Annotated in this window: 59 protein-coding genes and 1 pseudogene (1 of these 60 running past the window's edge); 40 read left to right on the plus strand and 20 right to left on the minus strand. The window is 60.1% G+C overall.

Annotation, left to right across the window (positions count from 1 at the left end; translation table 11 throughout):
- Positions 1–444 (plus strand): annotated as a pseudogene (locus H7C19_RS09330) (hypothetical protein); the annotation flags it as partial.
- Positions 445–662: 218 nt separating this feature from the next.
- On the opposite strand, the gene H7C19_RS09335 reads toward H7C19_RS09330, so the two are convergent.
- Together H7C19_RS09335 and H7C19_RS09340 are read right to left on the minus strand one after the other, a co-directional pair.
- On the minus strand, positions 663–1,484 hold the full coding sequence (locus tag H7C19_RS09335) for an NAD kinase (RefSeq protein WP_185142380.1): 822 nt from the start codon (positions 1,482–1,484) through the stop codon (positions 663–665).
- Between the two features lie 83 nt (positions 1,485–1,567).
- Entirely contained in the window at positions 1,568–2,692 is a 1,125-nt protein-coding gene (locus H7C19_RS09340) for a nucleoside recognition domain-containing protein (protein WP_185142381.1), read from the minus strand.
- A 444-nt stretch (positions 2,693–3,136) separates the two neighbouring features.
- Here H7C19_RS09340 and H7C19_RS09345 point away from each other — a divergent pair, with 444 nt between their 5' ends.
- Together H7C19_RS09345 and H7C19_RS09350 are read left to right on the plus strand one after the other, a co-directional pair.
- Entirely contained in the window at positions 3,137–3,514 is a 378-nt protein-coding gene (locus H7C19_RS09345) for a globin domain-containing protein (protein ID WP_185142382.1), read from the plus strand.
- Positions 3,515–3,553: 39 nt separating this feature from the next.
- Positions 3,554–4,261 (plus strand): DUF2225 domain-containing protein, encoded by a 708-nt coding sequence (locus tag H7C19_RS09350; protein ID WP_185142453.1) that lies wholly within the window; start codon positions 3,554–3,556, stop codon positions 4,259–4,261.
- Positions 4,262–4,263: 2 nt separating this feature from the next.
- Here the strand turns inward: H7C19_RS09350 and H7C19_RS09355 are convergent, their stop codons facing one another.
- Complete coding sequence (locus H7C19_RS09355) at positions 4,264–4,503, minus strand: hypothetical protein (protein WP_185142383.1); 240 nt, start codon at positions 4,501–4,503, stop codon at positions 4,264–4,266.
- Positions 4,504–4,625: 122 nt separating this feature from the next.
- Between H7C19_RS09355 and H7C19_RS09360 the strand changes: the two genes are divergently transcribed.
- Positions 4,626–6,410, plus strand: coding sequence for a M3 family oligoendopeptidase (locus H7C19_RS09360; protein WP_185142384.1), 1,785 nt, complete (start codon positions 4,626–4,628; stop codon positions 6,408–6,410).
- A gap of 220 nt (positions 6,411–6,630) precedes the next feature.
- Positions 6,631–7,038 (plus strand): O-methyltransferase, encoded by a 408-nt coding sequence (locus tag H7C19_RS09365; protein WP_246469409.1) that lies wholly within the window; start codon positions 6,631–6,633, stop codon positions 7,036–7,038.
- Positions 7,039–7,117: 79 nt separating this feature from the next.
- On the opposite strand, the gene H7C19_RS09370 is transcribed toward H7C19_RS09365, so the two are convergent.
- Together H7C19_RS09370 and H7C19_RS09375 are read right to left on the minus strand one after the other, a co-directional pair.
- Positions 7,118–7,348 (minus strand): alpha/beta-type small acid-soluble spore protein, encoded by a 231-nt coding sequence (locus tag H7C19_RS09370; RefSeq protein WP_185142385.1) that lies wholly within the window; start codon positions 7,346–7,348, stop codon positions 7,118–7,120.
- Between the two features lie 100 nt (positions 7,349–7,448).
- Complete coding sequence (locus tag H7C19_RS09375) at positions 7,449–8,591, minus strand: permease (protein ID WP_185142386.1); 1,143 nt, start codon at positions 8,589–8,591, stop codon at positions 7,449–7,451.
- Positions 8,592–9,162: 571 nt separating this feature from the next.
- On the opposite strand from H7C19_RS09375, the gene trpS reads away from it, so the two are divergent.
- A complete protein-coding gene (gene trpS / locus H7C19_RS09380) occupies positions 9,163–10,164 on the plus strand; it encodes a tryptophan--tRNA ligase (RefSeq protein WP_185142387.1) in 1,002 nt (333 codons plus the stop codon).
- 50 nt (positions 10,165–10,214) lie between these two features.
- Here trpS and H7C19_RS09385 read toward each other — a convergent pair whose 3' ends face one another.
- Entirely contained in the window at positions 10,215–10,388 is a 174-nt protein-coding gene (locus H7C19_RS09385) for a hypothetical protein (RefSeq protein ID WP_185142388.1), read from the minus strand.
- 100 nt (positions 10,389–10,488) lie between these two features.
- Here H7C19_RS09385 and H7C19_RS09390 point away from each other — a divergent pair, with 100 nt between their 5' ends.
- Positions 10,489–10,698: an alpha/beta-type small acid-soluble spore protein gene (locus H7C19_RS09390; protein ID WP_185142389.1), complete on the plus strand. Its 210-nt coding sequence runs from the start codon at positions 10,489–10,491 to the stop codon at positions 10,696–10,698.
- 128 nt (positions 10,699–10,826) lie between these two features.
- On the opposite strand, the gene H7C19_RS09395 is transcribed toward H7C19_RS09390, so the two are convergent.
- Positions 10,827–11,810, minus strand: coding sequence for a metal-dependent hydrolase (locus tag H7C19_RS09395; RefSeq protein WP_185142390.1), 984 nt, complete (start codon positions 11,808–11,810; stop codon positions 10,827–10,829).
- Positions 11,811–11,898: 88 nt separating this feature from the next.
- Here H7C19_RS09395 and H7C19_RS09400 point away from each other — a divergent pair, with 88 nt between their 5' ends.
- Positions 11,899–12,198: a hypothetical protein gene (locus H7C19_RS09400; protein WP_185142391.1), complete on the plus strand. Its 300-nt coding sequence runs from the start codon at positions 11,899–11,901 to the stop codon at positions 12,196–12,198.
- Here the strand turns inward: H7C19_RS09400 and gerQ are convergent.
- Together gerQ and H7C19_RS09410 are read right to left on the minus strand one after the other, a co-directional pair.
- Complete coding sequence (gerQ, locus tag H7C19_RS09405; RefSeq protein WP_246469410.1) at positions 12,195–12,695, minus strand: spore coat protein GerQ; 501 nt, start codon at positions 12,693–12,695, stop codon at positions 12,195–12,197. The two genes, H7C19_RS09400 and gerQ, sit on opposite strands and share 4 nt — an antisense overlap.
- 27 nt (positions 12,696–12,722) lie before the next feature.
- Positions 12,723–13,151, minus strand: a complete 429-nt coding sequence (locus H7C19_RS09410; RefSeq protein WP_185142392.1) for a cell wall hydrolase — start codon at positions 13,149–13,151, stop codon at positions 12,723–12,725.
- A gap of 398 nt (positions 13,152–13,549) precedes the next feature.
- Between H7C19_RS09410 and cyoE the strand changes: the two genes are divergently transcribed.
- Both cyoE and H7C19_RS09420 read left to right on the plus strand, forming a co-directional pair.
- A complete protein-coding gene (gene cyoE / locus H7C19_RS09415; RefSeq protein WP_185142393.1) occupies positions 13,550–14,407 on the plus strand; it encodes a heme o synthase in 858 nt (285 codons plus the stop codon).
- Between the two features lie 6 nt (positions 14,408–14,413).
- A complete protein-coding gene (locus tag H7C19_RS09420; RefSeq protein WP_185142394.1) occupies positions 14,414–15,079 on the plus strand; it encodes an SCO family protein in 666 nt (221 codons plus the stop codon).
- Between the two features lie 90 nt (positions 15,080–15,169).
- Here H7C19_RS09420 and H7C19_RS09425 read toward each other — a convergent pair whose 3' ends face one another.
- The gene (locus H7C19_RS09425) at positions 15,170–15,532 is read right to left on the minus strand and encodes a ribonuclease M5 (protein WP_185142395.1); all 363 of its coding nucleotides are present in this window, start codon (positions 15,530–15,532) and stop codon (positions 15,170–15,172) included.
- 427 nt (positions 15,533–15,959) lie between these two features.
- Positions 15,960–17,162 carry an MFS transporter gene (locus tag H7C19_RS09430; RefSeq protein ID WP_185142396.1) on the minus strand — a complete coding sequence of 401 codons (1,203 nt, stop codon included), beginning with the start codon at positions 17,160–17,162 and terminating at the stop codon, positions 15,960–15,962.
- A 264-nt stretch (positions 17,163–17,426) separates the two neighbouring features.
- On the opposite strand from H7C19_RS09430, the gene H7C19_RS09435 reads away from it, so the two are divergent.
- The 11 genes from H7C19_RS09435 to H7C19_RS09480 all read left to right on the plus strand — a co-directional run bounded on the left by H7C19_RS09435 (position 17,427) and on the right by H7C19_RS09480 (position 29,930).
- Positions 17,427–17,810: a GntR family transcriptional regulator gene (locus tag H7C19_RS09435; RefSeq protein WP_185142397.1), complete on the plus strand. Its 384-nt coding sequence runs from the start codon at positions 17,427–17,429 to the stop codon at positions 17,808–17,810.
- Between the two features lie 6 nt (positions 17,811–17,816).
- Positions 17,817–18,557 carry an ABC transporter ATP-binding protein gene (locus H7C19_RS09440; protein WP_185142398.1) on the plus strand — a complete coding sequence of 247 codons (741 nt, stop codon included), beginning with the start codon at positions 17,817–17,819 and terminating at the stop codon, positions 18,555–18,557.
- Positions 18,554–20,128: a hypothetical protein gene (locus H7C19_RS09445; RefSeq protein WP_185142399.1), complete on the plus strand. Its 1,575-nt coding sequence runs from the start codon at positions 18,554–18,556 to the stop codon at positions 20,126–20,128. The genes H7C19_RS09440 and H7C19_RS09445 overlap by 4 nt, the downstream gene beginning before the upstream one ends.
- Positions 20,129–20,301: 173 nt before the next feature.
- On the plus strand, positions 20,302–20,748 hold the full coding sequence (locus tag H7C19_RS09450) for a hypothetical protein (RefSeq protein WP_185142400.1): 447 nt from the start codon (positions 20,302–20,304) through the stop codon (positions 20,746–20,748).
- On the plus strand, positions 20,745–21,866 hold the full coding sequence (locus H7C19_RS09455; RefSeq protein WP_185142401.1) for a transglutaminase-like domain-containing protein: 1,122 nt from the start codon (positions 20,745–20,747) through the stop codon (positions 21,864–21,866). The genes H7C19_RS09450 and H7C19_RS09455 overlap by 4 nt, the downstream gene beginning before the upstream one ends.
- A 42-nt stretch (positions 21,867–21,908) precedes the next feature.
- Positions 21,909–23,915, plus strand: a complete 2,007-nt coding sequence (locus H7C19_RS09460; RefSeq protein WP_185142402.1) for a peptidoglycan D,D-transpeptidase FtsI family protein — start codon at positions 21,909–21,911, stop codon at positions 23,913–23,915.
- 357 nt (positions 23,916–24,272) lie between these two features.
- On the plus strand, positions 24,273–24,611 hold the full coding sequence (locus tag H7C19_RS34235; RefSeq protein WP_221469141.1) for a hypothetical protein: 339 nt from the start codon (positions 24,273–24,275) through the stop codon (positions 24,609–24,611).
- Between the two features lie 225 nt (positions 24,612–24,836).
- Positions 24,837–26,891 (plus strand): peptidoglycan D,D-transpeptidase FtsI family protein, encoded by a 2,055-nt coding sequence (locus H7C19_RS09465; protein ID WP_185142403.1) that lies wholly within the window; start codon positions 24,837–24,839, stop codon positions 26,889–26,891.
- A 93-nt stretch (positions 26,892–26,984) separates the two neighbouring features.
- On the plus strand, positions 26,985–27,728 hold the full coding sequence (locus H7C19_RS09470) for a Cof-type HAD-IIB family hydrolase (RefSeq protein ID WP_185142404.1): 744 nt from the start codon (positions 26,985–26,987) through the stop codon (positions 27,726–27,728).
- Positions 27,729–27,732: 4 nt separating this feature from the next.
- On the plus strand, positions 27,733–28,212 hold the full coding sequence (locus tag H7C19_RS09475) for a DUF456 domain-containing protein (protein ID WP_185142405.1): 480 nt from the start codon (positions 27,733–27,735) through the stop codon (positions 28,210–28,212).
- Between the two features lie 68 nt (positions 28,213–28,280).
- Complete coding sequence (locus H7C19_RS09480) at positions 28,281–29,930, plus strand: putative polysaccharide biosynthesis protein (protein WP_313731514.1); 1,650 nt, start codon at positions 28,281–28,283, stop codon at positions 29,928–29,930.
- Here the strand turns inward: H7C19_RS09480 and H7C19_RS09485 are convergent.
- A complete protein-coding gene (locus H7C19_RS09485; protein ID WP_185142407.1) occupies positions 29,927–31,255 on the minus strand; it encodes a DUF2515 family protein in 1,329 nt (442 codons plus the stop codon). The genes H7C19_RS09480 and H7C19_RS09485 overlap by 4 nt on opposite strands.
- A gap of 140 nt (positions 31,256–31,395) precedes the next feature.
- On the opposite strand from H7C19_RS09485, the gene H7C19_RS09490 reads away from it, so the two are divergent.
- From H7C19_RS09490 to H7C19_RS09520, 7 genes are all read left to right on the plus strand, one after another.
- Positions 31,396–32,946: a hypothetical protein gene (locus H7C19_RS09490; protein ID WP_185142408.1), complete on the plus strand. Its 1,551-nt coding sequence runs from the start codon at positions 31,396–31,398 to the stop codon at positions 32,944–32,946.
- Positions 32,947–33,052: 106 nt separating this feature from the next.
- Positions 33,053–33,403, plus strand: coding sequence for a thioredoxin family protein (locus tag H7C19_RS09495; RefSeq protein WP_185142409.1), 351 nt, complete (start codon positions 33,053–33,055; stop codon positions 33,401–33,403).
- A gap of 368 nt (positions 33,404–33,771) precedes the next feature.
- On the plus strand, positions 33,772–34,098 hold the full coding sequence (locus H7C19_RS09500; RefSeq protein WP_185142410.1) for a hypothetical protein: 327 nt from the start codon (positions 33,772–33,774) through the stop codon (positions 34,096–34,098).
- Positions 34,099–34,291: 193 nt separating this feature from the next.
- Positions 34,292–35,236: a COX15/CtaA family protein gene (locus tag H7C19_RS09505; RefSeq protein ID WP_185142411.1), complete on the plus strand. Its 945-nt coding sequence runs from the start codon at positions 34,292–34,294 to the stop codon at positions 35,234–35,236.
- A gap of 19 nt (positions 35,237–35,255) precedes the next feature.
- Positions 35,256–37,028, plus strand: a complete 1,773-nt coding sequence (locus tag H7C19_RS09510; RefSeq protein ID WP_185142412.1) for a UbiD family decarboxylase — start codon at positions 35,256–35,258, stop codon at positions 37,026–37,028.
- A 413-nt stretch (positions 37,029–37,441) separates the two neighbouring features.
- Positions 37,442–39,094, plus strand: a complete 1,653-nt coding sequence (locus H7C19_RS09515) for an ABC transporter ATP-binding protein (protein ID WP_221469142.1) — start codon at positions 37,442–37,444, stop codon at positions 39,092–39,094.
- Positions 39,095–39,098: 4 nt separating this feature from the next.
- On the plus strand, positions 39,099–40,832 hold the full coding sequence (locus H7C19_RS09520; protein WP_281384848.1) for an ABC transporter ATP-binding protein: 1,734 nt from the start codon (positions 39,099–39,101) through the stop codon (positions 40,830–40,832).
- 175 nt (positions 40,833–41,007) lie between these two features.
- Here the strand turns inward: H7C19_RS09520 and H7C19_RS09525 are convergent, their stop codons facing one another.
- Together H7C19_RS09525 and H7C19_RS09530 are read right to left on the minus strand one after the other, a co-directional pair.
- On the minus strand, positions 41,008–42,564 hold the full coding sequence (locus tag H7C19_RS09525; protein WP_185142415.1) for an ABC-F family ATP-binding cassette domain-containing protein: 1,557 nt from the start codon (positions 42,562–42,564) through the stop codon (positions 41,008–41,010).
- A gap of 124 nt (positions 42,565–42,688) precedes the next feature.
- Entirely contained in the window at positions 42,689–42,970 is a 282-nt protein-coding gene (locus tag H7C19_RS09530) for a hypothetical protein (protein ID WP_185142416.1), read from the minus strand.
- Positions 42,971–43,116: 146 nt separating this feature from the next.
- On the opposite strand from H7C19_RS09530, the gene H7C19_RS09535 reads away from it, so the two are divergent.
- From H7C19_RS09535 to H7C19_RS09545, 3 genes are all read left to right on the plus strand, one after another.
- Positions 43,117–43,545, plus strand: coding sequence for a small multi-drug export protein (locus H7C19_RS09535; RefSeq protein WP_185142417.1), 429 nt, complete (start codon positions 43,117–43,119; stop codon positions 43,543–43,545).
- An 85-nt stretch (positions 43,546–43,630) separates the two neighbouring features.
- Entirely contained in the window at positions 43,631–44,344 is a 714-nt protein-coding gene (locus H7C19_RS09540) for a Cthe_2314 family HEPN domain-containing protein (RefSeq protein WP_185142418.1), read from the plus strand.
- 34 nt (positions 44,345–44,378) lie between these two features.
- The gene (locus H7C19_RS09545) at positions 44,379–45,164 is read left to right on the plus strand and encodes an SDR family oxidoreductase (protein WP_185142419.1); all 786 of its coding nucleotides are present in this window, start codon (positions 44,379–44,381) and stop codon (positions 45,162–45,164) included.
- Between the two features lie 95 nt (positions 45,165–45,259).
- Here the strand turns inward: H7C19_RS09545 and H7C19_RS09550 are convergent, their stop codons facing one another.
- Positions 45,260–45,508, minus strand: coding sequence for a NifU family protein (locus H7C19_RS09550; RefSeq protein ID WP_185142420.1), 249 nt, complete (start codon positions 45,506–45,508; stop codon positions 45,260–45,262).
- Between the two features lie 182 nt (positions 45,509–45,690).
- On the opposite strand from H7C19_RS09550, the gene H7C19_RS09555 reads away from it, so the two are divergent.
- A complete protein-coding gene (locus tag H7C19_RS09555) occupies positions 45,691–45,957 on the plus strand; it encodes a YuzB family protein (protein ID WP_221469143.1) in 267 nt (88 codons plus the stop codon).
- A gap of 3 nt (positions 45,958–45,960) precedes the next feature.
- Here H7C19_RS09555 and H7C19_RS09560 read toward each other — a convergent pair whose 3' ends face one another.
- Both H7C19_RS09560 and mqnE read right to left on the minus strand, forming a co-directional pair.
- Positions 45,961–47,022, minus strand: a complete 1,062-nt coding sequence (locus tag H7C19_RS09560) for an NAD(P)/FAD-dependent oxidoreductase (protein ID WP_185142421.1) — start codon at positions 47,020–47,022, stop codon at positions 45,961–45,963.
- Positions 47,023–47,082: 60 nt separating this feature from the next.
- Positions 47,083–48,174, minus strand: coding sequence for an aminofutalosine synthase MqnE (mqnE, locus tag H7C19_RS09565; RefSeq protein WP_221469148.1), 1,092 nt, complete (start codon positions 48,172–48,174; stop codon positions 47,083–47,085).
- Positions 48,175–48,448: 274 nt separating this feature from the next.
- Here mqnE and H7C19_RS09570 point away from each other — a divergent pair, with 274 nt between their 5' ends.
- The 4 genes from H7C19_RS09570 (at position 48,449) to sda (ending at position 51,147) form a co-directional block, all read left to right on the plus strand.
- The gene (locus H7C19_RS09570) at positions 48,449–48,919 is read left to right on the plus strand and encodes a hypothetical protein (RefSeq protein ID WP_185142422.1); all 471 of its coding nucleotides are present in this window, start codon (positions 48,449–48,451) and stop codon (positions 48,917–48,919) included.
- Between the two features lie 425 nt (positions 48,920–49,344).
- Entirely contained in the window at positions 49,345–49,707 is a 363-nt protein-coding gene (gene erpA, locus H7C19_RS09575) for an iron-sulfur cluster insertion protein ErpA (RefSeq protein WP_185142423.1), read from the plus strand.
- Between the two features lie 353 nt (positions 49,708–50,060).
- Positions 50,061–50,732: a YheC/YheD family protein gene (locus H7C19_RS09580; protein WP_185142424.1), complete on the plus strand. Its 672-nt coding sequence runs from the start codon at positions 50,061–50,063 to the stop codon at positions 50,730–50,732.
- Between the two features lie 283 nt (positions 50,733–51,015).
- A complete protein-coding gene (gene sda, locus H7C19_RS09585; RefSeq protein WP_313731519.1) occupies positions 51,016–51,147 on the plus strand; it encodes a sporulation histidine kinase inhibitor Sda in 132 nt (43 codons plus the stop codon).
- Here sda and H7C19_RS09590 read toward each other — a convergent pair.
- On the minus strand, positions 51,144–51,368 hold the full coding sequence (locus H7C19_RS09590; protein WP_221469144.1) for a hypothetical protein: 225 nt from the start codon (positions 51,366–51,368) through the stop codon (positions 51,144–51,146). The genes sda and H7C19_RS09590 overlap by 4 nt on opposite strands.
- 146 nt (positions 51,369–51,514) lie before the next feature.
- On the minus strand, positions 51,515–52,510 hold the full coding sequence (locus tag H7C19_RS09595) for an NAD(P)/FAD-dependent oxidoreductase (RefSeq protein WP_185142426.1): 996 nt from the start codon (positions 52,508–52,510) through the stop codon (positions 51,515–51,517).
- 287 nt (positions 52,511–52,797) lie between these two features.
- Here H7C19_RS09595 and H7C19_RS09600 point away from each other — a divergent pair, with 287 nt between their 5' ends.
- Positions 52,798–53,991, plus strand: a complete 1,194-nt coding sequence (locus tag H7C19_RS09600; protein ID WP_185142427.1) for an NAD(P)/FAD-dependent oxidoreductase — start codon at positions 52,798–52,800, stop codon at positions 53,989–53,991.
- Positions 53,991–54,269, plus strand: coding sequence for a hypothetical protein (locus tag H7C19_RS09605; protein ID WP_185142428.1), 279 nt, complete (start codon positions 53,991–53,993; stop codon positions 54,267–54,269). Before H7C19_RS09600 ends, H7C19_RS09605 begins: the two co-directional genes overlap by 1 nt.
- A gap of 250 nt (positions 54,270–54,519) precedes the next feature.
- Here the strand turns inward: H7C19_RS09605 and hemQ are convergent, their stop codons facing one another.
- Positions 54,520–55,263: a hydrogen peroxide-dependent heme synthase gene (hemQ, locus tag H7C19_RS09610; RefSeq protein WP_185142429.1), complete on the minus strand. Its 744-nt coding sequence runs from the start codon at positions 55,261–55,263 to the stop codon at positions 54,520–54,522.
- Between the two features lie 155 nt (positions 55,264–55,418).
- On the opposite strand from hemQ, the gene H7C19_RS09615 reads away from it, so the two are divergent.
- Positions 55,419–55,703: a YuiB family protein gene (locus H7C19_RS09615; protein ID WP_185142430.1), complete on the plus strand. Its 285-nt coding sequence runs from the start codon at positions 55,419–55,421 to the stop codon at positions 55,701–55,703.
- Between the two features lie 41 nt (positions 55,704–55,744).
- Positions 55,745–55,889, plus strand: the beginning of a protein-coding gene (locus H7C19_RS09620) for a GtrA family protein (protein ID WP_185142431.1). 263 nt of this gene lie beyond the right edge of the window; 145 of the gene's 408 nt are visible here — the first part of the coding sequence; its start codon is at positions 55,745–55,747; the stop codon falls past the right edge of the window.

Here is a 55,889-nt window from a genome sequence, read left to right on the forward strand (position 1 = left end):
ATGTACGGCCGCGGCGGCGCTTATGAGTCCGGGAGCGGCCGGCAGGGCCGTTCGTCGGGCGATGGCGCCCGGGACCGGCGACCTCACGGCGGCGGCTCCCGAAGCGGCGGCGGTTACCAGGGCGGCGGCCAGGACCGTCGCTCGCCTGGCGGCGGATACGGCGGCGGCCACAAGCCGCAGCACGATCAGCGTCCGGCCCGCAAGGACGGCGGAGAGCGCGCCCACGTGCACGGCGCGAACGTCGGCGGCCACCAAGGCGGCAGCGCCGGGCAGGGCGGCTCCGATTCGTCCCGCAGCGGCGGCAAGTGGCCGGGCAAGAACCGGCGGCGCGGCCATCACGGCAACAAGCCGAACCGTCCGCGTTCCGAAGGCGCGCCTTCCCGTCCGGAAGGCGGACCGCCGCGCTCGGACAAAGGACAAACGACAGGCGGCGACCGGTCCTAGATCCGGTATGCCGCAGCGCAAGAGGCTGCTTCGCGCAGGTCCCGAAGGACCCGGCGAAGCAGCCTCTTTTTTGAACGTATCGGACAGTATAAGTCTCACGAATCCTTGGCGGATACGTCTCCGATAAGAACGTATCGCCGCTTCCGGGGAGACGGCGAAGCCGTTTTTACTTGGGTTCATAATAGCGGCACGTCTCCCGCTCGGGCCAGGCGCCCGCCTTACTTCGGCCGCTTGTGCTCGAGTTCGTCCGGATTGGAGCCGATGAACGCTTCGCGCACGCGGTTCCAGAACGGGAACGGGCGATAGCGGGCGAAGTGAACCTTGTCCTCGGCAACCGTGCAGATGATGGAGCGGACGCCCTGCAGCTGCATCGTCAGATGATCGATCCAGATGGACAGCGGCTCGTCCGGTTCGGGCACGATGTCGCAGTGATGATGCTTCGGGAGGATGACGGACGAGCCGAGCGTCCGGTAGACGCGGTTGTTGATCGACGCGATCTCGGCGATCTGGAGCGCTTCGAGCGACGGATGGATGATGGCCCCGCCGATGCTCTTGTTGTAGCCGGTGCTCCCGGAAGGCGTCGAGACGACGATGCCGTCGCCCCGGAACATCTCGAACGGCTCGTCGTTGACGTTGAGCTGGGCGACGAGCGTGCCTTCCATGCTCTTGAGCGTGAACTCGTTCAGGGCGAGAAACGAGCGCGTCTCGTCGTCGGTGACGATCTGAATGCGCAGCAGCGGGTAGCTGACCTTCTGCGGCTCGGTAGTCGCCATCAGGTCGACGAGCTGGGCGAGCTCATTCTTCTTCCAATCCGCGTAGAAGCCCAGATGGCCCGTGTGGACCCCGACGAACGCGACGTCCTGCACGCGGTCGATGAACCGGTGGAACGCCTGCAGCAGCGTCCCGTCGCCCCCGATCGACACGACGACGTCCGGGCTCGAGGCGTCTTCCTTCAGCCCCTTGTACTGCGCTAGCGCGTGGAACTGCTCGGCCAATTCGCGGGACAGGCTGTCGCCCCGGTCGAGCAAGGCGTACTTCAATGCGGTTTGCTCCTTCCGTAACGGATCCGTGTTTGATTACGATGATAAACAATAACGGCCGCGAACACAATCCTCCCGCCGCATCAGAGCGGGCCGTGGAACAGCAGCGGCCAGAGCAGGTAGACGAGCGCGGCCGCGAGCACGGCATGGAGCGCGCGTGCCCGGACGAAGGGGCCGTAGCGCCAGTCGGTCCCGCTCATCAAGCCGGCCACCTGCGCATGAACGGACAATCCCGCCCAGGACATGACGAAGGCGGCTGCGGCGACGCGGTCGATGAGCGGAGGCAGCGCGAGCCCCGACAGGCCGTTCCCGGCCGCGCGGGAGCCCAGCGTCACCTCGAAGGTGCCCTGGACGAAGGCGTCGGACAGGCTTGCCGGCAGACCGAAGGCTTGCAGCGCCAGCATGAAGCCTTGACGCAGCGCCGCGAGCAGCCCACTGTGGATGAGCAGCTGCAGCGCGGCCGAGAAGAACACGACCAGCCCGCCGACGATGATCATGAGCGCGATCGAAGACTGCAGCGCTTGCTGCAGCATGACGCCGAACGGTCTGCCGTCGGCGAGCCGCGCGCGGTGCATCGCGGCCAGCGCTTCCCGAATCCGGCGCAGCGGGCCGCCGCCGGTCGCAGGCAGAGGCGGGACGAGAGCCCCGCCGCCTCGCATACCGCTCCTGCGCATCGCAAGACCCACGAGCATCGCCCCGCCGTAATGCGCGGCCGCCAGCACCGGGGCGATGTCCGCCCGGCCGAAGAATCCGATGCTCACCGCCCCGATCAGGAAGATCGGATCGGAGGACGTGGTCATCGCCACGAGCCGCTCCCCTTCCTCGCGGTTCAAGAGCCGCTGCTCCATGAGCCTGGACGTGAGCTTCGCGCCGACGGGGTAGCCCGAGGCGAATCCCATCGCCACGACGAATCCGCCCACGCCCGGCACGCGGAACAACGGACGCATGAGCGGGTCGAGCAGCGTGCCGACCAGGTGAACGATGCCGAAGCCGAGCAGCACCTCGGACAGCACGAAGAACGGGAAGAGCGCCGGGAAGAGCACCTCCCACCAGACCGAAAGCCCTTGCAGCGAAGCCTCGAGCGCGACGCGCGGCATCGCCAAGGCGAGCCCTCCGATGAGCAGCGCGCCCGACCCGGCCCCGAGCAGGGCGATATGACGCAGCCGACGGAAAGGGCGCCGGAACCCCGGCATCGTTCTGACCGACATGTGACCATCCTCCTATTCCTTCCCCATCAAGCCTCTTGTCCACTATATGAGCCGGGCCGTCTTTTCTTGCCCAACAACCCAAGCGCACGAGCGCAAAATAAACTTGTAATCGCTTTCAAAAAAGTAATGTCGTTGTTACATTGCTGTGATACAATAGGACCAAGAGCAATTGATTCTCTAGGCTGGGGTGATGAGCATGGCTGGTATTGTGGCAGGTCTTCTCATGTGCGCTTTCGTCTACGTCATTCGCGAGTCATTGGTTGTTCCGGAAGAGGAACTATAGGACAAGCCCGGTTTCCCATTTCACCATTTTAATCGCCCACGCGTTGGGCGATTTTTGCTGTCTCTTGGGCTTGAAGTCGGACGGATTGTGTTATAATGAAGGCGGATCAAGGAAATTAGACCCAATTCCCGTCCTGGATTCCGCAGAGGGAGATCATACGCATGAACTACAATACGTTGTACGAAGCGATCGGGGGCGCGCCCGCCGTTCGCGAGATCGTCGAGAAATTCTATCCCAAGGTACAAGCTCATCCGCTGCTCGGTCCTTTGTTCCCGGCGAACATCGATCCGGTGATGGACAAGCAGTACCTGTTCCTGACGCAGTTCTTCGGAGGCCCTTCGCTCTATTCCGACGCATTCGGCCATCCGATGATGCGGGGACGGCATCTGCCCTTCCCGATCACGAAGGAGCGTGCGGAAGCCTGGCTCGATTGTATGCGGCGCGCCCTGAGCGAGACCGAGCTGCCCGAAGGGCTGCAGCAGGTCGTGCTGGAGCGGCTGTCCGGGCCCGCGCACCATTTCATCAACACGGAAGACTAATCGGAGCCGAGCCCGCGTGCGGGCCGTGCCGTTGGAGGAATTCGCTTGGATCCGCTCTATCAATCGAAAGTCGTCTGCGCATGCTGCGAATCGAGCTATCAGACTTCGCGGGTGAGGCCCAGCTTGAAGCGGGCGATCCGGTCCGACTCGGACTTCTGTTCGTACTTCAAGACGGTGAATCCCGACTACTACGTCGTGCGCGTCTGTCCGTTCTGCGGCTTCGCCGCGACGGAGAACTTCGCCGAGCGTCTGAACGATCGCCAGCGGGCGGAATATCTGGAGCGGATGGGCAAGCAATGGCAGCCTCGCGACTACGGCGGGGAGCGGACGCAGGAAGACGCGATGGCCTGCTACAAGCTTGCGCTGCTCACCTCGCAGACGGTGGGGGAGAAGGATCGGGTCATCGCCGGGCTGCTGCATCATATCGCCTGGCTGTATCGCTACGAGGGCAACCGGCCGCAGGAATTGCGGTTCCTGCAGTTCGCCCTCGAATCGTACGTCCGGATGTACGAGTCCGAGCGCGACATGGTGAACAACGCCCGCTTGCTGTATCTGATCGGAGAGCTGAATCGGCGGGTCGGTCAATACCATGAGTCGGTGCGCTGGTTTTCGCGGGTCATTCATGATAAAAATATAGTAGATGCTTCCATGATCCGGGCTTCCCGGGAGCAATGGACGGTTCTCCGCGAGGAGATGGCCGCGGGCGGCATCGATCTCCCCGAGGAGATGCGGCAGAACGGCGCTTGAGATTAGTCCGGCCGTAGCGCGCGGTCCGCGAGCAGGTAATCGTCGTCCGCGTCGATCAGCTGCAATCGCGTCCGGCAGCAGGGGAACACGACGGCACGCTTCATGAAGCCGCCCCGCAGATCCTTGATCTCCGCCGGCTTCAGCGGCAAGCGCACATGGCTCATCTTGCAGAAGGGGCACGCCGACGCGTAGACTTCGTTCATCTGGATGTCGTAGGGTAGACTATTGCGAAATGGGATCAAAGCCCATGCACCTCCGTTCGCGGAACTCATCTAACGATACAACAGTTGCCCGGGACGCGCAACGACGCGCGCGGTTCGCGGCGGACGGAGGAAGAGGCGTACGAAAGGATGAGGATGGGCACATGAGTCAAGGTTATTCGTTGGTATGGGATTTGGATACTTTCTTCGCCGGCGGTTCCGCGTCGCCGGCTTTCGCGTCTTACTCGGAGGAGACTGAGGCGCTCGTGAACGAGCTCCTCGCTTCGCTGAAGACGCTCGGCGAGGAGGCGCCCGGCGAGGAGGCGTTGAACGGCTGGACGGCCAAGCTGCAGGACGCCTTGTCGCGGCTGGTGGAGGGCAACTCCTTCATCGGCTGCCTGAGCGCGCAGAAGATGGACGACCGCCGCGCGGTAGCCTGGACGGAAAAGCTTCAGACGCTGTCCGCCCGGTACCGCCAAGTTCTCGACCTGTACGACGCCGCGCTAGCGCGGCTGAGCGACGAAGCTTGGACGGCATGGAGCGCGACGCCGGCGATCGCGCCGATCGCCTTCGTGCTCCAAGAGCGCCGCGACGCGGTCAAGGATAAGCTTCCGCCCGCCCTCGAGGCGCTCGCGGGAGAGCTGGCCGTGGACGGCTATCACGGCTGGAGCGAGCATTATCAGACGATCGTCGGACGCATCGCGATCCCTTGGGAGGAAGAAGGGGGCAGCGAGACGCTGTCCGCCGGCCAAGCGTTCAACAAGCTGGAGCACCCGGACCAAGCGGTGCGCGATGCGATGGCGCAGAAGTGGGAGTCCGCCTGGGCCGATCAGGCCGATCTCGCGGCGGACACGCTGAATCGGCTTGGCGGCTTCCGGCTGAAGCTGTACGGCGCCCGCGGCTGGAACGACGTGCTGAAGGAGCCGCTGCAGATCAACCGGATGAGCCGCGATACGCTGGATGCCATGTGGGAGGCCGTCGCGGGCGGCATCGAGCCGCTCAAGCGCTATCTGAGGCTGAAGGCCAAGCTGCTGGGCAAAGACAGTCCCGCGTGGCACGACGTAGACGCGCCTGTCGGCGCGCAGGGCAAGAAGATTCCGTTCGACGAGGCCGCGGCGCTCATCACCGACGCTTTCGCGCAGTTCTCGCCGGCCATGGCGGAGCTGTCGAAGAAGGCGTTCGAAGGCCGCTGGATCGAAGCCGAAGACCGCTCCGGCAAACGTCCGGGCGGATTCTGCACGAGCTTCCCTCGCAGCCACCAGACGCGCATCTTCATGACCTACTCAGGCACGCCGGGCAACGTCTCGACGCTGGCTCACGAATTGGGACACGCCTATCACGACTCGCTCGTGACCGACCTGCCGATGTTCGGCCAGGAGTACGCGATGAACGTGGCGGAGACCGCTTCGACGTTCGCCGAGGCGCTGGTCAGCGACGCGCTGCTCAGCCGCGCGGACAATGACGAAGTCCGGCTGGCGCTGCTGGACGAGCGCCTGCAGAAGGCGGTCGCGTTCTTCATGAACATTCGGGCGCGCTTCCTGTTCGAGACGCGCTTCTACGCCGCCCGCCAACAAGGCATGGTGGACGCCTCGCAGCTGAGCGAGCTTATGGTGGCCGCCCAGCAGGAAGCGTTCGGCGGCGCGCTCTCGACTTGGCACCCGCATTTCTGGGCGTCCAAGCTGCATTTCTACATTACGGACGTCCCCTTTTACAACTTCCCGTACACGTTCGGGTACCTCTTCAGCACCGGCCTTGTATCGGTCGCCGAGAAGGAAGGCAAGGGCTTCGACGCGAAGTATGACCGCCTGCTCCGCGATACGGGCCTGATGACGGTGGAAGAGCTGGGTTCCCGTCATTTGGGGATCGCGCTCGACAAGCCGGATTTCTGGCGCGCGGCAGTCGCCCGCGCAACCGCGGACGTCGATGCCATGGCAGCTTTGATCCGTTAAGATAGGGCTTGAACGAGCCGCTCCTGTCGCATGAGGCGAGGGAGCGGTTTTTTTATTGGAGACCTGGCTGGCCCATGGGCTTCCTATTTTAACAATGCTTTTACAAAACTAGACAAAGATATTGAAAGATTCAAAAAATTCTCATATAATGATGCTGAAGTCGCATTAGGGAATACCTAGAAATTTAGCGTACTATGTCCAAAGGAGGAGAATTGTGTCGATGGAGATGGATGTACCGTTGGCCAGACAGGTGGATCTGGCTATGCAGCAAATGGAAGAGGAATTAAAAGGCTTGTCCGCAGGCACCATTGTGCTGCAGGTACGCAACGATACGGTCGGGAAGTTCGGCATCCGCCACTTGCCGGTCGATATCGCAGAGAAGAAGGCGCCCCCCGAGAGCGCCGCGGCCGGCTTGTCCGCCGACCAGGTGAAGACGCTGCGCAAAATGGCGGTCGACGCCCTGGCCCGCAAGCGGAGCTGGACGCACGGGGAAGTTACATACGATTTTGTGCTTCGGCAGGGCAAGCTTTACCTAAGCGTCACCTTCGAGTCCAATTACAACATGGCCAATCTCCTGTTCCGGTTAAATGCAAAGCGGCGGGACTGGCGCGACATATCGAACGAATAGAGAACCGGCGCAACGCGGAGAAGGGGCTGTCCCTCAAGTAGAGATCTACTTGGGAGACAGCCCCTGACGTCATTCCGGCTTAACGGGATTGTCCGGCGAGTTGTTGCTCGGCGATTTGAACCAGTTGACGGGTGATGTTCCCCCCGATCTGACCGGCTTCGCGGGTCAACAAATGGCCATGATATCCGTCTTGCGAAAATTGGATGCCGAGCTGTTGGGCAGCTTCGTACTTCAGTTGGTCCAGCGCTTGGTTGGCTTGCGGAACGAGAAGCTGATTGCTGTTGTTGTTGCTGCTGTTGGATCCTGCCATTGAACTCACCTCCTTTGAAGCTTAGTATGGACGCGAAAGGCAGGGCTATGCATTCGCAGGAAATGATCCCATTGGAAAGATATGGTCGACCCCTCCGCGCTTAGAGCATCCCCCATCGCTCGACGGCCAGAGACCCGGCAAGGACAAGGACGGCGAGCAGCACGGCGAACTTCCATACGAAGCCGCGCCGGAAGACGGACAGCATCATCAAGGTGCTCTTCAGGTCGAGCATCGGTCCGAAGACGAGGAAGGCAAGCAGGGCGCCGGGATGGAAGATCGGAGACAGCGAAGCGGCGACGAAGGCGTCCGAGGTGGAGCAAAGGGAGAGCAGATAGGCGAAGCCCATCATGAAGACGTGGGACCAGGCGGTGTGCCCGGCCGCGGCGATCATCGTCTCCGGCTGGACGATGGACTGGACGATGCCGGTCAGCGCCGCGCCCAGCAGCAAGTACTTGCCCATGTCCCACATGTCTTCCGCCGTATGGGAGACCACCGAAGCAAACCGTCCCTTCGAGCCCGACGACGCATGGGAATGCCCGTGATGTCCATGCGCGTGCCCATGCCCGTCATGGTCGTGGTGGCGGTGCGCATGCCCATGCCCGTCGTGATCGTGGTCATGCTCGTGCCCATTCGCATGTCCGTGCGCGTCGTGATCGTGAGGATGCGCGTGCCCGTGCGCCCCGTGGCCGTGATGGCTATGCGCATGGGCGGCGCCCGCAGACGCACCGATCGAGTCGCGAAGCGGGCTGCGCTTCAGGCACAAGGCAAGGAGAAGCCCCGCCGTCAGCGCGACCGCGAGCGCGAGCAGGACTCTGGCGTAGGCGATGGCGGGATCCGCGCGAAACGCCACGATCGTCGAGCCGAACACGATCGGATTGACGATCGGTCCCGCCACGATGTAGGCGATTCCGATATAGGCGGGCAATCCTTTGCGGATGAGTCTCCGCGCGACGGGGATCATCCCGCACTCGCACAGCGGCAGCGCGAGCCCCAGCAAGCTGCCGAAGAGCACGCCTCCCAGACGGTTCTTGGGGGCGAGCGTCTGCACGTACCGGTCCGACACGAACGTCTCCAGCAGCGCGGAGGCAAACGCGCCGAGGAGCAGGAACGGCAGCGCGTCGAATACGATCTCGAAAAACACGGAAACGAACGACAGCGGCCAGCTCGCGTTCAATTTCCACATCATGTACAGGCAGCCGGCGCCGGCCATCCCGGTGCCCAGCCGCATCCACGTTACAGACATCGCCTTCCTCACGTCCTTCCGGCATTCTGTATAAAGCGTATGCTTGACCCGCTCCCGGACAGAACGCGTCCCTCGGGAAAGCGGCGGACAAAGAGGAAGATGAAGCCATCGCAAACGCGCGGAGATCGCCGAAAGGGCGCGGAGCGACGAGGCGGGAGGAGGGATCGGAGCCCGCGCGTCAAGGCCGGGCGCGGTTGACATCATGAACCCGAGGAGTATAATGGGGACATATCGAACGAGGCGATGAGGAGAACAAGTACGCGAGGCGAGAAGCTGTCAGAGAGCCGGTGGTTGCTGCGAACCGGCGCTTCACCTTGGCCGAATGGATCTCGGAGCCGAACGCGCAACGAAGCGGACGGATGTACCTGCCGCTCTCCCATGCAATCCGGCCATTCCCCGTTATCGGAACGTCAAGGCTCCGAATCCGGTGCAGCGCCCTTTAGGCGCGCGGCGATTCGCGAGCGAATTAGGGTGGCACCACGACCTCTTCGTCCCTTACGGCGGAGAGGTCTTTTTGTCGTCCACAAGGCAACGCCGAATACAATCTCATGAAAAGGTGGAATTCTCAACCATGAGCGCATCCCGCAAACGCGTCCTGTCCGGCATCCAACCGAGCGGCAAGCTGACCCTCGGCAACTACATCGGCGCGATGAAGAACTACGTCGCCCTCCAGGAAGAAGCCGAGTGCTTCTACATGATCGTCGACCTCCATGCCATTACCGTCGCCCAAGAGCCCGCCGCGCTGCGCGAGCAGACCGAGTCGGTGGCCGCTTTGTTCGTCGCGGCCGGCGTCGATCCGAAGCAAGCCTCCATCTTCGTGCAATCCCATGTACCCGCTCATGCGGAGCTCGGATGGATGATGACGACGCTCTCTTACATGGGAGAGCTGGAGCGGATGACGCAGTTCAAGGACAAGTCGGAAGGCAAGGACGCGGTAGGCGCGGGATTGTTCGTGTATCCCTCGCTCATGGCCGCCGACATTTTGCTCTACAAAGCGGACCTCGTCCCGGTCGGCGACGATCAGAAGCAGCATCTGGAGTTGACGCGCGACCTGGCCGGCCGGTTTAATCACCGCTTCGGGGACACGCTCGTCGTGCCGGAGCCGTTCATCCCCAAAGTCGGGGCGCGGATCATGTCGCTGGACGATGCGTCCAAGAAAATGAGCAAGAGCAGCCCGAACGCCGGCAGCTTTATCGCCTTGCTCGATTCGCCGGACGATATCCGCAAAAAAATATCCCGGGCCAAGACGGACCTGGGCCGGGAAGTCGTATACGATCCCCGGGAGAAACCGGAGATCAGCAATCTGCTGAGCATCTATTCGAATTGTTCCGGCGAGTCGATCGCCGAGATTCAGGCACGCTATGAAGGCCAAGGCTACGGCGCCTTCAAAAAGGATCTCGCCGAGCGGGTCGTCGAGACGCTGGAGCCGCTGCAGCGCAAGTACGCCGAGATTCGGGCGTCCGGCGCCATTCACGACATTCTGCGCGACGGCGCGGAACGGGCGAACGCGGTAGCCGAGCAGACGCTTCGGGAAGCCAAGGAAGCGATGGGATTCCTGCTGCCGCGCCGCTAACGCCGCCAACGGGCCCGCCATCGGCGGGCCTTTTCTCCTCTAAATGGCGATTAACCCCGCTGCCGCGTCAAGCGGGCCTTCAGGGTGAAGCCATACCCGATAAAGGCGATAGCGACGATGCCGAAGCCGGCGGCCAGCCAGCCGTTGTAGTCGATGGAGATCGCGCAAGCGAGCAGGAGCAGCATCGAGACGGCGGCGAAAAGCCATCCAAGAGATTTGTTCAAATTCGTTCTCTCCTTTAAGCATATTTTCTTTCGCCTATAGCATACTAACTACGCAAGCTTGCAAACCACACTTCAAGCAGGGCGAAAGGAGCAATTCAGCATGGCTAGCAACAACCAACTCGTAGTACCGCAAGCAAAAGCAGCACTGCAAAGCATGAAGACGGAGGCCGCTCAATCCCTGGGCGTGCAAATCCCGGCTGACGGCTACTACGGCAACGTCACTTCCCGCGATGCTGGCTCCCTTGGCGGTTATATCACCAAGAAGCTGGTTCAAATGGCGGAGCAACAACTTTCCGGTGGCAGCCGCTAACCCGACCGGTTACGCGCACCGAAAGCCCGAGGACACCCTCGGGCTTTTATTATTGTGCGCTTAAAAAGCCGTCCCCGTCAAGGGAACGGCCGCTGGGCGATTCCGCCAATAGCGGATCGCGGGGAGGATCAATACGTATTCATGCGCAGCCGCTTCTCCAGCCGTTCGTCGCTCAGCCAGCCCACGTAAGATTGAAGCGTCTTGTAGGAGCTGTCCATCATCACGACGGCCACGAACGGATATTGCCTGCGGTGCCGGTAGCGGATATCGATCCAGCGCACTTCGTAACCCCACGGCTGCGGCTTGACGTGCCCGCACGGGAAGGGCGTCACGTTCAGGAACGCTTTAACGTCGTTGTTCGCCTTCGACGCTTCGACCGCCGGATGCTGGTCGCAGGACGTGACCTCGACCCAATGCAGCTTCCCGGAGTCCCATTCGCCGACACCGAACTTGCAATCCTTCGATTCCCGGACGACGTTCCAGCGGTAGAGCGAGAGCGTCGGCAGCAGCGTGTATTTGTCGCCGGGTCTGCCGGATTCGTCCGCCCGGGGCACCTGCTTCGACAGCCGCCGATGGACGAGCGTCCTCCACCCGTAGTAGATGGCGAGGAGCGCGTACAGCACGGGGAACACGACCCGCGGCTGCGCCCAGCCGGTAATCCAGACGAGGATCGCGGCGACGTGCGCCCCGAAGATGAACGGATCGAAGATGTGGATGATGTTCCAAGCGATCCATTTGCGGGTGACCGGCCGGTAGGCTTGCGTGCCGTACGAGTTGAACAAGTCGGTGAGGACGTGCACGCCGACCGCGACGAATACCCAGAACCCGATGTGCCACCAGGGCACGCTGCGGAAGATCAGCGATACGATCAGCGTGATGAGCGCCGTCCAGCCGAGGATCGCCGGAAAAGAATGGGACAACCCCCGGTGATTTTTGATATAATCGGCATTGCTCTTGAAACGAAGCAGCCCGTCCAGGTCGGGCGCCTGCGAACCGACGATCGTGCCGATCAGCGCCGCGACCGGGCCGTAGGCGTGCGATGCGATGACCGGATCGGTCAGCGCCAGGCCGCCGAGACCGAGGCCGAACACCAGATGAGTACCTGAATCCATGCGAACTTCCCCTTTCTTCTGTAAATGCGGCAATCATCGGGTACAGTATGGGCAGGGGAAGCGTGAAATATGAAGGGAGCGCGCAGATATGATCTTGTTCTGCGAATACGTCGTGGAGGAAAAGCACCGGACGGCCTTCCTCGACTGGGTGCGCCGGGATCCGAGCCGATGGGAGGGCGTCGAGATCGCCGAGAACGCCGATCAGCCGGGCGTATTCGTCGAGCTGCGGCGTCCGTTGGACGAGGCGGAGTCGGCCCGCATACAAAAAGAACGCCGCGAAGGGCGTTCCGGCTGGGAAGAGATGGAGCGCTGGGTGAAGGGCGGCGCCCAGGGATTGCGAATCTGGACGTTCCGCCCGGTTGCCCTCGGCGCGGATGCCGGGCGTTAACGGAAGCGGGTAGCCGGGTTGGTGCCCGCACCGAACGGGAGCGTGTAGTTGATCGGCTCGTCGAAGGTGATGTAGTCCAGGTTGAGCGTGAGCAGCAGGTACCGCTTGCCCGTCGTCGGGTCGCTGATGATGATATGGTCGCGGCCGGCGGCTTCCAACACGCCTTTGAAGATCTTGGCGTTCCATTCGCTGTTGTTCTCGTAAGTCATGTAGATCGTGGCGACTTTGCCGAGGTTCATCCGCAGAATATTCTCTACATATGACTCTTCGCGCGGCACGACGGGGACGAACGTCGCGCCCGTGTTGTTGATCGGCACGCCGCTCGGTACCGGAGGCGGCGCCATAGAGCCGCTGTTCGGCACGATCACGGTGCCGGCTCCCGGCCCGGCAGGAACGGTGCTGAACGGAATGGGGCTCATGGCCATCTGCTGGTTCATCGGCATGGCACTCGCGGGAATCGGGGTGTTGGCCGGCCAGTTCATGGCGGATGGATACATCGGTATTCCTCCTCGTTAGGCTAGCGCCTAGTATTGATACACGCGTGGGCAATCCGTTTGCGTCGGCACGAAGAAGCAGTGCGCTTTGAACCTGCCGGAATTCGCCTGATCCCACCACCGGTCGGGACAGTCGCCCGTCGGCCGGTAGAACCACAGCGCGTTGGTGGCCGGCCAGGTCCGTTCGCCGCTAATGACCCTCCGCGCCAGCGCGATCTCCGATTCGCGCGCCTTCTGGTAGAAGTACGGCTTCTGGATCGATTCATAGCCGCCCGGCGACTGGTAGACCATGTCATCCATGGAACGGATATTTTTAAAATCGAGGCAGTTGGACAAGATGCGGTTGACGCCCACATTGCCGACCATCAGCATGCCTTGCGCGCCCTCGCCTTCCGCTTCCGCGCGGAGCAGGCGGGCGAGCAGCTTAACGTCTTCGCTGTTCGTTTTGATCACGGCCATGGCAGACAGCCATCCTTCCTGTCGAATCGTTGATCGTACGCCTGGCAGCCCGGCTGCGCTTAGCCCGTGCTGGGCGTTTGTCGCAATACAGTGTATTGCATGCGCCCGGGATGTGTGACTGCGCGAGCAAAAACGGCTCCGCCGTCTTCCCGGAAGCGGGCGGTGCGTTTTTATCGGAGGAAATGAAGAATGGGACGCGTTTAAAGCTTGCAAAAATGCGGGATGGCGGACGAAAGCGAATGTCCTTTAACGCTTTGTTCACACGTCGGTGGCGATTTGATGAACACCCCGTGGCGAACATTGTCAAGCTCTGAAGATTTAGGGTATCATTTAACCATACAGAATACAGACAAACGTTTCGGCCGGCAACGGCTTTTTATGTTTGAAGGAGGAACACCGTGTTCAAAGATCTTGTGGCCCTGACCAAGCCGCGCATCATTCGCTTGAACCTCATCGCGGCTTTTGGCGGTTTCTGGGTCGCCTCCCATTGGAGAATCGACTGGTGGCTCCTGGCGTGGATGCTCCTCGGCACGACGCTCACGATGGCGGCGGCCTGCGTCTTCAACAACTATTGGGATCGCGACTTCGACACCAAGATGGCGCGCACCCAGGACCGCGCCCTGCCCCAAGGCAGGCTGAAGCCTTCGTTCGTGCTCGGCTATTCCATCGTGCTTGGCATTCTAGGCCTGGGTATTTTGTACCTGCTGGTCAATCCGCTAAGCTTTTGGCTCGGCCTGCTCGGGATGTTCGTCTACGGCGTCGTCTACACGATCTGGCTCAAGCGCAGCTCCACCTGGAGCACCTCGGTCGGCGGCATCTCGGGCGCCATGCCGCCTGTCATCGGCTATTGCGCGGTGACGAACGAAGTCGACGCCGGCGCCTGGATCCTATTCGCGCTGCTGTTCCTGTGGCAGCCGCCGCACTTCTGGTCGCTGACGATCCGCCGGGTCGAGGAATACCGCGCGGCGGGCTTCCCGGTGCTGCCGGTCGTGAAGGGCATCCTGCGCACGAAGCGGCAGATGATTCCCTATATCGCGCTGCTGCTGGTCGCTTCGATCCTGCTGTACACGTATGATTACGTGGGCGTCTTTTATCTCGTCCTGTCGGTCGCGATCGTAGGCGCATGGCTGATCCATGCGATCTCCGGTCTGCGCGCCAAGGATACCGACAAGTGGGCGAAGATGGACTTCCTGTTCTCCGTCAACTACTTGATGGTGATGTTTCTCGTAATGATCCTGGATACGAACGGAGTGTAAACGATAATGGAGCAAGAGAATCAGACAAGCGCGCCCGACGCCGGCGCGAAGCCTGCGTCCAAGCCTTTCGCGCGCCGATACGGGTTCCCGATCGCGGTGCTCGTCCTATGCGTCATCTTGGGCGGCTATCTGCTCTGGAGCCAGAAGTCGGGCAGCAAACTGCCGGATCTCGGAGCGGCGCCAGACTTTACGTATCAAGACATCGACGGCAAGACCGTCAAAATGAGCGATCTGAACGGCAAGGTGAGACTGGTCTACTTCTTCTATACGAATTGCCCGGATGTCTGTCCGCCGACGACCTTCATGCTGTCCCAGGTGCAAGAGAAGCTGAAGGCGGACGGCCAATTCGGCAGCGACGTGGAGATCGTCTCCGTGACGATCGATCCGCAGCGCGATACGCCTGAGGTGCTGCGCAAGTTCGGCGATAAGTTCAAGGCGGACTATGCCGGCTGGAGATTCCTGCGCGGCGACGAAGCCGCCACGGCGGACCTCGCCAAGAAGTACGGCCTGCTGGCGGTCAAAGGAGAGGACGGCTTCTTCTCCCACGCGAACCTGATCGTCCTCGTCGACAAGAAGGGCCGCATGCGCGATCAGATCATCCCCGAGTCGTCCGGCATTCCGGATACGGCGGATGCCGACGACGTGTACGCTTCCGTCAAGAGCTTGCTCTAGGCGGGCTTTATTAGACTACGAACGACAGCAACCCCGCAGGGTCCAGGACCCTGCGGGGTTGTTTTTTTGATGACATGTGGCATTAAAGGATCAGGGCTTGAGCCAGACGGCGCCGGACGGATCCGGATAGAGGATGAACGCCTCCAGGCCGGCTTTCTCGAGCTGCTGGATCAAGTATTCTTCGGGCGTACCCTCGACGCCCGCATATCCCCGGCGGGTATAGAGATGCTCCGCATCGGGAAAGACGTCCCGCAGCACGCCGCGGATGCGCCTTCCGGAGGCGTCCGGGTCCGTGAACAGATAGACCTGTCTATCGCCGACCGCCTTGCGCAGCGCTTCGATGCGATTCGTGTTCAGCGTGCCGAACGTGCAGTAGACCGGAACTTCCGGGGACAGGACGCGGGCCAGACGGCTCTTGTCGTTCTTGCCTTCGACGATGATGGCGATCTCCATGGCGAGACTCCCTTCGGCGGCAGCGGCGCGAGGCGGCGTTCGTCCCGCGCTTGAGTGGACTTATTGTACCACAAAAAAGGGATGGTCATCGCGGGCGCGCGGCGGCAGGGCCGGATAACGGAGAAGGGCCGCGGAAGCCCGCGGCCCGCCCCGATCGGGGCATGAACGGCTGAAACGCGTTACCAGATGCGAAGAATGAGGACGAGCAAGATGAACAGAACGAGGACGATCATGGCGGATTCGATGGCGGCGCGACGGTCGTCGTAGGCTTGAGACATGGACTTCACCCCGTTTCGTCGGCCCGGATGGATAGTTCGCCGACAGCCGGGCAGCCGGCGGCATAGGCCCTTATCCAGGGTATGCGCCGCATTGGCTTTGACGTGGGCGGATGCCCGGAGCGAGGCCCGAACGCACGAGAATATTCGCGTTAGTGCATGCCGCCCGCGGGCGGCGTCGTCGGACGGTTGTGCCAGCCTTGCGCATACAACGGGCGGGGCGTCAGCGCGATCAACGCGATCATCAGTACCGCGAACGAGAGGAAAAAGGGAGACAGATGATCGCGCACGGCCCCGGCCGCGACGGGGCCGAGGAAGGCGCCGATGGACGAGGCGATCGCCATGAACGAGAACGTTCTGCCGTACCGGGTCGGGCCGCTGAGCTGCAGCAGGAACGACGTCATGGCCGGGAAGATGACGCCTTTGGCCATGCCGAGCACGAACAGGAGCGCCATCAGCGGCACCGGCCAGTCCGAAGCTAGCCCATAGTAAGCGAGCGCCAGCAGGAGCAGGCCGACGACGCTGCGGGTGTAGGGCAGGTACCGCTGGAGGAACAGCAGGCCCAACGTGGCGAGCGCCCCGAGGCTGACGACGGAGAACAGCAGGCCCGTCGTCAGCACCTCCGATGCGGTGCCCGCGCGCAGCGGCAGCTCGAACGAGAGGATGCCCTGGGCGCACGACATCGCGACCGGCAGCGTGAAGACGACCCAGGGGAATCGGGCCTCCGGGAGCGGCGGGTCTGCCGCTTCCGCCATCTCCGCGGGAGGGAGGGGCTGGGCGGCGGCCGGCGGTGCCTCGGCGCGGCGATCGGCCGGTTCGCGTACGAACCATATGGCGAAGATACCCGTGGCGAGCAGTCCCCATCCGAGGAGGTTGAACGATTCGGCGAATCCGACCCGGGAAGCGAGCCAAGCGCCGGCCGCGGGCGAGACGACCGAAGCGATCGTATGCACGAGGCCGTTGCCCGCCATCAGCTTGCCCTGGTGGATGTGGTCCCGGGCGAGCTTGGCGAGCAGAGACAAGCAGGCCGGCGACAGGAAGGCCAGGACGAACCCGCTGACGGACCGGACGTACAGCAGATGCCACGGATCGGTCACCCGCGCCTGGAACAGCAGCAGCAATCCTGCGCCGATGAGACTGAGGGAGATGAAGAACCGGCTGCCGAACCGATCCACGCCGTAACCGGCTAGAATATTGCCGGGCAGGTGGGTGAGCGAGTACATGCCCATGATGAGTCCGATAAACGAAGGCGCCGCGCCGAGCGAGACGGCGAACGGGGTCAGCATCGGGTATTGCGCGTGCAGATCGAAGAAGGCTACGAACAGGAACAGGTACAGCCACACAGCCGTTCTCACCGGCCACACACCTCCGGGGTTGACGCGATCCGACCGGGAACGCGCTTGTATAGGTCTATCCTACTTGTACGTCGAACAAGCCGGGGATATGCCCCGCGCCTTCCCGGAACGCGGATCGGATCTCCGTCTTCGTCTCGTTCGCCTCCGTGAGGAGCAGGGGAAACAAAGGGCTTGCAGTGTATGGCGGTGCATGGTACACTCATTCCATAGTGTATGGTGTGTAACCATACACGCAGTACAAAGCAAAGGAAGGCGGGAGCATGCATGCCTCCTATCCGAACGTGGACGACAGACGATTTTCGGTTGGACCCGTCCCGTCCGCTCTACGAGCAATTCGTGGAACAGATGCGCGCGATGATCGCGAAGGGAGAGCTCGAGCCCGGCACGCGGCTGCCGTCCGTCCGGGAAGCGGCCGCCAGCCTGCGCGTCAATCCGACGACGATCATGAAGACGTACCAGGAGCTGGAGCGCCTCTCGCTTATCGTGACGCACCGCGGCCAGGGCACGTTCGTGACGCAGGCGGAAACGGCCATCCACGCGTCGCGCAGACTGCTTGCAAGGACGGCCGTCGCGCAGCTGCAAGAGACGGCCGCCTCGATCGGATTGACGCTGGAACAACTGCTTGCCTTAGCTCATGAGGAGGAGTGAACGTTGATGGGGAACATCGGGAACGTGGAGAACAGGGCCGCGAGCGCCGGCAAGGCGCCGGCGATCAGCTGCCGGGAAGTCGGCATGACGCTGAAGAAAAAGAAGGTGCTCGCGAACGTGACATTCGAGGTCGAAGCGGGGAGCCTGACCGGCTTGCTCGGTCCGAACGGAGCGGGGAAGTCGACTCTGATGCGGATCTTGACCGGACTCGTCCCGCCGGAGACGGGCCGGGCCGACCTGTTCGGCGCCCCGGCGGGACCGGAGCGGCTCGGAGTGCTCTCCTTCTTGCCGGACCGGGGGCAGCTGCCGCCGTACTTGACCGCCGGAGAGTGGCTGCAGTTCGCCGCAAGCCTGTATCCCGACTGGAGCAAGACGGCGGAGCGGGACCTCGCGGAAGAACTCGGCGTCGACCGGGCGCAGCGGATCGGCGCGATGTCCCGCGGGGAGGAAGCGCGGCTGCAGCTGCTGACCTGTCTCTCCCGCCAAGCGCCGCTCATCGTCCTCGACGAGCCGTTCACCGGGGTGGATCTCGTCTCCCGCGAGCGGATCGCGTCGGCGGTCGTCGGCGAGATGGCGGACGGAGAGCGGACTTTCCTCATCGCCACGCACGATATCCGGGAGATGGAGCAGCTGTTCGACCGCATCGTCCTCGTCGGCAAGGGAACGATCCAGGGCAGCTATCTGGTCGACGACCTGCGTCGGAGCGGACGCTCGGTCGAATCCTGCTATAGGGAAGTGTTCGCATGAAACGGCATCAGGACGCTCTGTTCGCGCTCGAATGGCGCAGCTATCAGCCTTATCTTCCGCTCGACGCCAAGAGCAGGCTGATCTGGGGGGCGACGCTCCTCGTCCTGCTGGCCGCCAGCCTGGCGTTCATCGGGGATTCCGTCAGCATCGAGTCCGTCTTCGCATTCGGCGCTTTTCTCGTCGCGCTGCTATCCGGCTACATCTCTATGTTCCAGTCGCTCATCCTGTGGGAGAACGGCTTCCGCGAATGGTGGCTGACGATTCCGGCGCCGCGCCGCGATCTGCTCAGGGCGATGGCGCTGGCCGCCATGCGCATGCAAGCCTACGCAGCCTTCGGCATCTGGCTCGTCTGCGGGTTGCACGGGCTGGTCATCGCAGCTATGGGCACCAATCCGGGCGAGGCGATTACGGGTACGCGTTTGCTAGGGGATTGGTTCGCGTACGGCTTCTTGTACGCCATGCTGGTGCCGCTGTTCACGGCGGTAGGCTATCTGATTCTCGGCATGTACTACGGATGGAGACGCTGGCTGGTGCTGCCGTTCTTCCTGGTTCTGATGCTGCCGATCTTGAGCTTCGCCATCGTCGCGAATCCGACGGAGGGCGTGCAGCGCTGGCTGCAACCCGACGCGGTATTCGTCTGCGCGCTGATCGGTTCCGCGCTCGCCGCGCTGCTCTACCGAGGCATGCTGGCCTTCGTGACGCGTTACGGCATGACGGATCTGGCCAGACATCGGCCCGGCGGCCATGCGAAGGCATCCGAAGGCAAACGTTCGGAAACGGCGCGCAGCCGGTTCCGGGTCGCGAACGGCGGCTTCGCGGCGATCTATGGTCTGGAACGCGCGAGATTCCGCCATTTCGCCTCGCTTACGCTGGTTCGCATCCTCTATGCCTGCGCCTGCGTCCTGATCGGGATCGGCGGTTATTACGTAGTGCGAGAGCGTTCAGGCGCCCTCTCCCTGATCCAAGTGATGCTCATCCTGATGGCGGTCGTCCCTGCGTTGGTCCTGTCCACGCTGACGCAATTCGAAGCGAACAAGCGGCGGATAGACTGGTGGCTCAGCCTGCCCTACGGACGCAAGAGCCTCTTGTTCGCGCGCATGGCCGCGACTTGGGTCTCGATCCTGACTTGGATGGGCGGCCTGTTCGCGGCGGCTGCCGCCGGCGGCGCGCTGCACGGCGGAGGGGCGTTCGCCCGGGAGTTCGAGGCCGGCCGGGACGGCATGCTGCTCTCGTTTATGGTCTTGACCTATCTGGGCGGCGGCCTCGTCATCAACTGCATCCTGATCGGACAATCGTATGCTTTCCGCAATCGACTCGTGAGCTGGCTCTACGTGCCTCTGGTATCCGGAATCTACTTCGTTCCGCTGCTGGTAGACAAGTGGATCCTGACAGACGATAAGCTGCAGCGCGGGGTCGGTCCGACGAGCTGGATCTGGCTGGGAATCGCCGCGGCGGCGTGCGTACCGCTGGCCGTCTTCTGCTTCAATCTCGGCGCCAGATGGGTGCATCTCTATCCTTTCAATACGCAGAAGGCCGGGCGCCGCAGCTGCGCTTTGCGGGATACCGCCTGAGCGGCGGCATCGCTTTTCTCCTCACGGATTCGCTTGCGCTACGCGGGCGGATCCGTTTTTCTTTACCCATCCGCGAAGGGCGAAGTGACTGTTTTTGAGGGGCACGTTTTACTCCGGACAAAAAGGTAAAGTATAATAGAGTAGAGAACTCTCGTGCGCATGGAGGAGATGGAATGAACCTCGACTTCGAGGCATGGAAGCAATTCGCGGTTGATCATTGGGTTGTCATCGTGATCGCCGTGGTCGCGCTGTTCGTCATCCTGAACGTGGTGAAGACGGTGCTCAAGTGGGTGCTCGTGGCGGCTATCGTCATCGGCGTATTCGTCTATGGGGGCGTCACGGTGAACGATCTGAAGGAAGTCGGCACCCAGGCGATCGACAAGGCGAAGGGCGCCATCGAAGACGAAGCGGCCAAAGCGATGGCCAAGGAAGCCGAGGAAGCTACCTATACGCTGAACGCCGACCATACCTTCACGGTCAAATCGCCGAATCTCGAGCTGCACGGCGTACCCAACTCGGGCGAGGTGGAAGTGAAGTTCCGCGGCGCCTCTCTCGGTACGTGGAAGATGGAAGGAGCCGTCCGCAAACTCGTCGAGGCGGCCCGCCAATCGTCGCAATGAGAGGGCTCGATAGCAATGGGGTCACGATCGCGCTCGTCGCCATCGTGGCGATCTCGCTGCTGCAGGGCATGCGGCGCGGAGCCAAGGGATCGGCGAAGCAGCTGGTCGTCTTCCTGGCGGGCGCCGCGATGACGCTGGTCAGCGTGGCGGCGGCGGCTTGGGCCGCCACCGCGGCGTCGCCCCGCTTTCAGGCGTGGCTCGAAGCGCGGGCATGGGTCAGACCGGCGACGGACTCGTCGGCCGTCACGCAATTCGCCTATACGCTGTTCGCGGGACTCCGCGATCTGCCGTTGTTCCGCTTTGCGGTCCTGTTCCTGATCGCCTATCTGGTGCTGCGTACGGCTCTGGGAGCCATCGGATCGCTGATCGTCCGCGTCGGCGCGGTGCCCTTCGGGCTCGTGCCGGGCGGCGGGCCGATCAGCCGCACCTTCGGGGGATTGATCGGGGCCGCGCTCGGCGGCGGGCGGGCGATCCTGCTCACCGCCGTGCTCTTCGCCTACTGCGCGCTATCGCCGCAGAGCGCGTTCGCCGACTACATCCAGCAGTCGGCGCTGTACCGCGAAGCGGCCTCGCAGATCATCAAGCCCGCCGCGGGCACGCTGCTCGCCGAGCAGCTGCCGGTATTCGCGACCTCGATGCAGAGCGAGATGGATAAGCTATGGCAGAAGCGGTACGACATCATCGACGCCGATATGCCCGCCGACATCGTCACCGCGGCGCAGAAGGTGGCCGCGGACGACAAGAGCGACGAGGCCAAGGCCCGCGCCCTCTATCAATGGGTGGGCAGCCGCATCGCTTACGACAATGACAAGGTTGACGCCTATGAGCAGCATGGCGAATGGCGCGAGCAGTCGCCCGAAGATACGTATAAGACCCACAAGGGCGTCTGCATCGATTACGCCCGCCTATACGCGGCGATGGGGAGATCCGTCGGGCTGGACGTGCGCGTGGTGACCGGCCAAGGGTACGACGGCCGGGGCGGCTACGGTCCGCATGCCTGGAACGAAGTCTACCTCTCCGAGCGGCAGGCTTGGGTACCGTTGGATTCGACTTGGGCCAAATCCGGGGATTGGTTCGATCCGCCCCGGTTCGAAGATACGCATATACGCAAAGCATAACCGAACGGACGGTTGCGACGCGGCATCAGGAGGATTTGCGACATGAGCGACAAACTGACGGAAGAAGCGCAGAAACGCGAGCTTCGCAACCGCCGTCATTTCAGCGTCAGATTGAATTTGTTTTTTTTCTCGATCTTTTTCCTATTCTCGCTATTGATCGTGCGGCTCGCTTACTTGCAGTTCGTGGAGGGCCCGTCATTGAAGGAGCGGGAGCAGCAGATCGGCCACCGCAACGTCTCCATCCCGCCGATCCGGGGCAACATCTACGACTCCAAAGGGCAGCCAATCGCCTATTCGACTTCGACCCAGTCGCTCTACTACACGTTGGAGCCGGGCACGAAGAAGGAGCAGGGACAGACGCTGGCCGTGAAGCTGGCCGCCATCTTCGCCGAATACGGCGATCCGAAGCTCGAGCCGCTGACGGCCGACGAGATCTACGACGATATGGACTTCGGCGGCAAGGTGCATCTGCCCTACCAGCAGCGCCGGATCAAGTCGGGCTTGACGCAGAAGGAGATCGCCTACTTCAGCGAGCACCGGGACACGTTCAAGGGCATCGATATCGTGGAAGAGAGCATCCGCCAGTACAGCGAGGACAAAGTATCGGTTCAACTGGTCGGCTACATGAAGCAGCTGGCCGGGGCGACCTCGCTGGATTTCTACAAGAACATCAACAAGGACCAGAACGACGCGACGCTCAAGTACCTGGACTCGGAAGAAGTCGGCTTCGACGGCATCGAGCTCATGTACCAAGAGGAGCTGCGCGGGCGCAACGGTCTGAAGACGTATCCGGTCAACAATCAGAGCCAGATCATCGGGCCGATGCAGCTGACCAAGCCGGTCAAGGGCGACAATCTGTTCCTCACGATCAACCGCGACGTGCAGCTCGCGACGCAGGAAGCGATCACCTCGCACTTGCAGAAGATCCGCACCTCGTCGAACAAGTCGGAGCGGGCGCCCAACGCCAAGACCGGCTATGCGGTCGCCATGGAAGTCAAGACGGGCAAGGTGGTCGCGATGGCGAGCATGCCGGACTACGATCCGAATGTCTGGCAGGGCGGCATCAGCGGCAAGAACTATCAGGAGTTCAAGTACTACCTGAGCAACGGGGCGATCCGCGAGGTGCAGGCGCCGTACGAGGACGAGAAGGAGCGGATGAAGCACCCTTCGTCGCTCGTCAACCTCGGGTCGACCCAGAAGCCGCTGACGATCCTGCTCGGCTTGAACGAGAAGCTGATCACGACCGGCTCCAGCATGAGCGACCCGGGCTACTTCGAATTCGGACGCCAGGGCCACGAGACCCGGGTGCGCAACGCGCACAGCGCGGCGAACGGGACGCTGTATCCCACGACCGCGATCGCGAAGTCCTCGAACGCCTACATGGCCAAGATGGTCGGCAACGCGCTGTACATGCGCGACGGCTCCAAAGGGCTGGACGTCTGGGACAAGTACATGAAGGAGTTCGGACTCGGCGTCAAGACGGGCAGCGGTCTGCCCGGCGAATCGAAGGGTTCGATCAACTACTACATCGAGTCCAAGCGGGGCAGTTCGCAGTCGGCGCTCATCTACGCGTCCTTCGGGCAGCAGGGACGGTATACCGCGCTTCAGCTCGCCCAGTACGCGACGACGCTGGCGAGCCGCGGAACGCGGCTCAAGCCGCAGTTCGTCGATCGCATCGAGGATGCGGACGGCAACCTCGTTCAGCCTTATCAGAAGGAAGTGCTGAACACGATCTCGTTCCCGGATTCTTACTGGAAGACGGTCGAGTCGGGCATGTCCCAAGTTAAAGTGCAGGGCTTCGACGGCTTCCCGTACAGCTTCAACCGGAAGACGGGGACGTCCGAGCAGGACGTCGGCGGCGGCCGCGTCGAGAACGCGGTGTTCATCGCGTACGCGCCGGCCAACGATCCGAAGCTGGCGGTCGCGGTCGTCGTGCCCGAAGGCGGCTACGGCGGCTGGGGCGCGGCGCCGATCGCGCGCAAGATCTTCGACGCCTACGACGCGACCGTCGGCCTGACCGACTCCGGCCCGCGCGGGTCGGGCAATTAGGCCGACCCGCGAGAAGACTCGACGAGGCAACGCGCCGGGTAACGGGCAAGACAGCGCCTGAGCCATGCGCAAGCCACGCAAGATGGCGATCAACCACGCAACAAAACGTCAGAGCACGCAAGATCAGGCTAGAGAACGTCAGAGCACGCAAGGTCAGACAAGTAAACGTCAGATCACGGAAGATCAGACAAGTATAAGTCAGAGCACGCAAGATCAGGCTAGAGAACGTCAGAACACGCAAGATCGCGCTAAACAACTGCAAAAATCCCGCGGTTCCTCGAGAACCGGCGGGATTTTTTTTGTAATTTTGCGGAGATTCGGACCGGGGCAGTCATTTTTTTTCATCCTGACGGCGACGTGATCGCTCGAACAGCTCCTTTAAACGCTGTAACGATACTTTTTATCGTTGCAGAGGATGAAGCCGCTTCGGTCGCCGGTGTAACGATACTTTTTATCGTTGCAGGGGATGAAGCAGCTTCGGTCGCCGCTGTAACGATACTTTTTATCGTTGCAGGGGATGAAGCCGCTTCGGTCGCCGCTGTAACGATACTTTTTGTCGTTGCAGGGGATGAAGCCGCTTCGGTCGCCGGTGTAACGATACTTTTTATCGTTGCTGGGAGTGCAGATCCTCCGCTTGCCCAACGGCCGATCCCGTTCCTTTCATGCGGAGTAGCGTGTCGGAAACGTACAAGGTAATTTTTAACTATTTGCTAAACCTGGGCGATGTATCGTTCGTCTAATCATTGACGTTATGGCTAAACCCCGAGGTAAGGACCGCGTACGCGCCATAGACTCGCCCGTACGGGCTGTCAGTCGGTTTGCAGAAACGAAATCTTTCTCTTCCGGCAGTCGCGGTCCCGCACTAGCGAATGCTAGATTATGATAAAATAAAATCATTGGTTAATCTTGGGAGGAAACGCGATGAGCGGCACGAAGACGGAGCAAGCCAGGAAAAAGGAAATTCGCAAACGGATTCATTTCAGCTTTCGGCTGAACGTATTTTTCATGCTCACGTTCGCGTTGTTCTCGCTGCTGATCGTCCGTCTTGCCTACCTGCAGTTCGTAGAGGGACCCAGCCTCCAGGCGCGCAAGGACAGGCTCACGACCGCGGGCGTCTCCATTCCCCCGATCCGCGGCAATATATACGACTCGAAGGGGCAAGCCATCGCCTACTCCGTCTCGACCCAATCGCTCTACTACACATTGAAGTCCGGGACGAAGGAAGAGGATGGTAGAGACATGGCCAAACGGCTCGTCGCCGTGTTCGACAAGTACGGGGTCCAGGTCAAGGAGAAGCTGACGGCGGACGAAGTGTTCCAGGCGATGGATTTTGACGGGAGGGTGCACTGGCCATACCAGCAGCGCCGTCTGAAGACGGGACTGACCGATGATGAGATCGCCTATCTCAGCGAGCATCGGGACGAGTTCCCGGGCATCGAGGTCGTCGAGGAGAGCATCCGCCAGTACAGTCCGGATCGCGTCGCCGTCCAGTTGGTCGGCTATATGAACAAGATGAAGGGCGCGAAGGAGAATCTCGATTTCTACAAGAAGATCAACGAAAACCAGGACGATCCCGGACTCAAATACCTGGACACGGAGGAAGTCGGTTACGACGGCATCGAACTCATGTTGCAGAACGAGCTGCGCGGCCGCAACGGCTACAAGTCCTACCAGGTCAACCGGGACAGCCGCATCGTCGGGAATGAGAAGCTCACCAAGCCCGTGAAGGGCGACAACGTCTATCTGACGATCAATCGCAAGGTGCAGTTGACGGCGCAGCAGGCGATCCTGCAGCAGATCGAGACGACGCGCAATTCATCGGCGAGGACGTTGAAGGACGCCCAGCCGACGACGGGCTACGCGGTCGCGATGGAGGTCGACACCGGCAAAGTCGTGGCCATGGCCAGCATGCCGGACTACGACAGCAATATCTGGCAGGGCGGCATCAAGACGAACGAGGAATATCAGGCGATCTCTCCGTTCATCGGCAACGGCGCGATCCGCGAGGTCTTCCCTCCTTACACGGACCCAAAAGAACGCGCGCAGCATCCGACCTCGCTCGTGCCGCTCGGCTCCACGCAGAAGCCGCTCACGATCTTGACCGGCTTGGCCGAAGGGCTGATCACGCCGAACTCGCATTGGTCCGATCCGGGGTACTTCCCGTTCGGGGCCAAGGGTCACGAGACGGAGGTCCAGAATGCAAGCCGTGCGGCTAACGGAGATCTCACGCCGATGCTGGCGATCGCCAAGTCGTCGAACGCATTCATGGCGGCAAACGTCGGCAACAAGCTGTTCATGCGCGACCGGAAGAAGGGCGTAGATATCTGGGACAGCTACATGAAACAGTTCGGGCTCGGCGTGAAGACGGATAGCGGTCTGCCTAAAGAATCGGCCGGCATCGTGGAGTACTTCAAGGAGGCGGAGAGCGGAAGCGCGCAATCCGCGCTGATCTACGCCTCGTTCGGACAGCAGGGCAAGTATACGACGCTTCAGCTGGCCCAGTACGCCGCTACGCTGGCCTCCCGGGGCAAGCGGATGAAGCCGCAGCTCGTCGATCATCTCACGGATACCGACGGGAATGCCGTATCCTCTTACAAGCCCGAGGTGCTGAACACCGTCAAGCTGCCAAGCGCCTACTGGAACGTGATCGAAGAGGGGATGGATCGCGTCGGCGTGCAAGGTTTCGAAGGCGTGAACTACACGTTCCGGCGCAAGACGGGCACCTCCCAGCAGCAGGGCGTAGGCAAGCGCAAGTTCGTCGAGAACGCGGTGTTCATCGCGTACGCGCCCGCCGACAAGCCGAAGTTGGCGGTCGCGGTTGTCGTCCCGGACGGCGGCTACGGCGGCTGGGGCGCGGCGCCGATCGCCCGCCAGATCTTCGACGCCTACGACGCGGAAGTCGGACTAACGAGCGCGGGGCCGCGCGCGCCCGCGACGCCGGCGGATACGCAGCAGGCTGCGCAGAACGGGCAGTAGTCGGCGGCCCAAATCGTCCTCGAAGCGGAATTATGGTAGAATGGCAAGGTAGCATTCAAGGTTAGCGAACGGCATAAGGAGTGAACGACTGTAGTGGGAAAATACCGACTGCTTGCGCTCGATCTGGACGGGACGCTGCTGAACGACCGGCAAGAGATCAGTCCCGCCAATCTGGAGTGGGTACGCCGAGCCTCGGAAGCGGGCGTGACGGTGTGCGTATCGACCGGGCGGGGGTTCCCGAGCGCGCTGCCGATCGCGGAACAGATGGCGCTCTCGACGCCGATGATCACCGTCAACGGAGGAGAGATCTGGCGCAAGCCGCACGAGCTGCACCGGCGGACGCTGCTGGAAGCGGAGAAGGTCATGAAGCTGCACATGCTGGCGGAGCGGTATCCGGAGATGTGGTTCTGGGCGTATTCGACTCAAGATATCTACAACAAGGAGAAGTGGGTCGGCGACACGTACGCGCACGATTGGCTGAAGTTCGGCTATTACACGGAAGACAGGGAAGCGCTGGCCGAGGTTCTGTCGGAGATCAGCGTGTGGGAAGGCCTCGAGCTTAGTAACTCGTCGCCGTTCAATATCGAGATCAACCCGATTGGCGTCTCTAAGGCGACGGCCATCGCGGAAGTGTGCAAGATGATCGGCTGCGACCTGTCCGAGGCGGTCGCCGTCGGTGACAGCCTGAACGACTTGGCGGCGATCAAGGCCGTGGGCTTGGGCGTCGCGATGGGCAATGCCCAGGAGGCAGTCAAAGCGCAGGCCGACGCGATCACCGCCAGCAACCAGGAAGACGGCGTTGCGCTCGTCATTCAAAATTACGTGCTGAAGGCGTGATCCGATGGATATTCTCGGCTGGGTCCTCGTAGTGGCGTTGTTTGCCGTAGGAATGGCAGGATCGATCTATCCGATTCTGCCGGGGGCGCTCGCGATCTACGCGGCGTTTTTTGTATATGGGCTGTTTTTCTCGTTCGCGCCGTTCGGGTTCTGGTTCTGGACGATCCAGACGCTGATCATCGTCGTCCTGTTCGTGGCGGATTACGTCGTGAGCGCGTGGGGCGTCAAGCGATTCGGCGGGTCCAAGGCATCCGTGTGGGGCAGTACGATCGGCGTTATGGTCGGACCGTTCATCATTCCCGCCTTCGGCCTGATCGTCGGTCCGTTCGCGGGCGCGTTCCTCGGCGAGCTGCTCGCGGGCTCGTCGTTCACCCAGGCGCTCAAGGTGGGGTGGGGGTCGCTCGTCGGCCTATTCACCAGCACCGTCGCGAAGATCATCTTCCAGTTGGCGATGATCGCGATCTTTATCATTTGGTTGTTATAAGAGCCCGGCATGCCCGCGCGCGTGCCGGAACGATAGGATGAATGGACAGTATGGTCAAGAAGGATTCATTGATAAAAGGGACGCTGATCCTGACCGCCGCCGCCCTCGTGGCGCGCGTGCTCGGCGTATTCCAGCGGGTGCCGCTGGAATACGCGATGAACGATATCGGAAAAAATGCGTTCGGTCTGGCTAACAATGTGTACTTGCTGCTGCTCGTTTTCGCTACGGCAGGTATCCCAAGCGCGATTAGCAAGATGGTGTCGGAACGGCTGGAGCTTGGACGGGAAGCGGAAGTGAAGCGCATCTACCGAGCGGCCATCGGATTCGGAATCTTTGCCGGTGTGGTCATGACCTCGGCGCTTCTTCTCTTGGCGCCCTTGTATGCGCGCTTGTCCGATGTGCCTGACGCGACGCTCGCCATCCGGGCGATTGCGCCTTCGCTGCTGCTCTTCCCCGTCATCGCGATGATGCGCGGGTATTTCCAAGGCCGCCAATTCATGACGGCGGGCGGCGTCTCCCAGATCGTCGAGCAGATCGCCCGCGTCGCGACGGCCGTCGCGCTCGTGTTCGCGCTGCAGAGCTGGGGTTACGACAACAAGACGATGGCCGCCGGCGGCGCGTTCGGCAGCGTTCTGGGCAGCCTCGCCGCGTTCGCGGTCATGCTTTGGTATGCCTATAAGTTAAGGGAAAGCGATCGTCATCGCCCGGCTCCCACTATGGCGCCCGAGAGCACGACGTCCCGAAGCGGCGCGCAGGGAAGCCCGCCGGTATTGTCGCGTACCCGGGAGATCTATGCGGCCATTTTCCGGACATCGATTCCGATTCTGCTGACGGCGATGACGGTTCAGCTCATCTACTTCATTGATCAGACGACGCTGAAGCCTTTATCGGCCTGGCGGTTCGCGCACGACACGGCTGAAGGCTGGTTGGCCGTTCTCGTCACCAACGCCCAATCGATCGCGGGTATCCCACCCGTGCTCGCTATCGCGCTTAGCACCTCGCTGCTGCCGGTCATCGCCGCCGCCTTCGCGTCGGGCGACACGGAGCGCCTCCGCCGCCAGACGACGCTGGCGCTGCGGATCGCGATCTTCTCCGGCATGCCGGTCGTCCTCGTCATGGCGGTCGGAGCCTACCCGGTGAACGGCCTGCTCTTCAGCGCGCCCAAGGGCAGCGCGATCGTGGGCATGCTGGCGGCCGGAACGATCTTCCAGATCACGATGATGACGTCGAACTCGATCCTGTACGGACTGAGCCGGCAGCGGCTGGCCATGACGCACACGCTGACGGGCATCGCGATCAAGCTCGTCCTGACTTTTGCGTTGACGCCTTTCTTCGGCGTGTACGGCTTGGTGGCCGCTACGTCGGTCTGCTTCATCTTCGTTACGGTCTGGAACATGATGACGATCCGTTCTCTGACCGGCGTTCAGGCGCTGGGCAACCGGTGGACGGGCTTCGCGTCCGCGGTCGCGCTGCTCGTCACGGTCGGCTCGGCGATCTCTTACTTCGGCATCCAGCTGTTCGAGCCGCTCGGCGGGAAATGGCCGTATCTGTTCACGACCGGCATCCTGGGTCTCTTCCTGTTCGCCTGCTACCCGCTGCTGCTCGTCGTCTTCGGCGTTCTGCGCGCCGAAGACCTGGAGAGCTACCCGGCGCGCATCCGGCGGGTGCTGCGTCCGTTCCTCCGCTTCAGTCGCGCCAGGGCGCGAAGCGCGGGTTAATCGAAGTTCGCTCGTCCCCCATCGGGGAGCAGGGCGAGCTTCGCCATGACGGCGGCTTGCATCTTGCGCTGCCCGAAGTCGTGCTCCCGCGTCATATCGATGACGAGGGGCGGGCGCAGCCCGTACAGATCACGCAGGCTGGAGAGATCGGCGAACCAATCGCCTGGCGATACCGGGCGCTGCGGCCGGTCTCCCCAAGCATCGGCGAGCGTGGGACTTCGCCATTGCCCAAGCGCCCCCCAACCGGCGGCGCGGTCAGATTCTACTGGCCGCCCGCCGGTTGTTTGCGTCTCGGAGGCGAATCGCCCGGGCCAGTAATCCGAGCGGGAGCCGGTATGCGGGACGGCCTTGGCGAAGGCCAGCGCGCCTTCATGCACTTTGGGGTAGGCGTACAGCATGGCATACAGGCTCTTGCCGAACGCGATCCGCTCCCGGAGCTCGTCGAACTTCTCCAGCACTCGGCCGGCCAGCCGCAGGTTCGCACGCTCGTGCGGATCAGACTCCTCGGACGGCGGCGTCGCCAACGGGAACACCACCTGATTGAGCTGCAGCCATCGTTGGCTAAGGAAGACGAGAGATGCCAGTACAGTGGACCTATACGCAGGATCTTGAACGATCCGGCGTTCGATCACGTGCTGCTCGTTGACGATGAGCGCGACCGTGAGCAGGGGGGAGTCCCGCTCGATCCAGAACCGCTCCCAGAACGGCGTCATGAACGCCGATACCCCGAAGGCGGGAAGCAGTTCGAACCGGCTCTTGCCGCTTCGCCGGCTCTCCGCGTACAGCATGAGCTGCGGATACGCGTCTCGGAAGATGAGCGCGTTGCACGATTCGAGCATTTCGAAGATCGTTGCGGCGGCATCGGGCTCGAGCAGCTTCGGCAGCCATTGCCCCTTTAGATCCGTCATGCTCCATCCTCCGTTCCGGGAGACCAGATGCGCGAGCAGCGCCCAGTGCAGCTCCGGATAGGTTTCATATATCGCCCAATAGGCCGCCGTTCGCGTCACGTTGTTGCGGTTCAGCCGATCGGTCTCTTCGCGGATGCGGCGGACGAGCTCGGCGTTCGTCCCGTCCCAATCCGACGAGGCGCCTCTCATGCCGCGCTGCAGCAGCGCGCGCAGTTCCGTCTCCGCCCAATCCGCCGTTTCCCGGCGAATCCGCAGCTCCCCACGGGGGGAAGCCAGCTGCAGCGAGTCCCACAACCCGCCTGCTTTGGCGGCGATGCCGTCAGCGAAACGCCGCGACAGGTCCGCCCAGCCGGCGGCGCCCGGACGCCGTTCGCGCGGGCGAGACGTGTCGTTATTGCTCGATGGTTCGCGAGTCATGGCGGGTCCTCCTTTTTATGTGCCGAACAGTATCCTATGGGCAGGATTTCCTAATAGGGCGTCGAATTATCCTTTACTCCACGGAAAGGGCATTGCCCCGTTAGGGAGAGAGAGCAGGACAAGAAGAAAGGGGAAGCGGAATGAAGAAGAAACGCATGCGGCGCATCGGAGGCGTCATCGCTGCGCTGCTGCTGACCGTGCTGGTCGGCTGCCAGGCCGTCGGGGGACTCAACCTGAACGACATGATCGTGAATCAGCTGGACGTGAAGTCGTCGGAAGGGCGAGGCACGATCGAAGTGGCCTTCGATTGGGACGACGAGGGACTCGCCGCGGCGGGCGAGGAAGCGAAGCAGAAAATCGAGTGGTTCCGCAAGATCACCTTGCAGATCGACGAGATGAAGTCCGATGAGCAAAAAGGCATCTATTTGAACGGCGCGATCAGCTTCGGCAAGGGCAGCATCCCGTTCGTCCTGCAAGCCGACAAGGAGAAGATGCTGCTCCGGGTGAGCGGAGCGGAGCGTCCGCTCGTGTTGGATATGGCCGCGACAGGCGGGCAGATTCCAGGCCTCGGCGATCTAGGGTTCGGAGACGCGGGCAAAGAACAGGCGATGCAAGAGGCGGTCAAGCAGCTGGTGCGCCAAGCCGCCTCGTATCTCGTCGGGCATCTGCCGAACCCGCCGGTCGTCCAGGTCGAGGCTGCCTCGCAGCCGATCAACGGCGTCCAGACGGAGCTGACCAAGGTTCACGCGGAATTGAACGGCAAGGAGCTGGGCGAGCTGGTTCCGGCCTTCCTGGGATCGCTGTCGCAAGACGAGGAAGGCTTGCGGGGGCTGGTTCAAACGGTCGTGCAGTGGGTAAAGGACCTGCCGCCGGACGTGAAGCTGGCGCTCGGCATGACCGACGACGCGCTCCCTACGGAAGCGGACATCGACGAGGGCGTGCAGGGGCTGCTCGGCTTCCTGAAGGAGGCGCGCGATGAAGTGGACCAGGCCAAGCAGGATCCGTCCTGGACCACCGCGTTCGATGACGGAATTTCCCTGAAGACGGACCTGTACGTGGACAAGTCGCTGCACGTCCGCAAGTCCGATACTGAGCTCCAGGTCGCGCCGGCCGCATTCGCCGAGAGCGGAATTCCGCTGAAGGGCATTACGATTCGGAGCAGCCAAGAGAGCTGGAACGTGAATGGGGAAGTGGCCCTCGGTCCGGTTCAGGTCCCGGCCGACGCGATCACGGTCGAACAGCTCGCGGCGATGAAGCCGTACCAGTTGGTGAAGCAATTCAGCGTCAACTCCGTCGTCTACGGTTTGTTGAAGAACGACCTGAAGATCGACGATCAGTCGTTCACGCTCAGCGACGAATGGGGCGTTCCGTTCGCGACCGACGAGGACGGCGGCGTCTACGTCCCGCTGCGGGAGACGCTGCATCAGATGGACATCTCGCTCTCGTATGATCCGGTGAGCAAGAAGCTGCGATTCTACGACGAGCCGACGATGCAGGACGCGACGCTAAAGGTCGGTTCGGCGAACGTCACGGTTAACGGAACCGATCGGGCTTGGACGTATCCGCTCGTCTCGTTGGACGGCGTCGTCTATGCGTACGCGGACGATCTGCTGGGATTGCTGCACGCGGAGTATAAGCTGCAAGAAGGCGTATACGGCGAGCAGGAACTGCTGATTACGCGGGACCTGTAGGCGCCCCTTGTGCGCCCCGGCGCGGAGGCGTATAATGACCGAAAAGCAATTCGGGATACGCAGCCGGCATGCCGAAGCCGCGTGGCCCGCGAGGAGGGACCAACGCATGGAGAAGATTCATGACGAAGCCGCATTCCGGGAGCGCGTAGGCGGAAGCGGCTTGACGATCGCGGTATTCAAGGCGGTGTGGTGCAAGGACTGCCACTTTATCGATCCGTTCATGCCCGACGTGGAGGCGGCTTATGCCGATCGCCTCTCCTTGATCGAGATCGATCGCGACGAGCTGCCGGACCTGTGCAGCGAACTGAACATTCTGGGCATCCCGAGCTTTATCGCGTTCCGCGAAGGCCGCGAGCTTGTCCGGTTCGTCAGCAAGCTGCGCAAGACGCGCGACGAGATCGAGCAATTTCTCGACCGCGCGGTCGAAGTGTCCAAAGCCATCTCGCCGACGGCATAAGGCAGCGCTGCCTGAACGCTGGAACACGAGGTCAGGAGACCGGTGACAGGGGATTTCGGAACGAAACCGCGGATCTCGGAACATAGTCGGGAACTCGGAACGGAAACACGGGATTTCGGTACAACAGAACAACGTAACATCGGAACATCGTAACAATAGAACATCGTCAAAGGAACACCCCGATCAGGTACGCTGCCCGCGTCCTGGTTGGGGTGTTTGATTTGTATGGCGGCATACTGAATGTCAAAAATGGTCATGATTCGATATGATCAGTTCTATTTCGGGGAAAGTAGGAAAATAAAACTAGTAACAATTAAGGAGGACTAGTATAATAATGGTACACGATACCTAAATTGGAGGGACTTATATTGAGTGGATCTCGCATCATGAAATGGGTTACAGGTGCATTAGAGGTGTTTTTAGGAATTCCAGTACTCGGAGGGTTGATTATTATCGGCACCTCTTATGTTCCGCTGTTTGTAATGCTTGTCCTACATATCATCACGTTGGTTCTTTCTTCTAGCAACAAGGAACCTAAATACGGCTCCATCATGGGGATCGTAACTTCGCTTGTGGCTTGGATTCCGTTCCTCGGCATGATCATGCATATCATCACCGGGATTCTGCTGATGGTAAGCGCAGCCAAGAAGACTTCGGTTTACAACGCGCAACCGCCCCATCCATCCAATGTTTAAACGTTGAGAAGGTTGATTTTCACGAGCGTCCGAGAGGGCGCTTTTTTAATGGGCAGCAATTGCGAATCCTTTGTGACAACATTCACGAACGCGGCTGCGTTCACATTTTCAACATGGCTTTGTCTGGGGCGGTTGGGTATAATGAGGTTGGCCGTCTAGAGCCTACTTCACATAAAGAAATCGGGGATGGGGCATGACCGCTAGAAAGTATCGACTCCTCACGTTATGGACCTGCATCGGCATGTTCCTGGTGCTCGTGGTCGGCGTCGTCGTCACGAATACGGGGTCCGGCCGGGGCTGCGGCACCGACTGGCCGCTCTGCAACGGCAAGTTCGTACCTGCCTATACGCTCGAATCCATGGTTGAATATTCGCACCGGGCCGTTAGCGGCCTTGAAGGCTTGCTCGTCGCCGCCACTTTCGTCGCCACTTGGATGATGAAGCCCCGCAGCCGGGAAGCGACCTTCTACGCGGGCAGCGCGCTGCTGTTCACGATCGCCCAAGCGGCGCTCGGCGCCATGGCCGTCGTCTGGCCGACCTCCGACGCGGTGCTCGCCATTCACTTCGGCATCTCGCTGATTGCCTTCTCGAGCACTTGGCTGCTCGATGCCTGGGCGAAGCGATGGGTCCGTGAAAGTCAGGCGCCAGCGGCAGCCGCGGCCGGCAAGCGAGGTGGCGCGGACAAGCTCGTGCCTCCCGGCGTGTTCGGCTGGATCGTGGCGCTGCTCGTCTATTGCTACGGCGTCGTCTACCTGGGCGCCTACGTCCGGCATACGGACTCGGCCGGCGGATGCATCGGCTGGCCGCTGTGCAACGGCCAGTTCGTGCCGGAGCTGTCCGGCGCGACGGGCATCGTATTCGCACATCGCCTGGGCGCGATCGTCCTGCTGATCGCCATCGTCGCCATCGTCACGTTTATCGCCAAGCGTACGCACGGCCACCGCGAATTGACCGGCATCGGCATTACGTCCATCGTCCTCGTCGTATCCCAAGTGTTCAGCGGCTGGCTGCTGACCGCTACGATCGGCAACGAAGACGCCTACGTCTTCACCAGTTTGCTTCATACCATTATCATCTCCGCGCTGTTCAGTTCCCTATGTCTGCTCGCGGTACGCGCGTGGCAGCTGTCCCGCCGCTAATGTCACTGGAGGGGTTTAGATGAGTTTTGCATCGCTTCGTCCTTATCTAGATACACTTAGGCGAGAGAACGACCTGGCCGTCATCGACGTGCCGGTCGATCCTTCGCTGGAGCTGGCCGAGATACATCGCCGGGTCATCGATGAAGGTGGCCCGGCTTTGCTGTTCACGAACGTGAAGGGCAGCCCGTTCCCGGTCGCGACCAATCTGTTCGGCACGAGCCGGCGCGTGGACCTGGCGTTCGGCCCTCGCCCGGAACAGCTCATGAACCGACTCGTCGGGGCGCTCGATACGCTCATGCCGCCGACGCCCGCGGCGCTATGGCGCGAGAAGGACATGCTGTTCGACCTGCTGAAGATCGGCACCAAAAAGGCTTCGCCCGACTCGGCGCCGGTCCTCGGCGTCTCCCGCCGCGAGCGTCCGCTAGCGGGACTGCCCGTGCTCACGAGCTGGCAAGAGGACGGCGGACCGTTCATTACGCTGCCGCTCGTCTATACCGAGCACCCGGCGCATCCGAAGCAGCACAATCTCGGCATGTACCGCATGCAGGTGTTCGACGACCAGACGACCGGCATGCACTGGCAGATCCACAAAGGCGGCGGCTTCCACTACCACGAAGCGGAGCAGCGCGGCGTGGCGCTGCCCGTCACCGTCTTCCTCGGCGGGCCGCCGGCGCTCATCGCGTCGGCGATCGCCCCGGCGCCGGAAGGACTGCCGGAGCTGCTGCTGACGTCGCTGATCCTGGGCGGCAAGCTGCCGATGGTCGAGGACCCGCTCGGCGGCCACCGCATCCCGGCGGAAGCCGAGTTCGCCATCGCCGGCCGCGTGCCGCCGCATGTGCGCCGGCCCGAGGGGCCGTTCGGCGATCACTTCGGCTACTACTCGCTGCAGCACGACTTCCCGGTCTTTAACGTCGATCACGTCTGGCACCGCAAGGGCGCGATCTACCCGGCGACGATCGTCGGTAAGCCGCGCCAGGAAGACTACTACCTCGGCGAGTTCCTCCAGCGGCTGCTGTCGCCGGCGTTTCCGATGGTCATGCCGGGCGTGCGCAGCCTATGGACGTACGCCGAGACGGGCTTCCACGCGCTGGCGGCCGCCGTCGTGCGGGAGAGCTATTCCCGCGAGGCGCTCGTGACGGCGTTCAGCATCCTGGGACAAGGCCAGCTCTCGCTGACCAAGTTCCTCATGCTGACGGATCGTCCGGTCGAGCTGGAGAACTTCCGTTTGCTCCTGCAGACCGTACTGGAACGGTTCGACCCGCAGCAGGACTTATTCATCTTCGACAATACGTCGCACGATACGTTGGACTACACCGGACGCCGCTTGAATCACGGGAGCAAGGCGGTATTGATGGGCGTCGGCGATCCGATCCGCGAGCTGCCCTTCGAATATGCGGGCGGCGACCTGCCGGGGATCGCCAAGATTCGCGCGTTCTGTCCCGGCTGCTTGGTCGTCAGCGGCGCTTCCTTCACGGAGGATCCGGAGCTGGCGGAGCGGCTGGCGCAGCAGCTATCGGGCGGGGAGTTCCCTTGGCCGATGGTCGTCCTCGCGGACGACGCGCGCATCGCGGACAGCGAGCGGCAGTTCCTGTGGACGGTGTTCACGCGGTTCAACCCGGCGCACGACATGTACGCCGAGACGCGCGCGTCTCGCCATCATATCGGCTACGGCTTGCCGATCGTGATCGATGCGCGCATGAAGCCGGGCTACCCGGACGAGCTGTTCCCGCGGGAGGATATCGTGGAGCTGGTGGACCGCCGCTGGAAGGAATACGGGATCGGGCGGATCTAAACGAATGTTTATAAAACGGGATACAGCAGAAGCTCTTTCTGCCGCATTCCGTTTTTTTGTGCGTGAATGCCTTAATGTCCCAAAGAGGGGCCGTTCTGATCGATTTATCGACGATGCCCGAATAAGGGGGAGCGTGTAAAAATTTGTATTGTAAACGTTCTATATTCTATATATTATATATATCGTATATGATGTTTAACTTGAGTCTTAGGAATTTCGGTACCATGCGCCTCAAAGGGCGGGGCTTCTTCTCCAAGGCTTACCGCGTCTCGATGTTCCAGAATTTGTAACATTCGAACTTATGACAAGGGATAGAGGCGATATGATTGACCTTTCGTAAAGGCAACCCTAGCTATGTTAGCTGTCTTATGAAAGATGTACTCAAAAGTTGGCCATGGTACTTTACAAGTATCGTGGCTACCATTGTTTATTTGCTTATGGATTTTTATATGAGAAAAATGATTGGAACGGTTGCAGACGATATTATTTATCAAAAAGAATCTTTCATGATGTCTTTCGTATTATTGCTTGGTTCTACCTTTTTAGCGTCGCCATTCCATGGCATATCCACCTACACAAAAGGGCGTATGTCCGAAGAAGTTCTCCTAAAGTTGCGTTTGGCTATCGGCAAAAAAACCACAAAGCTAAGTATGCCCTACTTGGAAACCCATGATAGCGGAGAAATCATTTCTCATTTAGGATCGGAACTGGATACACTCAATGGTTTTACCTATTACGGTCTTTCCATGGTAACCACTTTATTTGTTCAACTTATTGGCGTAACAGGGTTTATGCTGGCTGTCGATCCTGAGATTACGATTGTTTTTATTTTATTATCCTTACTCGTTTTACCATTTAGTATTCTTTTGACAAAGCAAGTTCGAAGGAATGAAAAAGTCTATAGAAGCCAACTGGCAAAATCTCAACAGAGAGCAAAAGAAGGGATTAACTTTATTACGCTAGTAAAAGCTTTTCGATTAGAAAAGATGATTTCTAATCAATATGAAAAAGCATTACATCAAGCAACGGATGCAGCGATCAAAAATGAAAAGACAGTTGCTTATGTAGCAGCGGCAGGCAAGGCTATCGGCTTCATACCGCTAACTGTAATGATTGCTCTAGGAGTGTTTAGAATTTTTGAGGGTACCTTGACACAAGGCGAGTTACTTTCCCTTGTGGCCATTGGTGGCGGTTTTTTCTCATGGCTTCAAGGCACTCCGGATACGGTAGCCTATTTAAGGAAGGCTCAAGTGGCTTGTGAACGGGTATATGGCTTTTTGGATTTACCTGAAGAAGAAAATGGCACTGAAACCAAACGTCATCAAAAAGATTCTTGTATGGTGAAAATAGACGATGTTCATTTTGCTTATCCTGGAGAAAAAGAGGTTTTATACGGCATTTCAATGGAAATCAGTGAAGGGGAGTCGGTCGCTTTGGTGGGAGCCAGCGGTTCCGGTAAATCTTCGATCATTAAACTGATTTGCGGATTTATAACTCCCGATAGCGGCAGCGTTGAAGTAATGGGAAATCCAATAGAAGACTGGAATAAAGAAGCGATGCGCCGGAATATTGCATTTGTCGGGCAGGAAAGCCACCTATTCCCTGGAACTTTGAGGGAGAATCTATTAACAAACCACATGAATATAGAAGATGAAAAGCTTATGGCACTGTGTAAGCGAGCTGGATTGGAAGCTTTGTTAGGCGAAAGAGGCTTAGATGGGAGTGTAGGCGAAGCCGGGTTTCAATTTTCCGGAGGTGAAAAGCAGAGAATCACCATTCTACGGGCATTGCTCAAGGATGCAGATTTGATCTTGTTGGACGAGCCTACTTCTGCATTGGATGCGGTTTCAGAAGAATCGATTCAAGAATGCCTGCGCATGCTGACAAAAGGGAAAACGTCCCTAACGATAGCGCACAGAATGGCTACCATTAAAAATGCGGACCGAATTTATGTTCTTCATCAGGGGAGAATTGTACAGTGCGGCTCCCATGATGAGCTGTTCAAACAAGAAGGCCAATATCGAAAAATGCTTAAACTTCAAGAGTTAAAGGAGCGAGTCATATAGCACAATGGAGACCCAAAGAGAATTGAAGCGGCTGTTAACCTATATCTTACCGTGGAAAAGGAGTTATTTTACCGGTTCTATTGTTGTATCTGTGTCTAGCTATTGTGAAAATATGATCATGGCATTGCTGCTTGGACGTGTACTTGGCGCAGTTGCAACCGGAAGCTTCCAAAAGGCTAAATCAGACATTATTTTATATGCTGTCTTGTACTTGCTGATCCTGCTGATCGTTGCTATCGGCAAGGGCATATCCAACAGGGATGCCAACCTTGCGACAAAAGATATACGGCTAAAGGCGTTTGACCGTATGATTAATTCCAAATTACGCCATATCGTAAAAAGACATTCAGGAGATGCACTAGTAAGACTGGACGGAGACGTCAATGCCGCGTCAGAAGTTTTCAAGAGTACAGTGCAAAGTGCTTTATCTTTGATATTTACTTTGGCAGCCACGATAGTAACTCTTTTCGCCGTCAGTTGGATTAGCGGAGTTGTTCTGCTTTTATTTGGGTTGGTGATGCTATGGATCAATATAAAGTTCATCGCTCCGGCGAGAGAGAGGTATGCAATCGCTAGAAAGCATGTTGGCATAACGGTGATGGACATGACCGATTTGCTTTCAAATGCAGAGATGTTAAGATTTTGCGGTGAAAATGCTATTTTGCTGGATAGATATGAGAAGGATTGCATAACCCTGCAAGCGAAGAAAATGTCAGCGGTCAAGCTAACGGCCGTACAAAATACGCTAGGTCAGATTCAAGCCAGCTTTGTTGTTCTTTTTAGTATTGGTATAGGATTTCTTTTGTGGAAGACAAGCGTCATTTCTATTGAACAGATTCCCGTCTTACAAAATATGGGTAGCATGCTTGTTAACCCGCTTTCCAGTATTGGGTTTATGATTGCGAATATGCAGAATAACTTAATGGGAGGCGTTCGCGTTTTGGAGCTTGTGGACTTGCCGGGAGAGGATCTAGAGCAGGCCCAGGCTAAATCAGTTATGGATATAGAAAATGCTATATCCTGTAAACGGCTGACATTTGGATACGATGAAAAACCTGTTTTGGATCAAATATCCTTTTCTCTGCCGAGAGGGAAGATGCTTGCTGTTGTAGGTGAGAGCGGCAGCGGCAAAAGTACATTGTTAAAGCTTTTGATGGGTTTGTATGAATACAAAGGGAGCTTCACCGTGTTGGGAAAAGAGATATCCTCGATTCCTCCAGATGAGGTAAGGCGTTTGACTGCCTATGTTCCACAGGAATGTCCTTTGTTTGAAGGAACGATTTTCGAAAATATTTCACTAGGGCGCAGTGATGCTACTGAGGAAGAAGTATATCAGGCGGCTTCGGAGGCTGGCGTTGCTGAGTTTGTGAAAGATTTTCATAATGGTTATCATACGCAGGTTGGAGAATGGGGAGTGCAATTGTCGGGAGGACAGCGCCAAAAAATATCCATCGCGCGGGCTCTTTTAAAGGATGCACCGATTTTGTTGTTTGATGAGATTACATCTTCTATTGATTCCATATCTGAGCAATATATACAAGAGACAATGGAAAAATTAAGGGGAGATAAGACGATTGTCGTTGTAGCCCATAGGCTCTCGACGATCAAGAAGGCTGATCGTATTATTGTAATGGACAAAGGAAGATTGGTTGAGACGGGCTCGCATGAAGAGCTTATGGATAAGGAAGGATTTTATGTAAAACTGCAGAAACTGCAAGCCTTGGGGTTTAATGGGTAGTATTTCTAGCTTCTCCGCGCAGTACACGGTATAACTATTCAAACCATCCTAAAAACGGCAAGGGGTTGTTCCATCCGTCATCTTCATGACGATGGGACAATCCCTGTTTGCCGTTCGTTCGGCGGACGGACTGCGATACCGACGCCGGCGGCACGCAGCCCATGCCGACGTGTGATTAGAACACCTTCGTCGTCCATGACTCGCCGTTCCAGATGTCGGTCGCGACGTCGCGGTAGAATTCCGGTTCGTGGCTGATCAGCAGGATGCTGCCTTTGTACGCCTTCAGGGCGCGCATCAGCTCATCCTTGGCGTCGACGTCCAGGTGGTTCGTCGGCTCGTCGAGCACGAGCAGGTTCGTCTCGCGGTTGATCAGCTTGCAGAGGCGCACCTTGGCCTTCTCGCCGCCGCTCAGGACGGAGATGCGGCTCTCGATATGCTTCGTCGTGAGGCCGCATTTGGCGAGCGCCGCGCGCACTTCGAACTGGGACATCGCAGGGAATTCCTTCCACACGGCTTCGATGCACGTCTCGTCCGCGCCGCCCTTGATCTCCTGTTCGAAGTAGCCGACATACTGGTTGTCGCCGCGCTCCACGCTGCCGGAGAGGGCCGGGATCTCGCCCAGGAGGCTGCGCAGCAGCGTCGTCTTCCCGATGCCGTTCGCGCCGACGAGGGCGATCTTCTGGCCGCGCTCCATCAACAGGTCGATCGGGCGGCAGAGCGGCTCGTCGTAGCCGATGACGAGCCGCTTGGCCTCGAAGATGAGGCGGCTGGACGTCCGCGCCTCCTTGAAGCGAAACTCCGGCTTCGGCTTCTCCTTCGCGAGCTCGATCACGTCCATGCTGTCGAGCTTCTTCTGCCGGGACATGGCCATGTTCCGCGTCGAGACGCGGGCTTTGTTGCGCGCGACGAAGTCCTTCAGGTCGGCGATCTCCTGCTGCTGGCGCTTGTAGGCCGATTCCAGCTGGGACTTCTTGGCTTCGTGCTGTTGGAGGAACGTGTCGTAATCGCCGACGTAGCGGTTCAACTGCTGATTCTCCATATGGTAGATGAGGTTGATGACGCTGTTCAGGAACGGAATGTCGTGCGAGACGAGGATGAAGGCATTCTCGTACTCCTGCAGGTAACGCTTCAGCCATTCGATATGCTGCTCGTCCAGATAGTTGGTGGGCTCGTCCAGCAGCAGGATGTCCGGCTTCTCGAGCAGCAGCTTGGCCAGCAGCACCTTAGTGCGCTGTCCGCCGCTCAGGTCGTGCACGTCCCGGTCCAGGCCGATATCGGCGAGGCCGAGGCCGCGGGCGATCTCGTCGACCTTGGCGTCGATCAAGTAAAAGTCGTTCGTATTGAGGATGTCCTGGATCTCCCCGACTTCCTCCAGCAGACGCTCCAGCTCGTCCGGCTCTACGGAGCCCATCCGGTCGTACATGCCGTTCATCTCGGCTTCCAGGTCGTTCAGATAGCGGAACGCCGTCTTCAGCACGTCGCGGATCGTCATGCCTTTCTGGAGCGCGGAGTGCTGGTCCAGATAGCCGACGCGTACCTTCTTGGCCCATTCGATCTTGCCCGCATCCGGTTCGAGCTGGCCCATAATGATGTTCATAAACGTAGACTTGCCCTCGCCGTTCGCGCCGACGAGTCCGACATGCTCCCCCTTCAGGAGGCGGAACGAGACTTCGTTGAAGATCGCGCGGTCTCCGAAGCCGTGGCTCAAATTCGTAACCGATAATATGCTCATGGGTCTACCCCTTATTCGATGTAGTTCGTGCAGCGCACAATGTCCATTATAGTCCGGCTGTTTGCCCAAAATAAAGGGGTTCCGCGGAAATTCCGCCGATTCCGCCCGCCCGCGAGGCGCCGAATCAAGCCTGCGAAGGATGATAGGGTCGGATGGGGAGCTCCCTTCGGGCGGCGAGACGCGCGCGGGCGCTGCGGATGGGCTGGCGCAGCCGCTGCGACAGCTTGCGCAGTGCGGTTGGGATGACCGCGCTGCCGGCGATGGCGGACCATTCGGGATAGCCGAGCTTTTTCAGATAGAGATAGATCCCCGAGCTGACGAACACCTCGAAGAACACGTACTCCTTGATTTGTCCGGCATGGACGACAACGATGACGATAGCGCGGCGGTCCGCTGTCCTGCGCAAGGCGATTCCTCCTGTCGTTCACGGTACGGGCGGCGACGTTCCAGCTTATTCGACAAGGCGTGTCCGATATGCGGATCGGCTGCGATCGGGAACCTCGTCCGGTTCCATTCGTATTACATCGGATGAAGCGAATAAGGGGGAGCAGTATGAACATCTGGATTCAAATCGTCACGGTCGTCGCGACCAGCATCGTCGAACTGTGGGCGGCGATCCCGCTGGGCTTCGCCTTCGGCCTGCATCCCGTCCTCATCGGCACGGCGTGCGCGGTCGGCTCGATTCTGGCGGCGGCCATCGTCATCTTCTTCGGCAAGTCGCTGCGCGAATGGCTGCAGCGGCGCATGAACCGCGGCCAGAAACGCGGCGGACGGTTGACCCGCATCTGGGAAAAGTACGGCGTCGCGGGGCTCGGATTTCTGTCGCCGCTCATTACCGGCGCCCCGCTCGGGGCTGCGATCGGTATCGCCATGGGCGCGAAGCCGGTCAAGCTGTTCGTCTGGATGACCGTTGGCATCGTCGCCTGGAGCGCCATCCTGACGGGGGCCGTCGCGATGGGCATGCTCACCTTAAACGGTTGAGGGCGCTGCCGCTGTTGCGTTACAATGGAAGGACGGAAGTCAGGCGACCCTTAGGAAGTAATCACGCCGTCCGTTGGAGGCTATGATGCTGCGAGCGATGTTCGGCGAACCCGCGCGGGAATGGGAAGGCCCGCTGCTGGAGACGGTGCAGGGGATGGATCGCTTTATCCGCCGCATGCGCGAGCGCGGCCAATCCGCCGGGAGCGAAGCGGCCGCGGGCCGCAAGTTCCAGATTCGGGCCGAAGGGCTGCTGCGCTCGCTCGACGAGCTGGAGCAGAGCCGATATGCGGCTAAGCGTTTCGCGGAGCGGGTGACGAAGCCGGCGATCGGAGAGATGTCGCCCGGCGAGCGGCTCGACTACTACCGTCACGTTTATTACGATAAGAATGCTTATATACGCTTGTTCTCGCTTCTGGACAAACTCGGCGTCCTTCTGAACGATTATCTGGCGCTGGAGACGGAGCGGATGAAGGCGCACTTCTCCTACTTCACCGTACTGCGCAATATGCGCCTGCACGGCCTTCATCCGCCGCTGTCCGAGGAATTGAACGGGTTGAAGGACCGCCATGAGGCGGCATTCGGCCGTCTGCGCAAGCGCCGCAATCTGGAGATTCATCATATGAACGCGGAGCTGCAGGACGATCTGCTGCTGGTCATGCAAGGACAAGAGGGTCACCCGCATCTCGAGAATATCGCGGATCATATGAACGATTTGGACGAGGGCTGGGAGATGGCTTATCGGTCGTTGACGGCGGCCTTCGGGTACATGTCCGACCGGCATAGGCCACGGCCGTCTTAGCGGTCGCGCTCGGATCAGGAAAGGAGGAGACGGATTGGGTCTCGCAGGAAAAACGGCGCTCGTCACGGGCAGCGCCAAGGGCTTAGGCCGCCGCACCGCGATGGAGCTGGCGGCGCTCGGCTGCGACGTGGCGATCACGTACGTCACTAGCCGGGCCGAGGCGGATCATGCGGTGTCCGAGATCGAAGCGATGGGCCGCAGGGCGCTGGCGGTGCAGGCGGACGTCGCGAAGACCGAGGACGTGGAGCGGCTCGTCCGCACCGTGGAGGAAGGGCTGGGCGGCGTCGACATTCTCGTCAACGCGGCCGGGCCGTTCATCCGCGAACGGCGGCTGTTCGCGGATTACCAGGTCGAAGACATCCATTACCTGATGAACGGCAATCTGCTGGGGACGATGCTGCTGGATCATCGGGTGCTCCCCGGCATGCGGGAACGCGGCTGGGGCCGCATCATCCACTTCGGCTTCGGACATGCGGGAGAAGCGCGCTCCTGGCCGCATCGCGCCGCCTACGCGGCCGCCAAGGTCGGTCTCGTCTCCTTCACCAAGACGCTGGCGGTGGAGGAGGCGGCGAGCGGCGTGACCGTGAACATGATCTGTCCGGGGGACATCCGGGGAGACAACAAGGAGAAGGGAATCGCCGACGTCGAGGGCTTCACCGACGACGAGTCTCCCCGCGGGCGCCCCGGCACGGGGGAGGACGTCGCGCGCGTCATCGGGTTCCTCTGCTTGCCGGCATCGGACTTCGTGACGGGCAACACCATCGACGTGTCGGGCGGGCTCGATCCGATCCGCAGCAACGTCAAGCGAAGCGGCGCATGACAAAAGGCCCTGCCGACGGCATTCGCCGTACGAACAGGGCCCCCATAAGCCGGCCGCTAGAGCGGCCGGGTTAGGCGCGAGACACTAGGATGGGATTAGAACACTTGGACGACTTCCTCGATGCCCTCGACTTCTTCCAGCAGCGCGCGTTCAATGCCTGCCTTCAGCGTGATCGTCGAGCTCGGGCAGCTGCCGCAAGCACCCATCAAGCGCAGCTTCACGATGCCGTCTTCTACGTCGACCAGCTCGACGTCGCCGCCATCCCGCTGCAGGAACGGACGCAACTTGTCGAGCACTTCGAGCACTTCATCGTACTTCGTTGCTTCTTGTACGTGGTCACTCATGTTTATCCACTCCTTTCAAACTTTATTATAGTACAAAATGGTCGGAAATAAAACGGACGTCGGCAAGGAAAAACAGTTTTGCCGTCCTTGCAGGAGGACGACAGGTATTTATCGGCATCATACGGAAGCGGATAAGCCCGATATACGAGCATTCCGTATGATCGAGGAAAGGAAAAGAAATCATGCACATCGTAGAGTTCTGCGTCAGCAACATGCATCATGGCACCGATCGGGTCATGCAGAAGCTGAACGAATTGCCGGACGTCGAGACGATCGAATACGGCTGTCTGGGCAATTGCGGCGAATGCTATCTATCCCCTTATGTCATGGTGAACGGGGAGACCGTCGTCGCCGAGCAGGCCGACGAGCTGTACGATCTCATCCTGGCCGCGATCCGGGAGCAGGACGAGGAGCGCGCGGCCCTCGACAAGCTCTTGGACGATCTCTGAACCTTATCCGAAATGGCGGCGGCTCTTCCAGAGCACGCCGCTTTTTAGCATGCGCGGCACGCGACCCAGGATCGGCGTGGAGCCCATGATGCCGAAGCCGGATTTCTTGCCGAGCGAGCCGAGCGTGCCGCGGAGATGGATGCGTCCTAGGCGAGGTTCTTTGTCGTGCAGGCGCGCTTGAATGACTTGCGCGACTTGTTTGCCCTGCGCCTGGGCCAGCTGGGCGCTAGGCGAGAAGGGCTGGCTCGAGCAGTCGCCGATGACGAACACGTTCGGCGCGTCTGGCAGCTCGTGGAACGCGTTGACGACGAGCCGGCCTTGCTTGTCCTTGGCATAGGACAGCTGCTGCACGAGCTCTACAGGCTGGATGCCGGCCGTCCACACGGTGACGTCGGAGAGGATGTCCTCGCCGGTCGTGTGGATGACGCCCTGGCCGAGGCTCGTCGTCGTGATGTGGGAGAGCATCTCCACGTGATGCTCGCGGAACCACGAAGCGACAAAATGTTGCAATTTCCCAGGAAATCCCGACATGACGCTAGGACCCCGGTCCACGATCCGGATATTCAGATCGGGACGGCTCTCGCGCAGCTCGGCGGCCACTTCGACGCCGCTGAGTCCGCCGCCGATGATGGAGATCTGCCCATATGGGCGCACGTCGTTCAGCATCTGGTACGTCTTGCGGGTAGCCGCCAACGACTGGATGCTGCAGGAGTGTTCGGCGGCGCCCGCGATGCCGTGGTAGTTGTCGGTGCAGCCCAGCGCGATGACGAGCGAATCGTATGGCAACGGATCTCGGTTCGCGAAATGTACCGTCCGCTCTTCGGCGGAGAGGCCGGTAATCTCGCCGTAGACGATCTCCAACTGAGGATGGGATGGATAAGTCACGCGGATATCCAGATCCGACGAGGTTCCCGCGGCTAGCGCGTAATATTCGGTTTTGAGTCCTTGAAACGGCATCCGGTCGACGAGAAAAATCCGGACTTCGGAGGGGAGATTCTCTTCGAGCAGCTCGTTGACCAAGGTCAATCCGCCGTAGCCGCCTCCCAAGATAACGATATGGTTCACGCAAATGTCTCCTTCAAAATCAGGTTCCTATAGGATGCCCAAAGGGGCGCCCGGGACCGCTTATTCATACACCTTCACTTCGTTGTAGAGCGTGTCGCGTTCTACGGGAATTCTACCCGCCCCTTTGATTAACCAAACCAAATCTTCCCTAGTGATGCCCGCAGGCGTCAGGGCGCCGGCCGCATGACTAATGCGTTCGCGGACGATCGTGCCGTGCGCGTCGGAAGCGCCCATCGTCAGCGCGACTTGCGTCAATTGCGTTCCGATATTGATGAAGTAGGCTTTGACGTGCTGGAAGTTATCCAGCATGAGGCGGCCAATGGCGATCGCCTTCAAGTCCTCGAATGCCGAGTTGCGGCGGCGGATGCCCGCCTTCGGACTCGTCGGCTGCATGGAGAGCGGGATGAACACTTGGAAGCCGTTCGTCTCGTCCTGCAGCTCGCGCAGTTGGATCATATGCTGCACGCGCTCTTCCACGGATTCTACGGGGCCGTATAGCATCGTGGTCGGCGTCTTCATGCCGAGCTCGTGCGCGGTCCGGTGCACTTCGAGATATTGCGCGATGCCGGCTTTCTCGACCCGCATCTTCTCCCGGTATTGGTCGGAGAGGATCTCCGCGCCGCCCCCGGTAAGAGATTCAAGCCCGACTGCCATCAGCCGTTGGAGCACTTCGCGATAGCTGAGGCCCGAGATCCGCGAGTAGAAGTCGATCTCCGCTGCTGTATAGGCCTTGATGGTCACCTGCGGATAGCGTTCCTTCAGCGCGCGAATCGATTCGACGTAGTACTCGAAAGGCACGTGCGGATTGTGGCCGCCGACGATGTGGAATTCGCGCGCGGTCGGCGTGATGTGCTGATCCACGTAAGCGAACATTTCTTCCGGGGTCAGCGTGTAGGAACCTTCCTCGCCCTGGTCCTTGCGGAAGCTGCAGAAGGCGCAATGCGCTTCGCAGACGTTCGTGAAGTACAGGCTCATCGTTTCCGTGAAATAAACTTTTTTGCCGTTCTTGCGCAGATTGACTTCGTTGGCTAACTGCCCGATCGTGAGCAGATCCTCGGAGCGGTACAAATATACGCCATCCTCCAGAGAGAGCCGTTCGCCGTTTCGGACTTTGTCCGCGATCTCCGCCATGCGGCGATCGGAATTCGCCATGACCAGCGTCAAGATGATTGCCTCCTTTTTAAATGGAAAGAGCCCGGAAAGCGATGCGTCCGGGGCTTTCGCCCACTTTGTGAAAAAAATAACTTTCGCTTGCCGCAGAAAATATCCTATCGTAAACAACTGTTCACATTATAAACTGCAAGCCGCGGACCGGCAACCTAAAATAAACAGGTATAATTGCATGTAAAAGTGGGAATCAACTTGAATAATAAACAAATTATGGTACTGTAAGGATTGACAAGCCAACTGAAAAGGATGATCAACGATGGACAAACCGGATATCTTGCCGCTTGCCGAGCTGGAGTTGCTTGAGCAAGCCGAAAAGGTCGCCACGCTGCAGCAATACCGTGCCGCCTACACGATCAAAGACTTGAGCCAGGCATGGGGATTGTCGAACCCGATTCAATATTATATGTGGCTGAAAAAGCAGAATATCTATGAGCAACTGGTGCGGCGGGCGGACAAGTTCGAGCCGACCAAGGAGTGGAAGCGCCTGCGGGAAGCGGAAGGCCGCGAAGATCCGGAGCGGCTTCGGGTCAAGGGCGTGCCGGCCGACCAATTCCGCTACGGACTGGATACGGACTCGACGGGGCCGGAGCTGGCTCACGTGTTCCGGAGACTGGCGGAATTCCTGAACAACGAGACGGGCAACTTCCGCTGCCGGATCGAGCTGAAGGCGATTCAAGCGCCGGCCGCGGCGAACGGAGACTGGAAGGAAGAAGAACCGGGCGCCTGAGGCGTCCGGTTTTTGTGTTTGTTGGAGACGATAACTTCAAGACGCGGGAAGGGCGTATCGTCTGAAGGGCAGGTTGCGAACGGGGAAGGGAACCGGCATGCTGCGGCGGGCGTGGCGTAAACGTGGCAAAGGTGTGCAAAGAGACGTACTGAGTACGACACTTGAGCCCAACTGTGGGGAAGGCGTACAAAGAGACGTACTGAGTACGACACTTGAGCCCGACTGTGGGGAAGGCGTACAAAGAGACGTACTGAGTACGACACTTGAGCCCGACTGTGGCAAAGGCGTGCAAAGTGACGTACCGGCTACGGCACTTGAGCCCGCACCTTCGGCTTCTCCGCACGGACCCTTGAGCGGAATCGAGGAGAGGAGTATACTAAAGACAGCATTCCATTTCGCTTCATTGCAAGAAGGAGGGACCGTGCATGATTCAGATCAGCGAGACGGCCGGACATAAGATACAGGAGATGCTTGCGGCCGAGGAGATTCCGAACTTGTTCCTGCGCATCGGCGTTCAAGAAGGCGGCTGCAGCGGTTTTTCATACGGCATGGGCTTTGACGACGAACAGCACGAGGACGACCGGGTGCTGGAGATCCGCGACCTGAAGGTCGTCGTGGATGCCGAGAGCGTCAAGTACCTGAACGGCCTCGAGATCGACTGGAAGGAATCCGGCATGGGCGGCGGATTCACCATCCACAACCCGAACGCCACCGCCACGTGTGGCTGCGGATCGTCGTTCCGCACGGCGACCGACGCGGGCAAGCCTGCGGCTGCCGGCGAGTGCTAATCCGATAGACGTTCGCACGGCGACGTCCAGAATATCGCCTTCGTCACCTCCCGGTTTCTTGCGCCTCGCGGCACAAGGATCCGGGAGGTTTTTTGCATGGCCGCCTCTGCCGGTCGGCGGGCTGTGCATAAGGCCATCCCCACAATCCCCCGCGTCATCCAAAGCTTCGTGAAGCTTGCCAACAGATTAGCCACACGTTGTCCACAGCGGGATGGGGATAAGGCTGCCTGCGCATCGGACAAATTGGGCCGGATCGGGGCGATTCGGGCTTGTTGCGTAGTGCAATCATCCAAGAACCTGTCTTTTCGCCCGAGTATGCTATTGATATATCACGGGAGAAGGGGGCCAAGCGGATGCATCACGGCTCAGGGCGCATGCTGGCGAGCAAATGGGTCAAGACGGCCGCGTTATTGTCTAACCGGCAGATTGCCGAGCACATACCCGCTACCCGTATCTTAAGTCCCGGCAACCTGCGGGGCATGCTGGCTTTATATGGCATGGTGGTGATCAAGCCGATCCGGGGAGCGGGCGGACATGGCGTGATCAAGGTCACGAAGCATCGCAGCCGGTACTCCGCCAAGTACATGACCCGGACGCGGACGTTCGGAAGCTTCGGCGCGCTGTATCGGCATCTGGGCCGCATTCGTAGGCGGCGGGTCTACCTGATTCAGAAAGGCATCCATCTGGCTACGATCGGCGGAAGACCGATCGACTATCGGGTGAAGTTCGTTAAGGTCGGCGCCCGATGGCAGTTCCGGTCGATGGTAGGACGGCTCGCCAGACGGGGGCTGTTCGTCACCAATCTGTGCCGGGGCGGAAGCCAGCTAACGGCCGCGCAGGGGATCAGCCGGTCGCTGTCGCCGCGTCTGGTCGGCGTCAAAAAACGCCAAATGCGACATTTGACGCATGTGGCGACAGGCATACTGGAGAGACGCTTCCCGGGAATCGGCCAGTTGGGCTACGATTACGGGATCGACCGCAGGGGACATATTTGGATATTAGAAGTCAATACGCGACCGCAGTAATCGTTCTTCTGAGACAAAAGTCGTTATCAAAAGGATTAATCGCCGCAAAATGCGCCATGAAAGTTTTTTATGAAATCGTCTGAAAGAAGCCTGTGTATAACTCCGTCCACAAAATCCCCCAAATCCCACGGGTGTTGCGGCATTTTTCAACAGAATACCCACATGTTGCCCACAGTGGAATGTGGATAATCTCGAGTCTTGTCCACTTATTCCCAGCCGTGCTATGATGCGAGCACGGATCAACCGATAAGCGAAGGGAAGGGTGTGGGTGATGTTGCCGCTATTGTCTGATGAGCTGTTGTTGGAGGCCTATCATCAAGCGGTTCGCCTGCAATTGGAACGGGAATTCTTGTATATGCTGCGCGCGGAGATCAAGCGGAGGAAGCTGTCGGTCGGGGAAGAGCTGCCGGCTTAAGGCCACATCCGCACAACGGCTTCAGACGCCATCCCGCAGGCGGAACAGCGGACGGCATGCGGGCAGCCCGTTGGCGCCGCGCCGGGCGGCAGCGTGTCCAAGACGGCGGCCGACTGTTCCGCGGGGCTATAGGGAGCGTAAGGCCCGAGCCAGTCCGCGGCGCGTCCTTCATCCACGACGGATTCGCCGCAGCCGGGGCAGGGGAACGTCAAATTTTCCATTCCATTGCACAAGGGACATAACACTAGGGCATCCTCCTTAGGACCGGACATGGCCGGGTTGCCTAAGTAGGATGCCCTTTTTTGTGCTGGATTCAGCATACAAGGATCCGTCCCGCGCTAGCTGCGTAGGATCGCCGGAGGCGCGACTAGAGCTTCAGGTTGCTGCTATGCCCCGGGGACAGCTTGGCGTCCGGATCGACGTACACCTTGGCGTTGTTGATCGCCGTAGGCGCCTCGCCGAAGCCTACCGCGATGAGCTTCAGCTTGCCGGGATACGTCGTGATGTCGCCGGCGGCGAAGATGCCCCGGATGTTCGTCTCCATGCGGGAGTCGACGACGACGGAGCCGCCCTCGATCGCAAGCCCCCACTCGGCGATCGGTCCGAGCGAGCTGACGAAGCCGAAGTTGACGATGACGTCGTCGACTTCATGTTCGCTCGTCTCGCCGGATTTGACGTCGGTCAGCGTGACGCGTTCGATCCGCGTCTCGCCGTGCAGCGCGGTGATCTCCTTCGGGACGACGACGTTCACCTTCGACTGGTGCAGCAGCTCCACGCTGTGCTCGTGCGCGCGGAACTTGTCTCGCCGGTGGACGAGCGTCACCTGGGCGGCGATCGGCTCCAGCATGAGCGACCAGTCCAGGGCGGAGTCGCCGCCGCCGGTGAGCAAGACCCTGCGGCCGCGGAAGCGCTCGAGATCGCTGACGAAGTAGTGCAGGTTCTCTTTCTCGTAGCCGGCCGCTTCGGCGAGCTCCAGCTTCCTCGGTTCGAACGCGCCGACGCCCGCCGTGATGATGACGGCGCGCGCTTGGTGAACGCGTTTGTCGGTCTCGACTTCGAACAGCCGATCGTCGAGCTTGCGGACGGCGACAACCTTCTCTTCGAGCGCGATATTCGGCTGGAACAGCTCCATCTGACGCTTCAGATTGTCGACGAGCTGCTGGGCCGTCACCTTCGGGAATCCGGCTACGTCGTAAATGTATTTCTCCGGGTACAGGGCGGCAAGCTGCCCCCCGAGCTGCGGCATACTCTCGATCACCGTGACGGACATCTTCCTCATGCCCCCGTAGAAGGCGGCGAACATGCCCGCCGGTCCTCCGCCGATTATGGCGACGTCAACCGGCTCCAATACGTCTTGGCTCACCTTCGGCCACCTCCGTCAATGCGCGAATCGCGCCAGTCTTTTTCTCATTATAAACTTGCCGATCCAGCAAAGGAATACCGAACGGGGAATTGTCGAATGATGTGAACGAGAAGCGGTTCGGCAGGCGGCAATTTTGTGGAGATGTCCAAACGATTTTGTGAAAATGAACCTTGAAAAGAAAAGGCATAACCGATATGATTCATGTGACGGCAAAGAGAGAAACTTGTCGGTAGACATTGTGGATTTTTTCACAATTAAACACCACATTAGGATTGGATGGGATTACCATGAGCAGCATACCAAAAATCGTCATCCTGGGCGCCGGCTATGGCGGCGTATTGACGTCCCTTCGACTACAAAAAGAGCTTAATTATAATGAAGCGGACGTAACCTTGGTCAATAAACACGATTATCATTATATTACGACTCATTTGCATATGCCCGCAGCGGGCACGGATCATCCCGACAACGCGCGCGTGAGCATCTCGAAGCTGATCGACGAATTCAAGATCGACTTCGTGAAGTCCACGGTCGTACAGATTCGTCCGCAGGATCGCAAGGTCATCCTGGAAGACGGCACGCTGTCCTACGATTACTTAGTCATCGGGCTCGGCGGCGAGTCCGAGACCTTCGGCATTCCCGGCATGGCCGAGAACGCGTTCACCATCCGATCCATCAACTCCGTTCGCCTCATCCGCGAGCATATCGAGTATCAATTCGCGCGCTTCAAGCGCGAGCCGCACCGCACGGACTATCTGACGTTCGTCATCGGCGGCGCCGGGTTCACGGGCATCGAGTTCATCGGCGAGCTGGCGGACCGCATCCCGGAGCTGTGCAAGCAGTTCGACGTCGACCAGTCGCTGGTCAAGGTCATCAACGTCGAAGCGGCGCCTACGGCGCTCCCGGGCTTCGATCCGGAGCTGGTCGAGTACGCGATGAACGTGCTGCGCAAGAAGGGCGTCACGTTCCGCATCGGCACGGCGATTAAGGAATGCACGCCGGACGGCGTCATCGTCGGCGAAGGCGAGGAGATCAAGTCGCAGACCGTCATCTGGTCCGGCGGCGTGCGGGGCAACCGCCTGATCGAGGAAGCGGGCTTCGAGACGATGCGCGGACGCGTGAAAGTCGACGAGGTGCTGCGCGCGCCGGGCCACGAGAACATCTTCGTGCTGGGCGACAACTCGCTCATGTTCAACCCGGAAGGCCGTCCTTACCCGCCGACCGCCCAGATCGCGATGCAGCAGGGCGTCAACTGCGCGCACAACCTGGTCGCATCGATCCGCAACCAGTCGCTGAAGCCGTTCGTGTTCAGCAACAAGGGCACGGTGGCGTCGCTCGGCAAGGGCGAAGCGATCGGCATGGCGTTCGGGAAGAAGTACAAGGGTCGCGTCGCGGCCTGGCTGAAGAAGATGATCGACCTGCGCTACCTGTTCATCATCGGCGGCATTCCGCTCGTCCTGCGCAAGGGCAAGTTCCTCTAATGCGCCACTGCAGCGTGCAGGTCCGAGGGCTGCTGACCCGAGACGAACTGGACCGCTACAACGCGCTGATGGAGGTAGGGAGCTACCTCGAGTCGCAGACGCGCTACGACCTGTCGGCGATCGTGCAAGCCGAGGTCGACCTGCTCATCCAACCCGGCATCGAGCGGCTGAAGGAGAAGGGGCGCGAGCGCGACCGCAAGACGCAGGAGTATCTCGAGGAGCGCCGGCGGGCCGAATGGGAAGCCCAGATGCGGCAGCTGGACGAAGACGACGACTAACATTGCCTTATAGAGATAGACAAAGCCGCCCTCGCAGCGCATGTCGCTGACGGGGGCGGCTTTTTGGTAGGAGAAAGGGAACGTATGCGGAATAAGCAGCGGAAAGGGTAGCGGGGCATCTCCCGGAGGAGCGGAGCGTTCGCCTTTTGAGGGCCTTGCCACCTTATCCCGTTCGATCAGGCAAAGGACCGAAAACAGCGACCGGAGGGAGATCCCCGCGAACCGCATCCGCGATCGCATAGGCCGAGCCTTACTTCAGCAGCGCTCCCAGCGAATCATTCGTCAAGCGGTTGCCGACGTAGAACGGGCCGAACTCGCCGTAGCGCGCGCTGACTTCGTCGAAGCGCATCTCGTAGACGAGCTTCTTGAACTGCAGCGAGTCGTCGGCGAACAGCGTCACGCCCCACTCCCAGTCGTCGAATCCGACGGAGCCGGTGATGATCTGCTTCACCTTGCCGGCGTAGCTGCGGCCGATCATGCCGTGGCTGCGCATCATCGACTTGCGGTCCTCCATCGGGAGCATGTACCAGTTGTCCCCGAGCAGGCGGCGCTTGTTCATCGGATAGAAGCAAATATGGTTCGACTTCGGCAGCGTCGGCTTCAGCCGGGCGACGATCTCCGGCACCTGCATCGGATCCACGCCCGGGGCCGCCATATAGTTACTCAGCTCGACTACGCTAACGTAGGAATATTCCGGTTTGACGAATCGCGCGAAGGCCGAGCGGTTGAACGCGTTCTCCACGGCGTTCAGCTCTTCGAGGGTCTCTCTGAGGTGCATGAAGACCAGATCGGCCTTCTGCCCGACGATGGCATAGAGCGCGAGGCTGCCCTCCTTGCGTTCCTCGACCGATTCCCATTCCGAGACGAGGGCGAACAGCTCGAGTCGCGCCGTCTCGCGCTCTTCCTCGGAGGCCGCCTTCCAAGCCGTCCAATCGATCGTTCTAAAGTCGTGCAGCGCGTACCAGCCGTCTAGCGTCTGTGCGGCTTCGCTCATGAATGCATCATCTCTCCTTCATTACAGTCAACAGGGCTTTTCTCATTTTAGCCTAATTGCGAACACCGGGCAAACCGCGTATCGGCGCGTTGACTCGCGGGAAAGCGATCTTGTAAACTAAGGATGGACATCAACCTGGGAGGAATCCAAAAGTCATGCGCGAGTTGATACAGGAAATCGTGGGGACGCTGCTCGTTTTCGTGCTGTTTTTCGGGATCGGCTTCATCCTGAATATGTTAATCAAAACGACGTGGTTGCCGACGTGGCTATATGTCATTATCGTACTGCCGCTTAGCGTGTGGTATTTCTGGGACCCGGAGCTAAGCGTGCTCTCGTTCTTCGGCGTCTTCACGCTGCCGCTGCTGGCGGGAATCGGCGGCGCCCTGGTGAGCGGATGGGCCATCCGCGCGCTGCGCAGAGGCGGATATAGGATGTTCTGAACGCTTCCGTATCTACGGTTTTGAAGGAAGGGGCAAGCGGCATGCGGGGACAGGAATGGAAAAGGCTGGCGAAGTTCGCGCTCGTGGGCGGCATGAATACGGGGATCGACGTGGCCCTGTTCGCCGTCCTGGTGTACGGGATCGGACTGTCATCCACGCCGTCGCAATTCATCTCGTACTTCATCG

The organism is Cohnella nanjingensis (assembly GCF_014212125.1).
In the GTDB taxonomy this organism is placed as follows: Bacteria; Bacillota; Bacilli; order Paenibacillales; family Paenibacillaceae; genus Cohnella; species Cohnella nanjingensis.

Bases quoted from the DNA above. Each gene is read 5' to 3' on its own strand.
- H7C19_RS09495 (WP_185142409.1), top strand. From the start codon at position 33,053: ATGGAGAAGATTCATGACGAAGCCGCATTCCGGGAGCGCGTAGGCGGA.
- H7C19_RS09505 (WP_185142411.1), top strand. From the start codon at position 34,292: ATGACCGCTAGAAAGTATCGACTCCTCACGTTATGGACCTGCATCGGC.
- H7C19_RS09540 (WP_185142418.1), top strand. From the start codon at position 43,631: ATGCTGCGAGCGATGTTCGGCGAACCCGCGCGGGAATGGGAAGGCCCG.
- H7C19_RS09525 (WP_185142415.1), bottom strand. From the start codon at position 42,564: ATGAGCATATTATCGGTTACGAATTTGAGCCACGGCTTCGGAGACCGC.
- trpS (WP_185142387.1), top strand. From the start codon at position 9,163: ATGAGCGCATCCCGCAAACGCGTCCTGTCCGGCATCCAACCGAGCGGC.
- H7C19_RS09555 (WP_221469143.1), top strand. From the start codon at position 45,691: ATGCACATCGTAGAGTTCTGCGTCAGCAACATGCATCATGGCACCGAT.
- H7C19_RS09465 (WP_185142403.1), top strand. From the start codon at position 24,837: ATGAGCGGCACGAAGACGGAGCAAGCCAGGAAAAAGGAAATTCGCAAA.
- H7C19_RS09570 (WP_185142422.1), top strand. From the start codon at position 48,449: ATGGACAAACCGGATATCTTGCCGCTTGCCGAGCTGGAGTTGCTTGAG.
- H7C19_RS09360 (WP_185142384.1), top strand. From the start codon at position 4,626: ATGAGTCAAGGTTATTCGTTGGTATGGGATTTGGATACTTTCTTCGCC.
- H7C19_RS09375 (WP_185142386.1), bottom strand. From the start codon at position 8,591: ATGTCTGTAACGTGGATGCGGCTGGGCACCGGGATGGCCGGCGCCGGC.
- H7C19_RS09455 (WP_185142401.1), top strand. From the start codon at position 20,745: ATGAGAGGGCTCGATAGCAATGGGGTCACGATCGCGCTCGTCGCCATC.
- H7C19_RS09410 (WP_185142392.1), bottom strand. From the start codon at position 13,151: ATGGCCGTGATCAAAACGAACAGCGAAGACGTTAAGCTGCTCGCCCGC.
- H7C19_RS09460 (WP_185142402.1), top strand. From the start codon at position 21,909: ATGAGCGACAAACTGACGGAAGAAGCGCAGAAACGCGAGCTTCGCAAC.
- H7C19_RS09370 (WP_185142385.1), bottom strand. From the start codon at position 7,348: ATGGCAGGATCCAACAGCAGCAACAACAACAGCAATCAGCTTCTCGTT.
- H7C19_RS09510 (WP_185142412.1), top strand. From the start codon at position 35,256: ATGAGTTTTGCATCGCTTCGTCCTTATCTAGATACACTTAGGCGAGAG.
- H7C19_RS09420 (WP_185142394.1), top strand. From the start codon at position 14,414: ATGGAGCAAGAGAATCAGACAAGCGCGCCCGACGCCGGCGCGAAGCCT.
- H7C19_RS09390 (WP_185142389.1), top strand. From the start codon at position 10,489: ATGGCTAGCAACAACCAACTCGTAGTACCGCAAGCAAAAGCAGCACTG.
- mqnE (WP_221469148.1), bottom strand. From the start codon at position 48,174: ATGGCGAATTCCGATCGCCGCATGGCGGAGATCGCGGACAAAGTCCGA.
- H7C19_RS09365 (WP_246469409.1), top strand. From the start codon at position 6,631: ATGGAGATGGATGTACCGTTGGCCAGACAGGTGGATCTGGCTATGCAG.
- H7C19_RS09345 (WP_185142382.1), top strand. From the start codon at position 3,137: ATGAACTACAATACGTTGTACGAAGCGATCGGGGGCGCGCCCGCCGTT.
- H7C19_RS09615 (WP_185142430.1), top strand. From the start codon at position 55,419: ATGCGCGAGTTGATACAGGAAATCGTGGGGACGCTGCTCGTTTTCGTG.
- H7C19_RS09490 (WP_185142408.1), top strand. From the start codon at position 31,396: ATGAAGAAGAAACGCATGCGGCGCATCGGAGGCGTCATCGCTGCGCTG.
- gerQ (WP_246469410.1), bottom strand. From the start codon at position 12,695: ATGTATCCATCCGCCATGAACTGGCCGGCCAACACCCCGATTCCCGCG.
- H7C19_RS09395 (WP_185142390.1), bottom strand. From the start codon at position 11,810: ATGGATTCAGGTACTCATCTGGTGTTCGGCCTCGGTCTCGGCGGCCTG.
- H7C19_RS09535 (WP_185142417.1), top strand. From the start codon at position 43,117: ATGAACATCTGGATTCAAATCGTCACGGTCGTCGCGACCAGCATCGTC.
- erpA (WP_185142423.1), top strand. From the start codon at position 49,345: ATGATTCAGATCAGCGAGACGGCCGGACATAAGATACAGGAGATGCTT.
- H7C19_RS09550 (WP_185142420.1), bottom strand. From the start codon at position 45,508: ATGAGTGACCACGTACAAGAAGCAACGAAGTACGATGAAGTGCTCGAA.
- H7C19_RS09605 (WP_185142428.1), top strand. From the start codon at position 53,991: ATGCGCCACTGCAGCGTGCAGGTCCGAGGGCTGCTGACCCGAGACGAA.
- H7C19_RS09520 (WP_281384848.1), top strand. From the start codon at position 39,099: ATGGAGACCCAAAGAGAATTGAAGCGGCTGTTAACCTATATCTTACCG.
- H7C19_RS09590 (WP_221469144.1), bottom strand. From the start codon at position 51,368: ATGGAAAATTTGACGTTCCCCTGCCCCGGCTGCGGCGAATCCGTCGTG.
- H7C19_RS09435 (WP_185142397.1), top strand. From the start codon at position 17,427: ATGCCTCCTATCCGAACGTGGACGACAGACGATTTTCGGTTGGACCCG.
- H7C19_RS09450 (WP_185142400.1), top strand. From the start codon at position 20,302: ATGAACCTCGACTTCGAGGCATGGAAGCAATTCGCGGTTGATCATTGG.
- H7C19_RS09440 (WP_185142398.1), top strand. From the start codon at position 17,817: ATGGGGAACATCGGGAACGTGGAGAACAGGGCCGCGAGCGCCGGCAAG.
- H7C19_RS09485 (WP_185142407.1), bottom strand. From the start codon at position 31,255: ATGACTCGCGAACCATCGAGCAATAACGACACGTCTCGCCCGCGCGAA.
- H7C19_RS09445 (WP_185142399.1), top strand. From the start codon at position 18,554: ATGAAACGGCATCAGGACGCTCTGTTCGCGCTCGAATGGCGCAGCTAT.
- H7C19_RS09475 (WP_185142405.1), top strand. From the start codon at position 27,733: ATGGATATTCTCGGCTGGGTCCTCGTAGTGGCGTTGTTTGCCGTAGGA.
- H7C19_RS09600 (WP_185142427.1), top strand. From the start codon at position 52,798: ATGAGCAGCATACCAAAAATCGTCATCCTGGGCGCCGGCTATGGCGGC.
- H7C19_RS09425 (WP_185142395.1), bottom strand. From the start codon at position 15,532: ATGGAGATCGCCATCATCGTCGAAGGCAAGAACGACAAGAGCCGTCTG.
- hemQ (WP_185142429.1), bottom strand. From the start codon at position 55,263: ATGAGCGAAGCCGCACAGACGCTAGACGGCTGGTACGCGCTGCACGAC.
- H7C19_RS09340 (WP_185142381.1), bottom strand. From the start codon at position 2,692: ATGTCGGTCAGAACGATGCCGGGGTTCCGGCGCCCTTTCCGTCGGCTG.
- H7C19_RS09580 (WP_185142424.1), top strand. From the start codon at position 50,061: ATGCATCACGGCTCAGGGCGCATGCTGGCGAGCAAATGGGTCAAGACG.
- H7C19_RS09400 (WP_185142391.1), top strand. From the start codon at position 11,899: ATGATCTTGTTCTGCGAATACGTCGTGGAGGAAAAGCACCGGACGGCC.